This window comes from Pseudomonas tolaasii NCPPB 2192 (assembly GCF_002813445.1).
GTDB lineage: Bacteria > Pseudomonadota > Gammaproteobacteria > Pseudomonadales > Pseudomonadaceae > Aquipseudomonas > Aquipseudomonas tolaasii.
The window spans coordinates 4,572,964-4,630,634 of the sequence record NZ_PHHD01000001.1 but is presented as its reverse complement, the minus strand read 5'-3'; the positions used below and the strand labels follow the sequence as shown (position 1 = coordinate 4,630,634).

Below are 57,671 nucleotides of genomic sequence, written 5' to 3'. Positions count from 1 at the left end.
TGCTCGACCATGACGCCCTTGGGCTGGCCGGTGGAGCCCGAGGTGTAGATCACATAGGTCAAGTGTGTGGCCGTCAGTTCGGCCACCTGCGGGTTGTGCAGGTGCGGGGCGTACGCGTCATCACGGTCAAGGTCGACCACCGGCAGGCCCGGCTCGCCGGCCAGGTGTGCGGTCACGCTGTGCACCAGCAACGCCGCCGGGGCGCTGTCGTGCAACATGTAGTGAATGCGCTCCAGCGGATAGTTCGGGTCGATCGGCACGTAGGCGCCGCCGGCCTTGAGAATCGCCAGCAAACCGACAACCAGCTCGGTACTGCGCTCCACGCAGATCGCCACACGGGCATCCGGCTGTACGCCAAGCTCGCGCAAGTGGTGGGCCAGTCGGTTGGCGCGCTCGTTAAGCTCGCGGTAGCTCAGTGAACCGTTGCCGGCCTGCACGGCACGGGCATCCGGTGTGCGCAGCGCCTGAGCCTCGAACAGACTGTGCACCGTGGCGGCCGGCAAAGCCGTGCGCAGGCCGCCAAGACCGGCCAGTTGCTGTTGGCACTCGTCTTCATCGAGCAGCGGCACGCGGGCAAGCTGCGTCTGATCGTCGGCGACCATGGCGCGCAACAGGCGCTCGAGGTAGCCGAGGTGACGGGTCAGGGTCGGCGCATCAAACAACGCCGTGGCGTAGCTCAGGGAGCCGATGATCTGGCCCTGGGCCTCGCACAGCTCCAGCGACAGGTCGAACTTCGCCGCGCTGTTGATCTGGCCGCTGCCTTCCAGCACCAGGTCACCGAGTACCGGTGCCACACTTTCGTTGTTCTGCCACGTCAGCATGGTCTGGAAGACCGGGCTGTAGGCCATGCTGCGCACCGGTTTGATGATATCCACCACCTGCTCGAACGGCAGGTCCTGGTGGGCCTGCGCGCCCAGCGTCTGGGCCTTGACCCGCGCCAGCAGGGTTTGCACGGTCGGTTCACCCGAGGCGTCGATACGCACCGCCAGGGTGTTGACGAACAGACCGATCAGGCCTTCGACCTCGACGCGGTTGCGGTTGGCCACCGGTGAGCCGATCACCACTTCATCCTGCCCGGCCAGACGGCTGAGCAACGCGCCCCATGCCGCCAGCAGCGTCATGTACAGCGTAGTGCCATGGCGTTGGCTGAGGGTCTTGAGGCCCTGGGTCAACCCGGCATCCAGTTGCAGGTTCAACACCGCACCGGAGAAGTCCTGCTGCGCGGGACGCGGGCGGTCGGTGGGCAGCGTCAACATGGCCGGCGCACCGGCCAGCGCCTGTTGCCAATACAGATTTTGCTGGTGCAACACCTCGCCGCTCAACCAGCGGCGCTGCCACACGGCGAAGTCGGCGTATTGCAGGCCCAGCGGCGGCAACGGGTCGGCCAGGCCCTGGCTGAAGGCGCCATACAGCGCCATCAGCTCGCGGGTCAGCACGCCCATCGACCAACCGTCAGAAGCAATATGGTGCATCGTCAACAGCAGTACGTGGTGTTCCTCCCCCATGCGCACCAGGCGCGCGCGCAGCAACGGCCCGTTGACCAAGTCAAACGGGGCCAGCGCTTCGTGCTCGGTCAAAGCCTGCAATTGCTGCGGCGCATCGGCCAGCTCGCGCAGGTCATTGTGTTCAAGCACAAAGGCGCCTTCGACCGGGGTGATGACCAACTGCGGCTCATCGTTATCGACCACAAACACACTGCGCAGCACTTCATGCCGGCTGACGATCTGCGCCAGGGCGCGCTCCAGCGCCAACGCATCAAGCGCACCACGCAGACCCAGGCCAACCGGCATGTTGTAGGCGGCGCCCGCATTGTCCATCTGCGCCAGGAACCACAGGCGCTGCTGGGCAAACGACAGTGGCAGCGCCTCTTCACGGGACACCGGCACAATCGGCGGCAAACTGCTGCGCCCCGCCTTGGCCACCGCCTGGGCGAGGGCCGAGAGTTGCGGATGGGCAAACAGCGCTGCGAGGTCCAGCTCCACCCCCAGGTGCACGCGCACCTGGGAAATCAGACGCATGGCCAGCAACGAATGCCCGCCCAGCTCGAAGAAGTGATCATCACGCCCGACCTGCTCGACCTTGAGCAACTGGCTCCAGATCTGCGCCAGCGCCACTTCCACCTCGCCCTGGGGCGCTTCATAGCCACGGCTGAGCAAGGCCTGCTGATCCGGAATCGGCAGCGCTTTGCGGTCCACCTTGCCGTTGTTGGTCAGCGGCAGGTGGTCGAGGCGCACGTAGGCACGCGGCACCATGTATTCCGGCAGTTGCTCCTGCAGCCAGGTGCGCAGGGCCTGGATGTCCAACGCCTGGTGCTCGGTTAAGTAAGCCACCAGGCGCTTGCTGCCCGGCTCGTCCTCTCGGGCCAGCACCACCACCTCGTTGATCTGCGGGTGTTCGCCGAGGCGGTTTTCGATCTCGCCGAGTTCAATGCGGAAACCACGGATCTTCACTTGGTCGTCATTACGGCCCAGGCAGTCAAGTTCGCCCTTGGCCAACCAGCGGCCAAGGTCGCCCGTGCGGTACATCAACGCGCCAGGCTCACGGCTGAACGGGTCCTGGATAAATTTCTCGGCGGTCAGCTCAGGCCGGTTCAGGTAACCCTTGGCGACGCCTTGGCCGCCAATGTAGATCTCCCCGACAACGCCCAACGGCACCGGCTGCTGGCGTTGATCGAGCAGGTAAATGCGCGTATTGGAAATCGGCCCGCCGATCGGCACGCTCTCGGCATCGTCGGCCAGCGCGCGCACTTCAAACGTGGTGGCGTAGGTGGTGGTTTCGGTCGGGCCGTAGCAATGCACCAGACGCAACTTCGGCGCATGTTCCAGCAGGCTGCGGAACGCCGCCGGATCCGCGCGTTCACCGCCGCACAGCAGCATGCGCAAGCCCTTGAGGGCATCGGGAATCAGCTGTACGTACTGATTGAACAGCGCCGTGGTGGTGAACAGGATCGTGGCCGCCGACTCGCTCAACACCGCACCAAAACGCAGCGGGTCAAGCAACGTGTCGTGGTCAATCACCACCACTTGGCCGCCATTGAGCAAAGCGCCCCAGACGTCCATGGTGCTGGCGTCGAACGCCGGGTTGGAGGCAAAGGCGATACGGTCATGGGGATTGAAATCGGCATAACCGCCGTTGATCACCAGCCGTGTGATTCCCCGGTGCGGCACCAGCACGCCCTTGGGCACGCCGGTGGAGCCGGAGGTGTACATGATGTAGGCGACCGACTCGGCAGACTGTTCAAACGCCGGGTCGTGAACCGGGGCATCGCTCAGATCGAGGCTGTCCAGTTCCAGGTGCCCGCCGCCCTCGGGGGCTTGATGGGCGCTGGTGGTGAGCAGCCACTGCGCGCCGCTGTCCTGGCGCATGAAGGTTTGACGGTCGGCGGGAGCGTTGACATCCAGCGGCACATATACCGCCGCTGCCTTGCTGATCGCCAGTTGGCTGACCAGCAAGTCCACGGAGCGCTCCAGCAGAATGGCAACACTGTCACCGGCCTGCACACCCAGGCTGATCAGGTGGTGGGCCAAGCGGTTGGCGCGCCGGTTCAATTGCGCATAGCTCAACGACTGCTCACCGTGAACCACGGCTACAGCATCGGGCCGGGTACGTGCCTGAGCCTCGAACAGCGCGTGGATGGTCGAAGTCTGCGGGAACGGACGTTCGCTGTCGTTGAAGGCTTCCAGCAGCTCCTGACGCTCAGCCTCGGGCAAGACCGACAGGTCATGCAACGGCGTGCCGGGTGCGTGCTCCAGGGCATCGACCAACTGCTGCAGCGCCGCTTGCATATAGACGCACACGCGCAGCGCACCAATCCCGGCCAGCGCCTGGGCATTGAGTTGAAAGCCACTGCCGAAGTCATCGACGTTAAGCACCAGCGGATAGTTGGTGCGCTCTTCCATGCTCAGCGCCTGAATGCCGTCCCACGCGGCAATGTCTGCGGTAGAGACTTGCGCGGCTGCACTGTGGCGGTAGTTGAGCAAGGTGTTGAACAACGCCTGCGCCGCCGGCATGCCGCTGCAATGCTGGGCCAGCGACAGGGACGCGTGTTCATGGGCCAGCAGTTGCGCCAGTTGCGTGTGAGTGGCACGCACGGCTTCGCGAGCTCCGTGGGCGCCGATGCTCACACGCAACGGCAACGTGTTGATGAACAGGCCCAGCGCACGCCCTGCCCCTTCACCGCCTTGCAAGCGGCCCAGCAGTACCGTGCCGAACACCACATCATCACGGCCACTGACCTGCGCCAGCACCTGGCCCCACGCCAGGTGCATCAGGCTCGCGGCGCTGACCCCAAGCACCCGCGCCTGCTCACGCAGCCGCCCGCCCAGGACGCTGTCGAGCATCAGGTGAGATTCCTCGACCCCTCTGCCGTCGCCCTGCACATTCTGCAGACCGAACGCCAGGGTCGGTTCGTCGATATCACCCAGCATTGCGCCGAAGAACGCTTCATGGGCCTGACGATCGGCGCCCAGGCGCGACTGCGCCACATGCTCGCGGTAAGGAATCGACGGCGGCAACTGTGCGCTCTGACCTTTGAGGCTGGCCTGGACTTCCTCAATCAGCACCTCCAGCGCGGTATGGTCGAGCACCATGTGGTGGAACAAAAGAATGCCGACCCAGCGCTGGTTGGCGCTGTCCTCGGTGTAGGCCAAATGCATCAGCGGAGCACGGCTCATGTCCAGGCGATAGTGGCGCGGGTCGAACCGGCTGTGCAGTTGCGCCAGCACGTCTCCTTCCGCCGGGTCGATGGCCACTTGCTCCAGGCCCAGCGAAGCCTGGCGCCATACCACTTGCACAGGCTCCACGAGCCCTTCCCAGGCGATACTGCTGCGCAGGATGTCGTGGCGGTCGATCACGCTTTGCAGGGCCCTGGCGAACAGGTTGAGCGGTTCGGGGCCGGTAAACGAAAACAGCATGTGCAGCAGGTAAGCATCACCCTGATCCGCCGCCAGGTGGTGGTAGAACATACCGTCCTGCAGCGGTGCCAGGCTGTAGATATCCTGCACATTGCGCACGCCGCCAGGCACGCCGGCGACGATGCGGTCGATGCTGTTTTGGTCCAGTTCGGCCAGGGGCAGCAGGTCCGGAGTGATGTGCTCGCAGCCCGGCTCGATCCGGTTGGCCGGCACCAATAGCTGCGTATGGCCGCCCACGGCGGCCGCCAGGGCCGCCAACGTCGGCTGGCCAAAGAGGACGCGCACGTCGGCGCTCAGTTCGAGCTGGCGCATGCGTTCGATCAACTTCACCGCCAACAGCGAATGGCCGCCCAGCTCGAAGAAGTTGTCGTGTCGCCCCACCCGCTCCACGCCCAGCAACTCTTGCCAGAGTGCGGCGAGGGTGTGCTCCACTTCCCCCTCCGGCCGCTCGTATTCGCGCCGCGCCAGGGCGTCACCATCCGGCGCCGGCAAGGCTTTGCGATCAAGCTTGCCGTTGGTGGTCAACGGCAAGCGCTCAAGCATCACAAATGCGCTGGGCACCATGTAATCGGCCAGGGACACCAGCAACTGCTGGCGCAGGTCGGCCGCCACAGGTTCGGCGCCATCGGCCGCGATCACGTAGGCAACCAGGCGCTTGTTGCCGGGCTGGTCTTCGCGAGCAATGACCACCGCGTCACGCACACCTTCACAGGCCGCGAGATGCGCCTCGATTTCCCCCAGTTCGATACGGAAACCACGGATTTTTACCTGGTCGTCATTGCGCCCCAGGTAGTCGATGCTGCCGTCTGCCAACCAGCGGCCCAGGTCACCGGTCTTGTACAGGCGGGCATCGGCACGCCCGCTGAACGGGTCGGCAATAAAGCGCTCGGCATTCAGTTCCGGGCGGTTCAGGTAACCACGCGCCACCCCGGCACCGCCCACGTACAACTCGCCCACCACGCCCACCGGCACCGGTTCGCGCGCGCTGTCGAGCACGTAGAGTTGCAAGTCCGGAATACGCCCGCCAATCGGGCTGACCCCCACCAACTGCGCATCCGCCGCTTCAAGGGCACGGTAAGTCACGTGCACCGTGGTTTCGGTGATGCCGTACATGTTCACCAGCTGCGTACCGGCGTTGGCCGTACGCGCATACCACGGCTTGAGCATCCCCGGTTCCAGGGCTTCGCCACCGAAAATCACCTGGCGCAGGGAGTGCTTCAAGGCACTCTGGCCCTGGGCGGCGATCAATGAACGGAAGGCACTCGGCGTCTGGTTGAGGATGGTCACACCGGCACTGCACAGCAGCGCATAGCACTCGTCCGGCGAGCGGCTGGTGAGTTGCGGCACTACCAGCAACTGCCCGCCGTGGATCAGCGCACCCCAGATTTCCCAGACCGAGAAGTCGAACGCGAACGAGTGAAACAGCGCCCACACGTCCCGATCATTGAAGTTGAACCACCCTCCGGTGGCGGAGAACAGCCGCGCCACGTTACGGTGCTCGATCATCACACCTTTGGGCAAACCGGTGGAACCTGAGGTGTAGATCACGTAAGCCAGGTTGGCCGAGGTCAGGCCAGGCACCTGCGGGTTGTGTATCGGCTGCAGCTGCAGGTCCGTCGCGTCCAGGTCAATCACCGGCACCGCAAGTTCGGCCACCCGCGCCTGCGTCGCTGCCTGCACCAGCACCGCCACCGGGGCACTGTCCTGCAGGGTGTAACTGATGCGTTCCTGCGGATAGGCAGGGTCGATCGGCACGTAACCGGCGCCCGCCTTGAGGATGCCGAGCAAGCCGATGATCATTTCCAGCCCGCGCTCCACGCAGATTGCCACCCGCTCGTCCGGGCTCACGCCGAGGCTCAGCAGGCGGTGCGCGACCCTGTTCGCACGCGTGTTCAGCTCGGCGTAGCTCAGGTGGCTGTCTTCAAACACCACCGCGATGGCATCGGGTTGCTCGGCGGCCTGACGCTCGATCTGGTGATGAATCAACTCGGCATCGGCATACAGGCTGTCCGTGGCGTTCCAGCGCTGCAACAGTTGCTCACGCTCAAGCGCCGGCAACATGCCCAGGCTTGGCAGCGCGGCCTGTGGCGTCTGCTCCAGCGCCTGCACGAGGTTTTCCAGCACACATTGCATATAGCCGCAGATGCGTGCGGCACCGATGGTGCCATCGGCCATGACCGACAGGCTGAAGGCATCGCCCGTGTCGTTGACCGACAGGGTCAGTGGGTAGTTGGTGCGCTCCTTGCTGTCGAGGATACCGATACCTTCCCAGGCGGCCTGCGCGGCCTGGGACACATCCCCACCGCCAAGCTGGCGATAGTTGAGCAGCGAGCTGAACAGCGGCGTAGAGGGCGCGACCTTGCTGCAGCGCTGCGCCAGCACCAGCGACGCGTGCTCATGGCCGAGCAAACCGGTCAGGCGCGCATGGGTGGTCTTGACCAGGCTGCGCACGCCCGCCTCACTGAGGCTGATGCGCAACGGCAGCGTGTTGATGAACATCCCCAGGGCGCGGTCCGCACCTTCGCCACCTTGCAGGCGCCCCAGCAAGACCGTACCAAACACCACATCATCGCGGCCGGAAACACCCCCCAGCACCCGGGCCCACGCCAGGTGATACAGGCTCGCCGGGGTCACGCCCAACTGCCGAGCCTGTTTGCGCAGGCGTGTGTTGAGAGTGTCATCGAGTTGCAGCAGCACCTCTTCGACCCCGTGGCCATCGCCTTGCACATCCTGCAGACCAAACGGCAGGGTCGGCTCGTCGATGTCGCCCAGCATTTCACTGAAAAACGCTTCGTGCTCTTCGCGACTCACGCCCAGGCGCGCCTGCGCCACGTAGTTGCGATACGGCACCGAAGCCGGCAATTGGGCTTCTTCACCGCGGGTATGCGCTTCGATCTCGGTAATCAGCATGCGCAGGGAGGTGGCGTCGTCCACCAGGTGGTGCAACAGCAACACGGCCACCCAGCGTTCGTTGGGGGCGTCTTCGCTGTAGCCGATGCGCATCAGTGGTGCCTGACGAATGTCGAGGCGATGATGGCGCGGGTTGAGGCAGGCGGTCAGTTGTTCAGCGATATCACCGGCGGCCGGGTCCAGGGGGATTTCATCGAGGCCCAGTTGTGCCTCGCGCCAAACCACTTGCACCGGCTCGTCCAGGCGCTCCCAGACTACCGCCGTACGCAGAATGTCATGTCGCGAAATCACGCCCTGCAGCGCGTCGGCGAAACGTGTCAGCCGCTCGCGGCTGGTGAAGCTGAAAGTCACATATTGCAGATAGGGGTCGCCCTGGGCGGCCGCCAAATGGTGGTACAGGATGCCTTCCTGCAGGGGCGCCAGGCTGTAGATTTCCTGAACGTTGCGCGACCCGCCCGGCACCGTTGCCACGATGCGCTCGATGGCATCCTGATCGAGGTCCGCCAGCGGCAGCATGTCCGGTGTAATGTGTTCGCACCCCGCGGGCACACGATTGGCGGGCACCGCCACGTCCTTGCTCGCACCCGCGACCGCCGAGGCCAGGGCCGCGAGGGTCGGCTGGCCGAACAGTACACGCACATCCGCACCGAGCCCGACCTGACGCATGCGCTCGATCAACTTGACCGCCAGCAACGAGTGGCCACCCAACTCGAAAAAGTGATCCTGGCGCCCGACCTGCTCGACATTGAGCAAGTCCTGCCAGATCGTCGCAATCGCGGCTTCGACCGCGCCTTGCGGCGCTTCGTATTGACGCCGCGCCAGTGCGTCGGCGTCCGGTGCCGGCAAGGCCTTGCGGTCGAGCTTGCCGTTGGTGGTCAACGGGAAACTGTCGAGCATGACAAAAGCGGCGGGCACCATGTACTCGGCCAAATGCACCAACAACTGGGTTCGCAGGTCAGCGGCGTTCGGCGACGTACCCTCGGCACCAATCACATAGGCCACCAGGCGTTTGTCCCCCGGCGTGTCTTCACGGGCAATCACCACGGCTTCGCGCACGCCGTCACAGGCGGCGAGGCGCGCTTCGATCTCGCCCAGTTCAATCCGGAAACCGCGAATTTTCACCTGGTCGTCGTTACGCCCCAGGTAGTCGATGCTGCCGTCCGCCAGGCGGCGGCCCAGGTCGCCGGTCTTGTACAGGCGAGCGTCGGGGCGGCCGCTGAACGGGTCGGCGATAAAACGTTCGGCGTTCAGTTCCGGGCGGTTCAGGTAGCCACGGGCCACGCCCGCGCCACCGACGTACAGCTCACCCACCACCCCGACCGGCACGGGTTCGCGCCGATCATCGAGCACATACAACTGCAAGTCCGGAATGCCCCCGCCAATCGGGCTGGCCCCCACCAGTTGGGCATCTGCCGGCTCAAGGGCACGGTAAGTCACATGCACTGTGGTTTCAGTGATGCCGTACATGTTCACCAGTTGCGTACCGGCATTGGCGGAGTGCGCGTACCACGGCTTGAGAATCCCCGGTTCCAGCGCTTCGCCACCGAAAATCACCTGACGCAGGGCGTGCTTGAGCGTGCTTTGGCCCTGGGCAACAATCAACGCGCGGAAGGCGCTCGGGGTCTGGTTGAGGATGGTCACACCGGCGCTGCACAGCAGTGCATAGCATTCATCGGGCGAACGGCTGGTCAGCTGCGGCACGATCAGCAACTGCCCGCCGTGCATCAGCGCACCCCAGATTTCCCAGACCGAGAAGTCGAAGGCGAACGAGTGGAACAACGCCCATACGTCGTTATGGTTGAACTGGAACCAGGCCTCGGTGGCGGTGAACAGGCGCGCCACGTTGCGGTGTTCGATCATCACGCCCTTGGGCAACCCGGTGGAGCCGGAGGTGTAGATGACATAGGCCAGGCTCGACGGCGTCAGGCCCGCGACCTGGGGGTTGCCGGCTGGTTCGTCCTGGCAGTCGCCCGTGTCCAGTGTGATCACCGGCACCGACAACTCGGCTACCCGAGTGTGAGTTGCCTGTTGTACCAGCACGGCGACCGGCGCGCTGTCTTGCAAGGTGTAGCTGATGCGCTCCTGCGGATAGGCCGGATCGATCGGTACATAACCGGCACCGGCCTTGAGAATGCCCAGCAAGCCAATGATCATGTCCAGGCCGCGCTCGACGCAGATCGCCACGCGATCATCCGGGCGCACGCCCAACGCCAGCAGGCGATGCGCAACCTGGTTGGCGCGCCGGTTGAGGGCGCCGTAGCTCAGGCGCTGATCGCCAAACACCACCGCGACAGCGTCAGGCTGCGCCGCCGCACGGGCTTCGACCTGGCTGTGGATCAGTGCGCCGTCGGCAAATACCGTTTCGTTGCGGTTCCAGGCGTGCAGCAGGTGCTCGCGCTCGGTGGCAGGCAGGATACCCAGGGTTTGTAGCGCCACCTCCGGGGTGTGTTCCAGGGCATCGACCTGGCTCTGCAAGGCTGCATTGAGGTAGCGCGCGACACGCTCGGCGCCAATGTCGGGGCCGGCGAGTACGGTGATATGGAAATCTTCACCCAGGTCATCGAAGTTGATGGTCAAGGGGTAGTTGGTACGCTCCTGCGCGCCGAGCGCTTGCATGCCGGCCCAGGCTGCCTGCGCTTCGGTGGTGGCACCGGTGGCACTGTGGCGGTAATTGAGCATCGCGCTGAACAGCGGCGTGGGCGTGGCTACGGCGCTGCAGCGCTGGGCCAGGGCCAGCGAGGCGTGCTCGTGCTGAAGCAGCGCGGTCAGGCGCTGATGGGTCAGCTTCAGGCCGCTGCGCACGCTTTGCGCACCGACGCTGACACGCAGCGGCAAGGTGTTGATGAACATGCCCAGGGCGCGGTCAGAGCCCTCGCCCGCGTGCATGCGGCCCAGCAGGACCGTACCGAAGACGACTTCCTCGCGCCCGGACACTTTGCCCAGCACTTGCGCCAGTGCCAGGTGCACCATGCTGGCGGCACTCACCCCCATCTGGCGCGCCTGGGCACGCAGGCGTTTGCTCAAACCGCTGTCGAGCATCAGGTGGCTTTCGTCGATTCCGTGACCATCCCCCTGAACGTCCTGCGCGCCGAAAGGCAGGGTCGGCTCATCGATGTCGCCCAGCATTTCGCGAAAGAACGCTTCATGCTGCTGTTCCGTCACACCCAGCAGGGCCTGGGCCACATAGTTGCGGTATGGCACCGGCTCACCAAGGTGCTCGACCTGCCCCAGCAGGAAGGCCTGCATTTCGTGCTGCACCACCTCCATCGCGGTATGGTCCAGCGCCATGTGGTGGAACATCAGCACGGCGACCCAACGCTGATTCGGTGAATCCAGCGCAAACGCCACGCGCATCATCGGTGCCTGGCGAATGTCCAGGCGATAATGGCGGGCATCGAAGCGACCTTGCAGCTGGGTCAGCACTTCACCGTCGCGCGGGTCCAGGTGCACTTCCTCACTGATCAGCGCGGCCTTGCGCAGCACCACCTGGACCGGCTCGTCAAGGCTCTCCCACACTACGGTGGTACGCAGAATGTCGTGACGCTTGATCACGTACTGCAAGGCTTCGGTGAATTGCTCCAGACGCTCGCGGCTGTCGAACGCGTACTGCGATTGCAGCAGATACGGGTCCCCCTGCTCGGCGGACAAATGGTGGTACAGCATGCCTTGCTGCAGGGGTGCCAGGGGGTAGATGTCTTTCACGTTGGCCAGGCCACCGGGCACGGCGTCGACAATCTGGTCGATGGTCGCCTGGTCCAGCGTCGTCAATGGCAGCATCTGCGGGGTAATGCGATAGGCAGGGCTCAGCCAGTCGCCACCGTTGCGGGCGATCAATTCAAGCAATTGCGCCTTGTGACTGCGCAGGCTGTCGATCACCCCGTCGTCGAGTCCCTCATCGTCGCCCAGGATGATCAAGTCATCCTCCTCACGTTGAAGATGGATCGCGTGGGTCGAAAGAACTGCCATCAATTCGCTGAAGTGCATGGTGTGACCTGCTTAAGATTCGAAAACAATGACGAAAAAAGCCCGACTTCGCGTGTAACCGAAATACCGGGCATCGAGCGTCGGCGCATGCCTTCCATGGGCAGAGGCGCCGCCGCCGACAGGTTCTAAAAAGTGATGGGTTAAATGCGTGCCACAGGGCTCCCCACAGGGCAGGAAAACTAAAACATCCGCACTGAGGTGTATGTCATGGGAAGCCGGGACAATGCGGGGGTGCCCCGCGGATAAACATGCGGGAGCCGCTTGCCTGCGATGGCGTCGGGTCAGCCGATACCTTCATCGACTGCACCACCGCCATCGCGGGCAAGCCCGGCTCCCACAGGTAAGGGTTCAGGCCAGCGAGCATTGCCACACCGACGTTCCAATGTGGGAGCTGGCTTGCCTGCGATGGCGTCGGGTCAGCCGATACCTTCATCGACTGAACCACCACCATCGCGGGCAAGCCCGGCTCCCACCGTTAATGGTTTATGCCAGCGAGATGTGCCGCACCGACGCGTCAATGTGGGAGCTGGCTTGCCTGCGATGGCGTCGGGTCAGCCGATACTTTCATCGACTGAACCACCGCTATCGCGGGCAAGCCCGGCTCCCACAGGTAATAAAGCACAACAGCTCCCACTGGGGAGCTGTTGTGCCTCGCGTCAAATGCGCCGCTTGCGCTCGAGCGTCGGCACGCTCGATTGCGGCACCACCACGTGCTCCACCTGCCCCACCGCTGCCGCCATGGCGGCCAGCGTCGGTTGGGCGAGCAGCACGCGCAGGTCAGCGTCCAGCCCTTGCTTGCGCATCTGCTCCACCAGGCTCACCGCCAGCAACGAATGCCCGCCCAGTTCGAAGAAGTGGTCATGACGCCCCACGCGTTCAACCTTGAGCACCGTTTGCCACAGCTGCGCCAATGCCACTTCCACCGGCCCCTCGGGCGCCTCGTAGGCACGGCTGAGCACCGCGTCCTGGTCCGGCGCCGGCAGGGCCTTACGGTCGACTTTGCCGTTGCCGGTCAGCGGCAGGCTGTCCAGGCGTACATAGGCGGCCGGCACCATGTACTCCGGCAGTTGCCCCTGCAGACGGGCGCGCAGCGCCTCGATATCCAGGCTTTCGCGTTCGGTAAAATAAGCCACCAGACGCTTTTGCCCCGGCTCGTCCTGACGGGCCAGCACCACGGCATCCTTGACGCCGGGGCAGCCGGCCAGACGGGTTTCGATCTCGCCCAGCTCGATACGGAAGCCACGGATCTTCACCTGCTGGTCATTGCGCCCCTGATACTGCAACGTACCGTCGGCGCGCCAGGCCACCAGGTCGCCCGTGCGGTACATCAAGCCGCCTTCGCTGAACGGGTCGACGAGGAATTTCTCCGCCGTCAATTCAGGCCGGTTGAGGTATCCCAGTGCCACACCCTGCCCGCCGATATACAGCTCACCGGTCACCCCGACCGGCACGGGTTGCTGATGCGCATCGAGTACATAAGCGCGGCTGTTACCGACCGGCTTGCCAATCGGAATGCTGCCCTCGTCCGCCCGGGTGATCTCATGGGTGGTCGAGAAGGTCGTGGCCTCCGTCGGGCCATACCCGTTCAGCAGGTGCCGGGGGGCACCGCCTTTGAGCACACGGGCAATCACGCTCGGGTCCAGCACATCGCCGCCGACGATCAGGTAGCGCAGGCGCGCAAAGGCCTCCAGCAAACCCTCGGCGTATTGATGGAACAGCCCGGCAGTCATCCACACCACACTGACGGCCTGCTGCTGCAACAGCGCGGCAAACCGGTGTTGCGCCAACAGCGTGTCCTGGTCGATCACCACCACCGCGCCGCCATTGAGCAACGGCGCCCAGACTTCCAGGGTGCTGGCATCAAACGCCGGGTTGGACGCAAACGCCACGCGGTCGTGCTGATTGAAATCGGCATAACCGTTATTGATCACCAGCCGTGTGATGGCTCGATGCGGCACCCGCACACCCTTGGGCGTACCGGTAGAACCGGAGGTGTACATGATGTACGCCGCCGCTTCGCTGCTGACCTGCGCCGCCAGGTTGTCATCACGCAGTTGGCTGAACTGCGTCTGATCCAGATCAAGCCGTTGCACCTGCAACGCCTTGCCCAGCCCGGCGTGGCTCAACAGTAATGTCGCCTGGCTGTCGCTGAGCATGAAAGCCTGACGCTCGACGGGTGCATTGACGTCCAGCGGCACATACACCAGCGCGCACTTGCTGAGGGCCAGTTGACTCACAAGCAGGTCAATCGAACGTTCCAGCAGCACGGCCACACTTGACCCCGCCGGCATTCCCAGGCCGGCCAAGTGATGGGCCAGACGGTTGGCGCGGGCGTTCAGTTCGGCATAGCTCACCTGTTGCGCGCCATGCACTGCCGCCACGGCCTGCGGCTGCGCCTGTGCCCACGACTCGAACACCTGGTGCACCGGCGTGCTCGCCGGATACTCACGTGCGGTGGCATTGAACCCGTGCAACACATGCCTGCGCTCGTCCGCGGGCAGGATCGACGGGTGCTGGAAAGCAGCATGGGGCGCCTGCTCCAGGGCCTCGAGCAGATCGCCCAGCACCGTGGTCATGTACCCCAGCACGCGCTGCGCACCGACCGACTGCGGCGCCAGGGCATTGACCCGGAAGTCCTCGCCCACGTCGTCCACCGAAAGAATCAACGGATAACTGTCGACCCCTTCACCGCCGATCATTTCGATCCCTTCCCACGCCGCCCGGCTGGCGTCGCTGGCGCTGGCCGCACCGTGACGATAATTGAGCAAGGCACTGAACAACGGCGCCGGCGCGGCAACCCCGCTGCAGCGTTGAGCCAGGGTCAATGACGCATGCTCATGGGCGAGCAACTGGCTCAAGGCGGCATGGGTACGCTTGACGGCCACCGACACACTGTCATCGGTCAGGCGTACACGCAGCGGCAGTGTATTGATGAACATGCCCAGGGAGCGGTCGGCGCCTTCGCCGGCCTGCAAGCGACCGAGCAACACCGTGCCGAACACCACGTCGTCGCGCGACGACACCGCGCCAACCACCTGCGCCCATGCCCAGTGATACAGGCTGGCCGCACTGACGCCCAGTTGCCGCGCCTGTTGACGCAGACGCTGGCTGAACGCCGCGCCCAGCCAGTGTTCGGCCTCTTCGCTGGGGTCCCGTTCGCTGTCGATGCGCTGCACGCCAAACGGCAGCGTCGGCTCGTCGACATCGCCGAGCATCTGGGCAAAGTACGCCTCGTGGGCTGCACGGTCCTTGCCCTGCATGGCCTGCGCGACATAGTTGCGGTACGGCACCGAAGCCCCCAATTGCGCCTCGCGACCACTCATATGCGCTTCGATTTCCGCCACCAGCACGCCCATGGACGTGGCGTCATTGACCAGGTGGTGGAAGCTGAGCATGCCGATCCAGCGCTGGTGCTGCGGATCATGGGCGAAGCCCAGGTGCATCATCGGTGCGTGGCGAATGTCCATGCGGTGACGCCCAAGGCTGAAGTGTTCGCGCAGTTGCGCCAGCACCTCGCCCGCTTGCGGAATGAACTCGTCAACCGTCAGTGGAGCCTCACGCCAGACCACTTGCACCGGTGCTTCCAGTTGCGCCCAGAACAGGCCGGTACGCAGGATGTCATGGCGCGCGATCACCCGTTGCAGGGCCTGGGCAAACCCTTCCAGGCGCTGGCGGCTGTCGAACGCGAACAGCGCATGTTGCTGGTACGGGTCGCCGTGTTCGGCGCTGATGTGGTGGTACAACAAACCTTCCTGCAACGGCGCCAGGGCATAGATGTCCTGCACGTTGGCCACGCCGCCCGGGACACTGGCGACAATGCGCTCGATACTCGCCTGATCCAGTGTGGCCAGGGGCAGCAAGTCCGGGGTGATCTGCGTGCAACCCGGCTCGATCCGGTTGGGCGGCACCGCCACTTCGTGACCGGCCCCCACGGACGCGGCGAGCGCCGCCAGGGTCGGCTGACTGAACAGCACACGGACATCGGCCTGCAAACCGGCCTCGCGCATGCGTTCCACCAGGCCCACCGCCAGCAAGGAATGCCCGCCCAGTTCGAAGAAGTTGTCGTGACGCCCCACCTGTTCCAGCTTGAGCACGTCAGCCCAGATCTGCGCCAGGGTGGTTTCCACTTCCCCTTCAGGTTCTTCATAGCCACGGCTGATCAACGCATCCAGCCCCGGTTCCGGCAGCGCCCGGCGGTCAAGCTTGCCGTTGGCGGTGAGCGGCATCTGGTCGAGCCGCACATAGGCGCTCGGCACCATGTATTCGGGCAATTGCGCCTGCATCCAACTGCGCAAATCCTCGATCGACACGGCGTGCGTCTCGGTGAAGTAAGCCACCAGGCGCGCCTCCCGCGCCAGCACTACGGCCTCGCGAACCAGTGCATGCTCGCCCAGGCGGGTTTCGATTTCGCCCAGCTCGATACGCACACCACGGATCTTCACCTGGTCATCGTTACGCCCCAGGTAATCCAGTGTGCCGTCCGGCAACCAGCGCGCCAGGTCGCCGGTGCGGTACATACGCGCCTGCGGGTCGTGGCTGAACGGGTCCTTGAGGAAGCGCTCGGCGGTCATTCGCGCCCGGTTCAGGTAACCGCGCGCCACCCCGGCACCGGCCACATACAACTCACCGGCAACACCAACGGGCACCGGCTGTTGCTGCGCGTCCAGCAGGTACACCTGGGTGTTGGCCACCGGCCTGCCGATATGCAGCGCCCGGCCAGCCTCGACCACACCGGAGGTGGCGACAACCGTGGCTTCGGTCGGGCCATAGTTGTTGACCAGCTTGAAGCGCTGTGGCGTGTGGAACTGACGCAAGCGGTCGCCGCCGACCAACAGGGTCTTGAGGGTCGGATGCTGCAGTGACTGGCTGAAGGCGTATTCCGCCACCGGCGTGGGCAGGAAGCTGACATCCAGCGGCTGCGCCAGCCACCACTTGAGCAGCGCATCAATGTCTTCGCTGCCCTCCCGGGCCGGCGGCAAATGCAGGGTGGCGCCCACGCACAGGGCTGGCCAGACTTCCCAGGCCATGGCGTCAAAGCCGAACCCGGCAACGCTGGAGGTGTGACTGCCGTGCCGCAGCTCAAACGCGTCACAGTGCCAGTTCACCAGGTTTTCCAGGGTCTGGTGCTCGACCATCACGCCTTTGGGCAACCCGGTCGACCCGGAGGTGTAGATCACATACGCCAGGTGCGCCGTGGTGAGCCCGCTGACCTGCGGGTTACCCTTCGACGGCCCTTGCCACAGGCGACTGTCCAGCTCCAGCACTGGCGCGGTCACGGTCGGCAGGCGTTGCGCCAGGGCGGGCTGGATCAGCACGGCCACAGGCGCGCTGTCCTCCAGCAGGTAACTCAGGCGTTCGGCCGGGTGCGCCGGGTCGATCGGTACATAGCACGCGCCGGCCTTGAGAATCGCCACCAGCCCGACCAGCATTTCCAGGCTGCGCCGCGTGCAGATGGCCACGCGGTCGTCAGGCTGTACACCCAGTTCGATCAACTGGTGCGCCAGCTGATTGGCCTGCCGGTTCAACTCGCTGTAGGTCAGGCTTTGGCCCTGGTACACCACGGCCAGCGCGTGAGGGTACAGCTCGACCTGGGTTTCAAAACGCTGGTGCAGGGTCTGCCCGACGGGGTAGTCGATCCGCGTGGCGTTGAAACCGCTCAATAGTTGCTGGCGTTCATGAGCCGGCAGGATCGACAGGTGATACATCGGCGTGTCCGCCGCGTGTTCGAGCGCCTGGACCAGACGCTCGACCACACCCACGACATAGTCGCAGATGCGCTGCGCGCCCACCGAGGCCACCACCAGCGCGCTGAGGCTGAAGGCTTCGCCCTGATCGTTGACGCTCAAGGTCAGCGGGTAGTTGCTGTGCTCCTGCGCCTGCAACAGCTGCATGCCCTGCCAGGCCTGGGCTTCGGCACCGGATACCGGCGCGCCATGGCTGTGACGATAGTTGAGCAAGGCACTGAACAGCGCGGTGGATTGCGCGACGCTGCTGCAACGTTGCGCCAAGGCCAGCGAGGCATGCTCGTGAGCCAGCAGGCCGTTGAGCCGTGCATGGGTAGCCTTGAGTGCGCGCTGAACGCCGACAGCGCCCAGATCGACACGCAACGGCAGGGTGTTGATAAACATCCCCAGCGCCCGCTCCGCCCCGTCGCCGCCTTGCATGCGGCCCATCAACACCGTACCGAACACCACGCGTTCGGTACCCGACACCACACCGAGCACCTGAGCCCACGCCAGATGGAACAGGCTGGCGGCGCTGACGCCCAGTTGCCGCGTCTGCACGCGCAGGCGCCGACTCAGCCCGGCGTCCAGCGGCACATAGGCTTCCTCCACCGGCTCGTCGTCGGCAATTCCTTGCAGACCAAAGGCCAGGGTGGGCTCCTCAATGTCCGCCAGCTGTTCGCGGAAGAACTGCTCGTGCGCCTGCTCGCCCTGCCCCAGGCGGGTTTGCGCGACATAATTGCGGTACGGCACCGGGGCCTGCAGCTGTGCTGTTTCGCCCATGAGGAAGGCTTGCATTTCCTGCTGCACCACCTCCATGGCCACGTGATCAAGGATCATGTGGTGGAACAACAGCGTGGCAACCACCCGGCCATCGCTGGCCTCTTCGGCATACAGCAACTGCAGCATCGGCGCCTGGGTCAGGTCCAGGCGTGGCTGGCGGATATCCGGCGACGCGCGCTGAACCGACAGCCGCGCAGTGCGCCACACCACCTGCATCGGTTGTTGCAGCCCCTCCCAGACCACGCCGGTGCGCAGGATGTCATGGCGATCAATCACCTGTTGCAGCGCAGCGCTGAACGCGTGCAAGCGCTCGACGTGTTCGAAGGCGTAGCGCAGTTGCATGACGTAAGGGTCGCCGTGCACCGCACTGAGGTGGTGATAGAGAATACCTTCCTGCAACGGTGCCAACGGGTAGATGTCCTGCACGTTGGCCGCGCCACCGCTGACCGTCGCGACGATGCGTTCGATACTCGCCTGGTCCAGGGTGGCCAGCGGCAACATCGACGGCGTGATGCGGGTGCAGTCGGCCGGGATCAGATTGGCCGGTACCGCCTGTTCTTCGCTTGCCCCCACCGAGGCGGCCAGCGCCGCCAGGGTTGGCTGATTGAACAAGGTGCGCACGTCTGCCTTCAGGCCGGCTTCACGCATGCGGCCCATCAGGTTGACCATCAACAGCGAATGGCCGCCCAGTTCAAAGAAGTGGTCGTGACGCCCGACTTGTTCCACCTCGAGCAATTCGCACCAGAGCCGTGCCAGGGTGATTTCTGTCTCGCCCACCGGCGCTTCGTACTCGCGCACCAGTACCGACGCCAGGTCCGGGTCCGGCAGCGCTTTGCGATCGACCTTGCCGTTGGGGCTCAGGGGGAGCGTGTTCAGCAACACATACGCCTGGGGCACCATGTAACTCGGCAACTGCGCTTGTACCTGCACCCGCAGAGCCTGGATGTCCAGGCTCGACGGCGCACGGCAATAAGCGATCAGACGCTCATTGCGCACCAGCACCACGACCTCCTGCACCTCGGGATGACCGGACAGGCACGTCTCGATTTCACCCAGTTCGATGCGCAGGCCGCGCAACTTGATCTGGTCGTCGTTACGGCCCAGGTATTCCAGCGTGCCGTCTGCCAGGTAGCGCACCAGGTCGCCGGTTTTGTACAAGCGCCCGCCCGGGTTGAACGGGTCGGCCAGGAAGCGTTCGGCGGTCAGGTCATCACGCCCCAGGTAGCCGCGAGCCACCCCGGCTCCACCGATGTACAGCTCACCGGCAACGCCGAGCGGCAGCAACTGCAGGTGCGCGTCGAGCACATAAGCACGGGCGTTAGCGATGGGTTTGCCGATCGGCACCGCCTCGAGCGGGCCTGCGTCATTGAAGGTCCAGGACGTGCTGTCGATAGTCGCTTCCGTCGGCCCGTACAGGTTGACCACACCGTGGGTGGTCAACGCGCGGGCCTGCATGGCCAGTTGCGGGTCAAGGGCTTCACCGCCGCTGAACAGGTAGCGGCAGCGCACGCCCGTCTCGGGCAATTGCACCAGCAGGCGCAACAGGCTCGGCACGAATTGGGCAATGCTGACGCCCTGCTCGACCAGCGTACGTGCCATGTGCTCGACATCCCGCGAAGCCTCAGCCGGCAGCAAGACCAGGCGCGCGCCGATGGCCAACGGCGTCCAGATTTCCCAGACCGAAGCGTCGAACGCCACCGAAGTCCGCTGCAGGATCCGGTCTGTGGCATCGAAGCCAAAAGCCCGGGTTTGCCAGCTGATGTGGTTGACCAGCGAGCCGTGCTCCACCATCACGCCTTTGGGGCGGCCGGTGGAGCCTGAAGTGAAGATCACATAGGCCAGGTCATGCGCCGTGGCCAGAGCGGGCGGATTGTCGAGCGGCTGCCCGGCCACGTCGGCATCCGCCAGGTCAACCAGCGGCACCGCCGTGGCGCCCAGCACGCCACGGGTGGCATCCTGCACCAGCACCGCCAGCGGCTGGCTGTCCTGCAGCGCGAATGCCAGGCGTTGCGCCGGATATTCGGGGTCCAGCGGCACATAGGCGGCGCCGGACTTGAGGATGCCCAGCAAGCCGACAATCAGCTCCAGGCTGCGCGGCATGCAGATCGCCACGCAGCTATCGGCGCCCGCGCCGAGGCTGCGCAAATAATGGGCGACGCGGTTGGCCCGTTCGTTCAGGTCGTGGTAGCTCAACTGCTGGTCGCCCAGCACCACGGCAATTGACGCCGGGGCCCGAGCGGCCTGGGCCTCGATCATCTGCACCACCGTGGTATCGCGCGGGTAATCGGCGTCGGTGGCGTTAAACGCGAGCAGGGTCTGGCGTTCGGCAGCAGGCAACACCGACAATTGCGGCAAGGCCGTGCGCGGCGCCATTTCCAGTGCATTCGCCAGGTTGTCCAGGCTGATCAGCAGGTAGTCCAGCAGGCGCTGCGCCCCCATTGCGCGCGGTGCGCGCGTCGTCAGACGGAACTCGCTGCCCAGGTCATCGACTTCCAGCACCAGCGGGTAACTGACGATGCTGTCGCTTTCCAGCCCGACGATACCTTCCCAGGCCTGCTGGCTGTTTTCTCCACCGGCGGTGACATGCCGGTAATTGAGCAGGCTGTTGAACAGCGGCGTTGGCGCGGCCACCGCGCTGCAGCGTTGCGCCAGGCTTAACGGCGCGTGTTCATGGGCGAGCAATGCCGACAACCCGGCGTGGGTCTGTTTAAGCGCCGCCTTGACCTGCAGGCCAGCCATTTTCACGCGTAACGGCAAGGTATTGATAAACATGCCCAAGGCCCGGTCGGCGCCCTCGCCGGCTTGCAGACGCCCCAGCAGCACGGTGCCGAACACCACGTCATCCTGGCCCGACACGGCGCCCAGAATGTGCGCCCATGCCAGGTGATACAGGCTCGCCGCACTCACCCCGGCCAAACGCGCCTGGGCCCGGATGCGCAGCCCCAGCGCTGCCGGCACGCTGCCACGCACTTGCTCGCTGCTCGCGGCGTCCATGGTTTCGAGCACGCCGAACGCCAACGTCGGCTGATCAAAGTCGCCCAGCATGTCGCGGAAAAACGCTTCATGGGCGGCGCGGTCCTTGCCTTGACGGGTTTGCGCCACGTAGTTGCGATACGGCACGCTGGCGGGCAAGCGGTGCTGCTGGTCGAGCATATGCGCTTCGATTTCGGCCGTCAGCACACCCAGCGAAGCGGCGTCATTGACCAGGTGATGGAACACCAGCATGCCGATCCAGCGTTGCTGGCGCGGGTCATGGGCGACCCCAAGGTGCATCATCGGCGCACGGCGCAGGTCCAGCGGGAAACGGCTCGGGTCGAGTTGTTCACGCACTTGCGCAGCCACGTCGCCGTCTTCATCCACACGCAATGACGTGAGCCCCAGCGGGGCCTCACGCCACACCACTTGCACCGGTGTTTCCAGACCGTCCCAGGCCAGCGCGGTGCGCAGGATATCGTGACGGGCGATCACCGCTTGCAGGGCCTTTGCAAACGCGTCCAGACGCTCGCGGCTGTCAAATGCAAACAGCGCGTGCTGCTGATACGGATCGCCGTGGCTGGCGGTGACGTGGTGATACAACAGGCCTTCCTGCAACGGTGCCAGCGCATAAATATCCTGCACATTGGCCACGCCGCCCGGTACACCGGCGACCACCCGATCAATGCCCGCCTGGTCCAGGTTGGCCAACGGCAACAGGTCAGGCGTAATGCGCTCACAGCCCAGGCTGATGCGATTGGCCGGTGCCGCGGTCATGCGCCCGTTGCCGACTGCCGCCGCCAAGGCGGCGAGGGTTGGCTGGCTGAACAACACACGCACATCGGCGCTCAGGCTGGCCTGGCGCATGCGTTCGATCAGGCTCACCGCCAGCAACGAGTGGCCGCCCAGTTCGAAGAAGTTGTCGTGGCGCCCTACTTGCTCGACCTTCAGCACGTCGGCCCAGATCTGCGCCAGCAGGGTTTCGATTTCGCCCTCGGGCGCTTCATAGCCACGGCTGAGCAGCGCGTCCTGATCCGGAACCGGCAAGGCCTTGCGGTCAACTTTGCCGTTGTTGGTCAGCGGCAGGCTGTCCAGACGCACGTAGGCGGCCGGGACCATGTAGTCCGGCAGTTGGTCGTGCAAATGGTCGCGCAGCACTTCGATGCTGACGTTTTCGCGCTCGGTGAAGTAAGCCACCAGACGCTTGTGACCGGGTTCATCCTGTCGGGCCAGTACCACCACGTCCTTGACCTGCGGGTGTTCGCCCAGGCGCGCTTCGATCTCGCCCAGTTCGATACGGAAACCACGGATTTTTACCTGCTGGTCGTTACGCCCCAGGTACTGCAAGGTGCCATCCGCGCGCCAGGCCACCAGGTCACCGGTGCGGTACATCAAACCGCCGTCGTTGAACGGGTCGACCAGGAAGGCGTGGGCCGTGAGATCGGCACGGTTCAGATAACCCAGGGCCACGCCCTGGCCGCCAATGTACAGCTCGCCGGCAACCCCCACCGGCACCGGCTGCTGGCGGGCATCGAGCACGTAGGTGCGGCTGTTGCCGACCGGTTTGCCGATGGGGATGCTTCCCTCGTCCGCGCGCTGAATTTCATGGGTGGTCGAGAAGGTGGTGGCTTCGGTCGGGCCATAGCCGTTCAGCAAGTGCTGTGGCGCGCCGTCCTTGAGTACCCGTGCGATCACGCTGGGGTCCAGCACGTCGCCGCCGACAATCAGGTAACGCAGTTGCGGGAAGACCGGCAACAGGCCTTCGGCATACTGATGGAACAGCCCGGCGGTCATCCACAGCACGCTGATCGATTGTTTTTGCAGCAAGGCCGCGAAGGTATCGCGGGACAACAGCGTGTCCTGGTCGACCACCACTACCGCGCCGCCGTTGAGCAATGGCGCCCACACGTCGAGGGTACTGGCGTCAAAGGCCGGGTTGGAAGCGAACGCCACGCGGTCCTGCGGGTTGAACTCGGCATAGCCGTTGTTGATCACCAACCGCGTGATCGCCCGGTGTGGCACCAGTACGCCTTTTGGCGTGCCGGTGGAACCGGAGGTGTACATGATGTAGGCGACGGTTTCCGACGACTGTTCAAGGGCCGGGTTGTGCTCGGGCTCAGCACTCAGATTGAGACTGTCCAGGTCAAGGCGATGGCCAGATACCTCGGTGTTGCTGGTGGTCAGTACCCAGCGCGCGCCACTGTCTTCAATCATGAAGGCTTGACGATCCGTCGGTGCGTTCACGTCCAGCGGCACATACACCGCCGCGCACTTGCTGATCGCCAACTGCGCCACCAGCAAATCCAGGGAGCGCTCGAGTAGAATCGCCACCCGGTCACCCGGCGCTGCGCCAAGGCCCAGCAAGTGGTGGGCCAGTTTGTTGGCCCGCGCGTTCAGTTGTGTGTAGCTCAGTGAAACCGCACCCTGCACCGCCGCCACGGCGTGCGGCGTTGCCGCGGCCTGCTGCTGGAACACGTCGTGTACGGTCTGCCCGTCGGGATAGGCACGCGCCGTGGCGTTGAACGCTTCCAGCACTTGCCGTGTTTCGTCCATCGGCAACACCGTGATGTGCTCCAACGGCAGCTGCGGCGTTTGTTCCAGCGCCTGCACCAGGTGCGTGACGGCGGTCAGCAGGTAGTCACAAATGCGGCGCGCCTCAATCGGCGAAACCACCAGCGCGCTGAGGTTGAATTGCTCACCCAGGTCATCGACGCTCAGGGTGATGGGGTAGTTGGTGCGCTCTTCGGCGTGCAGCAGGTACATGCCGTGCCACGCCTGGTCCATCTCCACCGCGTCTTCGACCCCGGCGCTGTGGCGGTAGTTGAGCAAGGCGTTGAACAACGGCGTGGTCGCCGCGACCCCGCTGCAACGCTGGGCCAGGGCCAGTGAGGCATGTTCATGCCCCAGCAATGCCGTAAGCCGCGCATGGGTGGATTTGACCGCCGCCCGCACACTGACCTGCGCCACATCCACGCGCAGCGGCAAGGTATTGATAAACATCCCCAGCGCCCGGTCCGCGCCCTCGCCGCCTTGCATGCGCCCCAGCAGCACGGTGCCGAACACCACGTTCTGACGCCCCGACAGGGTGCCCAGTACATGCGCCCAGGCCAGGTGGAACAGACTGGCGGCACTCACGCCGGCCAGACGCGCTTGCTCACGCAGCCGAAGGCTGAGGTCGACGTCCAGCAAGTGCGTGGCCTCACCCACACCGTGACCTTCGCCCTGCACATCCTGCAGGCCGAACGGCAAGGTGGGCTCATCGAGGGTGCCGAGCATCTCGCGGAAAAACGCTTCGTGTTCCGCTTCGCTGCTGCCCAGCCGGGCCTGCGCCACATAATTGCGGTAAGGCACGGCATGCCCCAGTGCCTCGCCATGACCCAGCAGGATCTTGCGCATTTCCTGCTGCACGGTGTCGAGCGCGGTGTGGTCCATGACCAGGTGATGGAACATCAGCACCGCGACGATGCGCCGGTTGGCCGGGTCCCTGGCGTAGACCATGCGCATCAACGGCGCCTGAGTCAGGTCGAGGCGATAGTGACGCGCATCGAAACGCTCGCGCAGTTGCGCCAGCACATCACCCGCCGCCGGGTCGGTTACAACCTCCTGCACCACCAGTCGGGCCTTGCGCCACACCACTTGCATCGGGCTTTCCAGGCCTTCCCAGACCAGGCCGGTACGCAGGATGTCATGCCGGTCGATAACCGCTTGCAGCACATCGGCGAACACCTGGAAACGCTCAAGGTTGTCGAAGCCGTAGCTGGATTGCAGCAGGTAAGGGTCACCTTCGTCGGTACGGATATGGTGGTAAAGCACCCCTTCCTGCAACGGCGCCAAGGGGTAGATATCCTGCACATTGGCGACGCCGCCCGGTACCGTGGCAACAATGCGGTCGATGCCGGCCTGGCTCAATTGGGCCAGCGGCAACAGTGCCGGGGTGATGCGCTCGCAGTCGGGGGTAATCAGGTTGGCCGGCACGGCCACCTCGCGTCCGCTGCCGACCGCCGCCGCCAGCGCGGCGAGGGTTGGCTGGCGGAACAGCACGCGCACATCGGCGCTGAGCTCGACCTGGCGCATGCGTTCGATCAGGCTGACTGCCAGCAACGAGTGGCCGCCCAGTTCAAAGAAGTTGTCGTGACGCCCTACTTGCTCGACCTTGAGCACATCGGCCCAGATCTGCGCCAATAGGGTTTCGATCTCGCCCTGGGGTGCTTCGTAGCCACGGCTGAGCAGCGCGTCCTGATCCGGAACCGGCAAGGCCTTGCGGTCAACTTTGCCGTTGTTGGTCAGCGGCAGGCTGTCCAGACGCACGTACGCGGCCGGGACCATGTAGTCCGGCAGTTGGTCGTGCAGATAGTCGCGCAGGGTCTCGATGCTGACGTTTTCGCGTTCGGTGAAGTAAGCCACCAGACGCTTATGCCCCGGCTCATCCTGACGGGCCAGCACCACCACGTCCTTGACCTGCGGGTGTTCACCCAGGCGCGCTTCGATCTCGCCCAGTTCGATACGGAAACCACGGATTTTCACCTGCTGGTCGTTACGCCCCAGGTACTGCAAGGTGCCATCGGCACGCCAGGCCACCAGGTCGCCGGTGCGGTACATCAAACCGCCGTCGTTGAACGGATCGACCAGGAAAGCGTGGGCCGTGAGGTCGGCACGGTTCAGATAACCCAGCGCCACGCCCTGGCCGCCAATGTACAACTCGCCGGCAACGCCCACCGGTACCGGCTGCTGACGGGCATCGAGCACATAAGCGCGGCTGTTGCCGACCGGTTTGCCGATCGGGATGCTGCCTTCGTCAGCGCGCAGGATTTCATGGGTGGTCGAGAAGGTGGTGGCTTCGGTCGGGCCATAGCCGTTCAGCAAGTGCTGTGGCGCGCCGTCCTTGAGTACCCGTGCGATCACGCTGGGGTCCAGCACGTCACCGCCGACAATCAGGTAACGCAGTTGCGGGAAGACCGGCAGCAAACCTTCGGCGTATTGATGGAACAGCCCGGCGGTCATCCACAACACGCTGATCGATTGTTCTTGCAGCAAGGCCGCGAAGGCCTCGCGGGACAACAGCGTGTCCTGGTCGACCACCACTACCGCGCCGCCGTTGAGCAACGGCGCCCACACGTCGAGGGTGCTGGCGTCGAAGGCCGGGTTGGAGGCAAAGGCCACGCGGTCCTGCGGATTGAACTCGGCATAGCCGTTGTTGATCACCAACCGCGTGATCGCCCGGTGTGGTACCAGCACGCCTTTTGGTGTGCCGGTGGAGCCGGAGGTGTACATGATGTAGGCGGCGGTTTCCGACGATTGTTCAAGGGCCGGATTGTGCTCCGGCTCGGCACTCAGGTTGAGACTGTCCAGGTCAAAACGATGGCCAGATACCTCGGTGCCGCTGGTGGTCAGTACCCAGCGTGCGCCACTGTCTTCAATCATGAAGGCTTGACGATCCGTCGGTGCGTTCACGTCCAGCGGCACATACACCGCCGCGCACTTGCTGATTGCCAACTGGGCCACCAGCAAATCCAGGGAGCGCTCGAGTAGAATCGCCACCCGGTCACCCGGTGCTGCGCCGAGGCCCAGCAGGTGGTGGGCCAGGCGGTTGGCGCGGTTGTTCAGTTCTCCATAAGTCAGTCGCTGCCCATTTTGCACGGCGGCCAGTGCCTGAGGCTGCGCGGCCACGAGCGCTTCAAAAACCCCGTGCACCGTCAGCGCGGCAGGATACGTCCGCGTCGTAGCGTTAAAGGTCTGCAGTACCTGTTCGCGTTCGGCCGCCGGCAGTATCGTCAGGGCCTGCAGCGCCGTGGTTGATGACTGCTCCAGCGCCTGCACCAACTGCTCCAGCGCCTGGTGTACAAAACCGCACACCCGTTGCGCGCCGACCTGAGCCAGGGTCAATACGGTCAAGCTGAAACCGTCACCCCATTCATCCACGTTCAGGGTCAGCGGGTAGTTGGTGCGCTCTTCACCGCCGAGCCCTTCCATACCCTGCCAGGCTTGCTGGACTTGCTCGCTGCCCTCGGCCGCGGCGCTGTGCCGGTAGTTGAGCAGTGCACTGAACAACGGCAACGGCGCGTTCACCTGGCTGCAGCGTTGCGCCAAGGCCAGGGACGCGTGTTCATGCCCCAGCAGCGCGCTGAGACGCGCATGGGCCTGGCGCACGCCGGCACGGGCATCGCGGTGGTCGATATCTAGGCGCAGCGGCAAGGTATTGATGAACATACCCAATGCCCGTTCGGCACCTTCGCCGCCGAGCATGCGGCCCATCAGCACGGTGCCGAATACCACATTTTGCTGGCCGGTCGCGGCCGCGAGCACCTGGGCCCAGGCCAGGTGAAACACGCTGGCGGCACTGACGCCAAGCTGACGCAATTGGCCTCGCAGGCGCCGGTCGAGTTCGGCATCGACCACCAGGTGCGCTTCTTCGATATGTTGAGCATCGCCTTGCACGTCTTGCAGGCCGAAGGGCAAGGTCGGGGTGTCGATATCCCCGAGCAACTCGCGGAAGAACGCTTCATGCTCCTGCTCGCTGACACCCAGGCGCGCCTGGGCCACGTAATTGCGATAAGGCACCGGTTCGGCCAGTTGCGCGGCCGGATCGGTCAGGTAAGCCTGCATTTCCTGGCTCACCACCTCCAGCGCGGTATGGTCCAGGGCAATGTGGTGGAACAACAGAATCGCCGCCACACGCTGCCGGGCCGGGTCCTGGGCATACACCAGTTGCATGAGCGGCGCGCTGGCCAGGTCGAGACGATGTTGGCGGGCACCAAACCGTTGCTCAAGCTGGGCCATCACATCGCCGCTGGCGTCTTCCACATGCACCTGTTGCACCCCCAACTCAGCCTTGCGCCACACCACTTGCACCGGGGTCGGCAGGCCTTCGAGCACAATCGCGGTGCGCAGAATGTCGTGTCGGTCGATCACGCGCTGCAGCGCCTGGGTAAACGCCTGCAAACGCTGCACGTCGGCAAAGCTGAAGCGCGCCTGCAGCAGGTACGGATCACCCTGCTCGGCGCTGAGGTGATGGTACAAAATGCCTTCCTGCAGCGGGGCCAGCGGGTAGATGTCCTGCACGTTGGAGACGCCGCCCGGCACGCTGTCGACAATCCGATCAAGGCTGGCCTGGTCGAGGTCGACCAGTGTCAGCAGGTCCGGGGTGATGCGCGTGCACCCGGGCTGAATGCGGTTGGGCTCGACCGTCACTTCACGGCTGTGGCCCACGGCAGCGGCCAATGCGGCCAGGGTCGGCTGGCTGAACAACACGCGCACGTCGGCCTGCAAGCCTGCCTGACGCATGCGGCTGATCAGGCCTACCGCGAGCAATGAATGGCCGCCCAGTTCAAAGAAGTGGTCATGGCGGCCCACGCGTTCGACCTTGAGCACGTCGGCCCAGATCTGCGCGAGCGCGACTTCCACCTCGCCCACCGGGGCCACGTAGTCACGGCTCGGTTGCGCGCTTTGGTCCGGTTCCGGCAGGGCCTTGCGGTCCAGCTTGCCGTTGGCCGTCAGCGGCAGGCTGGCCAGGTGCATGTAGGCCGCCGGCACCATGGCGTCCGGCAACTGGCCTTGCAGGTAGCGGCGCAGGTGCTCGATATCCAGCGCCTCACGCGCGGTGAAGTACGCGATCAGGCGTCCGTCGCGGGCTATGACCACGGCCTCGCGTACATCGGGATGTTCGCTCAGGCAGGTCTCGATCTCACCCAGCTCGATCCGTACACCACGGATTTTCACTTGATCGTCGTTGCGACCCAGGTAGTCAAGGCGGCCGTCTTCCAGCCAGCGCACCAGGTCGCCGGTGCGGTACATACGCGCCTGCGGGTCGGCACTGAACGGGTCTTTCAGAAAGCGTTCGGCGGTCATTTGCGCGCGGTTCAGGTAACCGCGTGCCACCCCGGCACCGCCCACATAGAGTTCACCGGCAACGCCCAGCGGCACCGGTTTGAGTTGGGCGTCGAGCACGTACACCTGGGCATTGGCCACCGGTTTGCCGATGTGCAGGGTCTGCCCGGCTTCGATCACGCCGGAGGTCGCCACCACCGTCGCTTCGGTCGGGCCGTAGTTGTTGACCAGGGTGAAGCGCTGCGCCTGAGTGAACTGGCGCAGACGGTCGCCGCCGATCAGCAAGGTCTTGAGGGTCGGGTGTTGCAGGTTCTGGCTGAAGGCGTATTCCGCCACCGGCGTCGGCAGGAAACTGACATCCAACGGCTGGGCCAGCCACCAGGCGAGCAGCGCATCAATGTCTTCGTTGCCCTGCACCGCCGGTGGCAGATGCAGGGTGGCACCCACGCACAGCGCCGGCCAGACTTCCCACGCCATCGCGTCAAAACCGAAGCCGGCGACGCTGGAGGTGTGGCTGCCGGCATTGAGGTTGAAGGCCTCGCAATGCCAGTTCACCAGGTTGTCGAGGGTCTGGTGCTCAACCATCACGCCTTTGGGCAAACCCGTGGAACCGGAGGTATAGATCACATACGCCAGGTGGGCCGGGGTCAGGCCGTCAATCTGTGGATTGGCGCGCGCGGCGCCTTCCAGCAACAGGCGGTCGAGTTCGAGTACCGGCACGCTCATCGCCGGCAAGCGCTCGGTTAGCCCGGGTTGTACCAGCACCGCCACCGGAGCGCTGTCTTCGAGCAAATAGCCGATGCGGTCCAGTGGGTGGGCCGGGTCGACGGGCACGTAGGCCGCGCCGGCCTTGAGGATCGCGACCAGTCCCACCAGGGTTTCCAGGCTGCGACGCGCGCAGATCGCCACGCGATCATCCGGCTGCACGCCCAGTTCGATCAGACGATAGGCCAGCTGGTTGGCTTGCCGGTTCAGCTCGGCGTAGGTCAGCGTTTGGCCGTCGTACACCACTGCGAGCGCCTCGGGGCTGCGCTCTGCCTGCTGTTCGATACGCTGGTGAATGGTCAACCCGCGTGGGTAGTCGGCGTGGGTCTGGTTGAAACCTGCCAGGACCTGTTGGCGCTCGGCATCGGGCAACACCGGCAACTGGTTGACGGGGACCTGTGCGTTTTGCTCCAGCGCCTGAATCAGATGTTCCAGCGCGGTATGCATGTAACCGCAGAAACGTTGCGCGCCCAGTACCGGCAAGGCCTGAACGGTGAAGGAAAAACCGTCGCTGAACTCATCGACGCTCAGGGTCAGCGGGTAGTTGGTGCGTTCTTCGGTATGGAAGAATTCGATGCCCCGCCAGGCTTTTTCGGCCTCGTCACTGGTGTGGGCCGCCGTACTGTGGCGATAGTTGAGCAAGGCACTGAACAGGGGTTGCGGCGCGGCGACGCCACTGCAGCGTTGCGCCAGCACCAAGGGTGCATGCTCATGACCGAGCAATGCGGTCAGCCGTGCATGGGTGGCCTTGAGCGCCGCCTGGGCGCCTTGTTCACCGATATCCACGCGCAGCGGCAAGGTATTGATAAGCATACCCAGCGCGTGCTCCGCGCCCTCGCCTGCCTCCATGCGCCCCAGGAACACCGTGCCGAATACCACGCGCTGTTTGCCGGTGACGGCCGCCAGCACTTGCGCCCAGGCCAAGTGGCACAGGCTCGCGGTACTCACGCCCTGCTGGCGGGCCTGGGCGCGCAGGCGCTGGCTCAGCGCAGGTGCGACGGCCAACACGGCCTCCTCCAGGGCATTGCCGTCGCCCTGCACATCTGCCAGGCCGAACGGCAGTGTCGGCTCGTCCACCTCGGCCAGCATGTCGCGAAAGAACGCTTCGTGCTGTTGTTCCGTCACGCCCAGGCGCGCCTGTGCCACGTAATTGCGGTACGGCACCGGTTTGCCCAGTTGCGCGGCGTGGCCCAGCAGGTATTGCTGGATTTCATGCTGCACCACGGCCAGCGCGGCGTGGTCGGAGATGATGTGGTGCAACATCAGCAAGGCCAGCCAGCGCCCGTTCTGTGGGTCGTGGGCATAGGCGATGCGGATCAGCGGTGCCTGGCTGATGTCGAGGCGAAAGTGCCGGGTGTCGAAGCGTTGCTCCAGTTGCCGGCGAATATCACCGTCAGCCGGGTCCAGCACGAGCTCTTCAACCTGTAACTGCGCCTGGCGCAGCACGACCTGGTGCGGCTCGTCGAGCCCGTCCCAGATAACGGCGGTCCGAAAACTGTCATGCCGGTCAATCACGCATTGCAGGGCCTGGCTGAAATCGTCCAGGCACTGGCGGTTATCCATGCCAATGGCGCATTGCAGCACATAGGGATCGCCCTGCTGCGCCGACAGGTGGTGGAACAAAATCCCCGACTGCAGCGGCGCCAGCGGGTAGATGTCCTGGATGTTGGCGGCCCCGCCGGGAATGTGCGCGACAATACGGTCGATGGCCGGCTGGTCAAGTGTGGTCAGCGTCAGCATGTCAGGCGTGATTTGCGTGCAACCGGCCGCGATGCGGTTGGCCGGAATGTCCACCTGCCCGGCGCGCTGCGCCGTGTACTGCCCGGCATTGATCAAGGCGATCAGCGCTGCTTTATGCTCGCGCAGTGCGGCGAGCACACTTGGCTCTTTCAACGCCTGCTTGTTGCCCTGTACGACGAGCTGGTCACCCTTGACGGAGAGCTGAACGTCTTTTTCTTTTAATGTCGCCAACAGTTCGAGAACACTCACAGGACCATCTCCATTCTTTCGGTAATTTCGGCGTATTCCCAGAGCGTGGGTTGCTCGAACAGCGCCTTGACGTTCGCATCGATGCCATCCTGGCGTAACCGCCCGATCAGGCTGACAGCCAGCAATGAGTGGCCGCCCAGTTCAAAGAAGTTGTCGTGACGCCCTACCCGCTCCACGTTCAGCAGCTCCGCCCACAGCTGGGCCAGAGCGATTTCGGTGTCACCCTGCGGCGCTTCATATTCACGGGTGCGCAGCGCAGCCATGTCCGGGGCCGGCAGCGCCTTGCGGTCCAGCTTGCCGTTGGGACTCAGCGGGAACGCGTCCAGGTGCACAAACACCTGCGGCACCATGAACTCCGGCAGTTGCTCCAGCAGGTGGGTGCGCAGCGCGTCAGCCGCCGCCGGTTCGCCGGTGTAGTACGCCACCAGGCGTTTGTCGCCCGGCACGTCCTCGCGGGCCAGCACCGTGGCTTCCAGGATCTGCGGGAACTCACCCAGGCGCGCCTGGATTTCCCCCAGCTCGATTCGCAAGCCGCGGATCTTGACCTGATCGTCGTTGCGCCCCAGGTATTCGATGTTGCCGTCCGGCAGGAAGCGCCCGACGTCACCGGTGCGGTACAGCCGGCCTTCGCTGAATGGGTCGTTGAGGAAGCGTTCGGCCGTCAGGTCCGGGCGGTTCAGGTAGCCACGGGCAACCTGCACGCCACCGATGTACAGCTCGCCGCTCACGCCCAGCGGCACCGGTTGCAGGTGGGCGTCGAGCACGTACATGCGGGTGTTGGCGATGGCCTTGCCGATCGGGGTGTTGTCCGGGGTCGACGTACCGCTGCAGTCCCAGGCCGTGACGTCCACCGCTGCTTCGGTCGGGCCATACAGGTTGAACAGCTGGCTGCCCGGCAGTTGCTCTTTGAAGCGCCGCACCACGCTGCCCGGCAGCGCTTCGCCGCTGCACATCACCCGCACCAGCCCGGCCGCCTGGCTGACATCGCCATGGGCCAGGAACACGTCAAGCATCGACGGCACAAAGTGCAAGGTGGTGACCTGCTCGGCTTCGATAATGTCGCACAGGTATTGCGGGTCTTTGTGCCCGCCCGGGCGGGCCATGACCAGGCGTGCGCCGGTGAACAGCGGCCAGAAGAACTCCCACACCGACACGTCGAAACTGAACGGGGTTTTCTGCAGCACGCTGTCGTCTGCAGTGAGGCCGTATTCTTCCTGCATCCACAGCAGGCGGTTGACCACCGCGCTGTGTTCGTTGATCACGCCCTTGGGCTTGCCGGTGGAACCGGAGGTGTAGATCACGTAAGCCGCGTGCTGCGGGGTCAACGCGGCAACCGACGGGTTGCTGGACGGCAGGTGCTGCCAGTTGGCGTGATCGAGGTTCACCACCGGTACGCCGATGTCACCCAGCAAGTTACGGGTGGCGGTTTGCACCAGCACCACAGCCGGGGCGCTGTCTTCCAGCATGTAGGCCAGGCGGTCCTGCGGATAGGCCGGGTCCAGCGGCACATACGCGCCGCCAGCCTTGAGGATGGCCAGCAGGCCGACCACCATGTCGGCGCTGCGCTCGACGCAGATCGCCACCGGCGAATCCGGCTGCACGCCGTGCGCCCGCAGGTGATGGGCCAGGCGGTTGGCCCGGGCGTTCAGCTCGCGGTAGCTCAGGCGCTGGCCGTCGGCCAACACGGCAACTGCGTCGGGGGTGCGTTCAACCTGGGCTTCGAACAGGCCGTGCAGGGTCTGTTGCAGCGGGTAATCGCGGGCGGTGGCGTTGAACTTCACCAACAGGATTTCGCGCTCTACATCCGGCAATACCGGCAGGTGCTGCACGGCAGTGTTCGGTGCGTTTTCCAGTGCGTCGACCAGGCTGTGCAAGGCGGTCTGCAGGTAAGCCACGACCCGCTCGGCATCGACCCCGATGACCTGGGCGCTGAGGTGGAAACCATCGCCGCGGTCATCCACGTTGACGGCCAACGGATAGTTGGTGCGCTCTTCCCCGGCCAGGGTTTCGATCCCCACCCAGGCGTCACGGGTTTCATGCATGACGCCATCGCTGGCGCTGTGACGGTAGTTGAGCATCGCACTGAACAACGGTGAAGGCGCAACCACGCCGCTGCAACGCTGGGCCAGTGCCAGCGAGGCGTGCTCGTGTCCCAGCAGCGCCGACAAGCGGGCGTGAGTGGAACGCACCCCGGCACGCACGTCCTGGTGATCGAGGCTCACCCTCAACGGCAAGGTGTTGATGAACATCCCCAACGCCCGGTCGGCCCCGTCGCCACCTTGCATGCGCCCCATCAGCACGGTGCCGAACACAACGTCCGGTTTGCCCGAGGCAGCGCTCAAGACCCGTGCATACGCCAGGTGGAACAGGCTGGCGACGCTGACGCCCAACGTCCGTGCGGCGGCGCGCAGACGCAGATTCAAGGCGGCGGGCAGATCTTGCCCGGCTTCCCTGACGGCATGGCCGTCGCCCTGTACGTCCTGCAGGCCGAACGGCAGGGTCGGCTCGTCGATATCGCCGAGCATCTCGCGGAAGAACGCCTCATGCTCCTGCTCATCCGTACCCAGACGTACCTGGGCCACATAGTTGCGATACGGCATGGCCGGTGCCGGTGCGGCGGTTGACCCGGCCAGGCTGGCGGCGATTTCGCGGCTGACCACGTCGAGCGCCGTGTGATCCAGCGCCATGTGGTGGAACAACAGCACCGCCACCGTGCGTCCGTTGCGCTCGTCCCGTGCGTAGGCCAGGCGCAGCAACGGCGCCTGGCTGACATCAATGCGGTAATGACGGGCATCAAAGCGCGCGTGCAGTTGACTCAGCACGTCGCCCTCAGCCGGGTCGAGGAACACCTCTTGCAGCGGCAACCGGGCCTCACGCCACACCACTTGCGCCGGGGTGCCGAGGTCTTCCCAGGCAATTGCGGTGCGCAGAATGTCGTGCCGGTCGATCACACCCTGCAAGGCCTGGGCAAAACGCTGCAGACGTTCGACGCTGTCAAATGCCATTTGCGATTGCAGCAGGTACGGGTCGCCCTGCTCGGCGGTGATGTGGTGATAGAGAATGCCCTCCTGCAACGGCGCCAGCGCGTAGATATCCTGCACGTTGGCCACACCGCCCGGCACGCGGGCGACGATGCGCTCGATACTCGGCTGATCAAGGTTGATCAACGGCAACAACTGCGGGGTGATCCGGGTGCAGTCCGGGGTAATCAGGTTGGCCGGCACGGCCACCTCGCGTCCGCTGCCGACCGCCGCCGCCAGCGCGGCGAGAGTCGGCTGGCTGAACAAGACCCGCACATCGGCGCTCAGACTGGCCTGGCGCATGCGCTCGATCAGGCTCACCGCCAGCAACGAGTGGCCGCCCAGTTCGAAGAAGTTGTCGTGACGCCCTACTTGCTCGACCTTGAGCACATCGGCCCAGATCTGCGCCAATAGGGTTTCGATCTCGCCCTGGGGTGCTTCGTAGCCACGGCTGAGCAGCGCGTCCTGATCCGGTGCCGGCAAGGCCTTGCGGTCGACTTTACCGTTGTTGGTCAGCGGCAGGCTGTCCAGACGCACGTACGCGGCCGGGACCATGTAGTCCGGCAGTTGGTCGTGCAGATAGTCGCGCAGGGACTCGATGCTGACGTTTTCGCGTTCGGTGAAGTAAGCCACCAGACGCTTGTGCCCCGGCTCATCCTGACGGGCCAGTACCACCACGTCCTTGACCTGCGGGTGTTCGCCCAGGCGCGCTTCGATCTCGCCGAGTTCGATACGGAAACCACGGATTTTCACCTGCTGGTCGTTACGCCCCAGGTACTGCAAGGTGCCATCGGCACGCCAGGCCACCAGGTCGCCGGTGCGGTACATCAAACCGCCGTCGTTGAACGGATCGACCAGGAAAGCGTGGGCCGTGAGGTCGGCACGGTTCAGATAACCCAGCGCCACGCCCTGGCCGCCAATGTACAACTCGCCGGCAACGCCCACCGGTACCGGCTGCTGACGGGCATCGAGCACATAAGCGCGGCTGTTGCCGACCGGTTTGCCGATCGGGATGCTGCCTTCGTCAGCGCGCAGGATTTCATGGGTGGTCGAGAAGGTGGTGGCTTCGGTCGGGCCATAGCCGTTCAGCAAGTGCTGTGGCGCGCCGTCCTTGAGTACCCGTGCGATCACGCTGGGGTCCAGCACGTCGCCGCCGACAATCAGGTAACGCAACTGCGGGAAGACCGGCAGCAAACCTTCGGCGTATTGATGGAACAGCCCGGCGGTCATCCACAACACGCTGACCGATTGTTCGTGCAGCAAGGTCGCGAAGGCCTCGCGGGACAACAGCGTGTCCTGATCAACCACCACTACCGCGCCGCCGTTGAGCAATGGCGCCCACACGTCGAGGGTACTGGCGTCGAACGCCGGGTTGGAGGCAAAGGCCACGCGGTCCTGCGGATTGAACTCGGCATAGCCGTTGTTGATCACCAACCGCGTGATCGCCCGGTGTGGTACCAGCACGCCTTTTGGTGTGCCGGTGGAGCCGGAGGTGTACATGATGTAGGCGGCGGTTTCCGACGACTGTTCAAGGGCCGGGTTGTGCTCGGGCTCGGCACTCAGGTTGAGACTGTCCAGGTCAAGACGATGGCCAGATACCTCGGTGCCGCTGGTGGTCAGTACCCAGCGTGCGCCACTGTCTTCAATCATGAAGGCTTGACGATCCGTCGGTGCGTTCACGTCCAGCGGCACATACACCGCCGCGCACTTGCTGATTGCCAACTGGGCCACCAGCAAATCCACGGAGCGTTCCAGCAGTATCGCCACCTTGTCGCCCGGCGCTGCGCCAAGGCCTAAGAGGTGGTGGGCCAGTTTGTTGGCGCGTGCGTTCAGTTGCGTGTAGCTCAGTGAGACCGCGCCCTGCACCGCCGCCACGGCGTGCGCATGCGCAACCACTTGAGCTTCAAACACGCCGTGCACGGTTTGCGTCGATGGGAAATCCGTTGCGGTGGCATTGAAGGCCACCAACACCTGATCACGCTCCGCCGTCGGCAGGATGCTCAAACCGTTGATCGGCGCCTCCGGGGCTTGCTCCAGCGTCAGCACCAGTTGCTCCAGCGCGTTGTGCATGAACCGGCAAACACGTTGCGCGCCCACAGACGTCTGCGTCAGTACGTTGAGGCTGAAAGCATCGCCCAACTCATCGACGTTCAAGGCCAGCGGATAGTTGGTACGCTCCTCGCCGCCGAGCACCTCGATACCGTGCCAGCCTTCCAGGCTTTCGGTGCCGGCCGGTTGGCTGTGCCGGTAGTTGAGCAGCGCACTGAACAACGGCGCGGGCGCCGCCACCCCGCTGCAACGCTGGGCCAGCGCCAGTGAGGCGTGTTCATGCCCCAGCAACGCGGTCAAGCGGGAGTGAGTGGCTCGCACACTGGCGCGCGCACCCTGCCCGGCAAGGTCGATACGCAGCGGCAAGGTGTTGATGAACATGCCCAGGGCACGTTCGCTGCCTGCGCCGCCTTGCATGCGGCCCATCAGCACGGTGCCGAAGACCACCGTGTCCTGGCCCGAAGCGGCCGCCAGCACGTGCGCCCACGCCAGATGGAACAGGCTCGCGGCGCTGACCCCCAGTTGCCGTGACTGCGCCCGCAGACGCAGGGCCAATGCGGCGTCTACCGCCAGCGAGTGTTCTTCGATGCCATCGGCGTCGCTCTGCACGTCTTGCAGGCCGAACGGCAACGTCGGTGCGTCGATATCGGCGAGTTGTTCACGGAAGAACGCTTCATGGGCCTGCTCGCTGACGCCCAGGCGCGCCTGAGCCACATAGTTGCGATACGGCACCGGCTCGCCGAGGGTTTGTCGGCTGCCCGACAGACTCGCCTGCACCTCGTGGCGCACCACGTCCATGGCCGTGTGGTCCAGGGCCAGGTGATGGAACAGCAAGATCGCCGCGATCCGCTGGTTCGCCGGGTCTTCGGCGTAAACCAGTTGCATCAGGGGCGCCTGGCTCACGTCCAGGCGCGTGCGCCGTGCATCAAAGCGCTCATGCAACTGGCTCAGCACATCACCGTCGGCCCCATTCAGGGCAATGGCCCGCACTGCCAGCCTGGCGCTGCGCCACACCACTTGCATGGGCATCGCCAGACCTTCCCACACGATGCTGGTGCGCAGGATATCGTGACGGTCCACCACCGCCTGCAACGCTTGGGCAAACGCGTCCAGGCGGTCTTTATCGGCAAAGCTGAAACGCGCCTGCAACAGGTAGGGGTCGCCTTGCCCTGCACTCAGGTGGTGATAAAGAATGCCTTCCTGCAACGGCGCCAGCGCGTAGATATCCTGCACGTTCGCCGTGCCCCCCGGCACGGTGGCGACAATACGGTTGATGCTCGCCTGATCCAGGTTCGCCAACGGTAAATGATCCGGGGTGATACGGTTGCAGTCAGCACTGATCAGGTTGGCCGGTACCTGTACTTCATTGCCGCTGCCGAGCACCTTCGCCAGGCCCGCCAATGTCGGTTGGCTGAACAGGCTGCGCACATCGGCGGTCAACCCGGCCTGGCGCATGCGCCCGATCAGGTTGACGGCCAGCAAGGAGTGCCCGCCCAGCTCAAAGAAGTTGTCATGGCGACCAACACGCTCGACCTTGAGCACTTCGGCCCACAGCGCAGCCAGGGCGATTTCCACTTCGCCTTCGGGCGCTTGATAAGCCTGGCTGAGCACGGCCGATTGATCCGGCTCCGGCAAGGCCTTGCGGTCGAGCTTGCCGTTGGCGGTCAAAGGCAGGGTGTCGAGCCGCACATAGGCGGCCGGTACCATCGTGTCCGGCAACCGGTGTTGCAGCCAGTTGCGCAGGCTGTCGAGATCGAGCGCCTGGTACTCGGTGAAGTACGCCACGAGGCGACCATCCCGGGCCAGAACCACGCCTTCGCGCACGTCCGGGTGCTCGCCCAGGCAGGTCTCGATCTCGCCCAGCTCAATGCGCACACCGCGAATTTTCACCTGGTCATCGTTGCGACCCAGGTAGTCGAGCGTGCCGTCTTCCAGCCAACGGGCCAGGTCGCCGGTGCGATACAGGCGCGCATCGGGGGCGTGGCTGAACGGGTCCCGGATAAAACGCTCGGCGGTCATCTCTGGCCGGTTGAGGTAACCCCGCGCCACACCGGCACCGCCGACGTACAACTCGCCCGTGACGCCCCGCGCAACCGGTTGCAGGTGCGCATCCAGCACATACACCTGGGTGTTGGCGATTGGTTGGCCGATATGCAGGGTCCGGCCCGCGACTATGCGCCCGGAAGTCGCCACCACCGTGGCTTCGGTCGGGCCATAGTTGTTGACCAGGGTGAAACGCTGCGACGTGCTGAAGTGACGCAGACGATCACCGCCGATCAACAGGGTTTTCAGGGTCGGGTGTTCAAGGTGCTGGCTGAACGCGTATTCAGCCACCGGCGTCGGCAGGAAACTGACGTCCAGCGGCTGCGCGGTCCACCATGACAGCAATGCATCAATGTCCTCGTGGGCCTGCTGTGCCGGTGGCAGGTGCAGGGTTGCGCCCAAGCACAGCGCCGGCCAGATTTCCCAGGCCATCGCATCAAAGCCGAAACCGGCGACACTGGAGGTATGGCTGCCAGCGTGCAGGTCGAACGCGTCGCAGTGCCAGTTCACCAGGTTTTCCAGGGTGCGGTGTTCAACCATCACGCCCTTGGGCAAACCGGTGGAGCCGGAGGTGTAAATCACATACGCCAGGTTCGTCGGGGTCAAGCCGGCCACGCTCGGGGTGCCGGTCGGCTGGTAATGCCATTGATCGCCGTCCAGCGCGATCACCGGCGTGTGGGTGTCGCCCAACAGGTTGCGGGTATCCGACTGGGCCAGAACCACCTTCGGGGCACTGTCCTGCAACAGGTAACTGATGCGTTCCTGCGGGTGGGCCGGGTCGATAGGCACATAGGCCGCACCGGCCTTGAGGATCGCCAGCAGCCCCACCAGCGTTTCGAGGCTGCGACGGGCGCAGATGGCGACCCGATCGTCCGGGCTCACACCCTGTTCGATCAGGCTGTGCGCCAACTGGTTGGCGCGTCTGTCGAGCTGACGGTAGGTCAGTTGATGATCGCCCTGGCGCACGGCAATGGCCTCGGGCTGCTCCACGGCGCGGACTTCAAACAGCGCGTGAATGGTCTGGCCCACCGGGTATTCCCTGGCGCTGGCGTTCAGGTCCAGCAGCACCCGCTGGCGTTCGCGGGCCGAGAGGATCGGCAGCTCATTCACCGCAAGCGCAGGCGTGTGTTCCAGCGCTGTCACCAGGTTCGCCAGGGCCGTATGCATAAAGTCGCAAATACGCGCGGCACCGATCTCGTCCACGGCCAGGGCGACCAGGCTGAAGTCATCACCCAGGTCGTCCACGCTGAGGGTCAGCGGGTAGTTGGTACGCTCCTGGGCGGCGAAGAACTCGATGCCCTGCCACGCCTGTTCATCCTGCTGCACCGCGGCAATTGCGCTGTGTCGGTAGTTGAGCAGTGCGCTGAACAGCGGCTGTGGCGCCGCCACCCCGCTGCAACGCTGGGCCAGTGCCAGTGGCGCATGTTCATGGCTCAACAGCGCGGTGAGACGGCCATGGGTCGCCAGCGCCGAGGCGCGTACGCCCTCGGAGCCGACATCGACGCGCAGAGGCAAGGTATTGATAAACAAGCCCAGCGCCTGTTCAGCCCCCTCGCCGCCTTGCAGACGGCCGAGCAGCACGGTGCCGAACACCGCGTTGTCGCTGTTGCACACCGCGCCCAGCACCCGTGCCCACGCCAGGTGGAACAGGCTGGCCGCACTCACGCCCAATTGGCGGGCTTGCAGGCGCAGACGCTGGCTCAGCTCGGCGTCAAGTGGCAAGGCCGACTCGCGCAGTTGGCTGCCATTGCCCTGCACGTCGCGAACGCCGAACGGCAGCGTCGGCTCCACAATATCGCCCAGCAAGTCACGGAAGAACGCCTCATGCTCCGCCTCGCTGACGCCCAGGCGCGCCTGCGCCACGTAGTTGCGATAAGGCTGTGCATCGGCCTGCGGCGTGGTCTGCCCTTGCAGGTAGCCTTGCACTTCCTGGCGCAGCAGTTCCAGTGCCGTATGGTCCATGATCATATGGTGGAACATCAGCACCGCCAGCCAGCGATGATTCTGCGGGTCGGCAGCGCAAGCGATGCGGATCAGCGGCGCTTCACTGAGGTCGAGGCGGTGATGACGGGTGTCGAAACGCGCACGCAACTGGTCCTCGATGGCCCCCTGCGCGGTGTCCAGCGTCAACGTTTCCACCACCAGGCGGGCTTCGCGCAGCACCACTTGCAGCGGCTCGGCGAAACCGTCCCAAAGTACAGCAGTGCGCAACGCATCGTGGCGGTCGATTACCCGTTGCAAGCCGTAGCTGAAGGCATCCAGGCGTTCGCGGCTGCTCAGGCCAATCATGGCCTGCAACACGTAGGGGTCACCCTCGGCCGATTGCAGGTGATGGAACAGGATGCCCGCCTGCAATGGGGCCAGCGGGTAAATGTCTTGCACATTGGCCACGCCGCCCGGTACCTGCTCGACGATGCGGTCAAGGGTGGGTTGGTCGAGCGCTATCAGCGGCACCAGGTCCGGAGTAATGCGTTGGCAATCGGCGCCGATGCGGTTCGCCGGCACCACCACGTTGCTGCGCGCACTGCCCAGAGAGGCTGCGAGCGCGGCCAGTGTCGGCTGGCCGAACAACGCCCGCACATCGGTATTCAGGTCCTTCTGGCGCATGCGCCCGATCAGGCTGACGGCCAGCAATGAGTGGCCGCCCAGTTCAAAGAAGTTGTCGTGACGCCCTACCCGCTCCACGTTCAGCAGCTCCGCCCACAGCTGGGCCAGGGCGATTTCGGTGTCACCCTGCGGCGCTTCGTATTCACGGCTGCGCAGCGCAGCCATGTCCGGGGCCGGCAGCGCCTTGCGGTCCAGCTTGCCGTTGGGGCTCAGCGGGAACGCGTCCAGGTGCACAAACACCTGCGGCACCATGAACTCCGGCAGTTGCTCCAGCAGATGGGTGCGCAGCGCCTCAGACGCCGCCGGTTCGCCGGTGTAGTAGGCCACCAGGCGTTTGTCGCCCGGCACGTCCTCGCGGGCCAGCACCGTGGCTTCCAGGATCTGCGGGAACTCACCCAGGCGCGCCTGGATTTCCCCCAGCTCGATTCGCAAGCCGCGGATCTTGACCTGATCGTCGTTGCGCCCCAGGTATTCGATGTTGCCGTCCGGCAGGAAGCGCCCGACGTCACCGGTGCGGTACAGCCGGCCTTCGCTGAATGGGTCGTTGAGGAAGCGTTCGGCCGTCAGGTCCGGGCGGTTCAGGTAGCCACGGGCAACCTGCACGCCACCGATGTACAGCTCGCCGCTCACGCCCAGCGGCACCGGTTGCAGGTGGGCGTCGAGCACGTACATGCGGGTGTTGGCGATGGCCTTGCCGATCGGGGTGTTGTCCGGGGTCGACGTACCGCTGCAGTCCCAGGCCGTGACGTCCACCGCTGCTTCGGTCGGGCCATACAGGTTGAACAGCTGGCTGCCCGGCAGTTGCTCTTTGAAGCGCCGCACCACGCTGCCCGGCAGCGCTTCGCCGCTGCACATCACCCGCACCAGCCCGGCCGCCTGGCTGACATCGCCATGGGCCAGGAACACGTCAAGCATCGACGGCACAAAGTGCAAGGTGGTGACCTGCTCGGCTTCGATAATGTCGCACAGGTATTGCGGGTCTTTGTGCCCGCCCGGGCGGGCCATGACCAGGCGTGCGCCGGTGAACAGCGGCCAGAAGAACTCCCACACCGACACGTCGAAACTGAACGGGGTTTTCTGCAGCACGCTGTCGTCTGCAGTGAGGCCGTATTCTTCCTGCATCCACAGCAGGCGGTTGACCACCGCGCTGTGTTCGTTGATCACGCCCTTGGGCTTGCCGGTGGAACCGGAGGTGTAGATCACGTAAGCCGCGTGCTGCGGGGTCAACGCGGCAACCGACGGGTTGCTGGACGGCAGGTGCTGCCAGTTGGCGTGATCGAGGTTCACCACCGGTACGCCGATGTCACCCAGCAAGTTACGGGTGGCGGTTTGCACCAGCACCACAGCCGGGGCGCTGTCTTCCAGCATGTAGGCCAGGCGGTCCTGCGGATAGGCCGGGTCCAGCGGCACATACGCGCCGCCAGCCTTGAGGATGGCCAGCAGGCCGACCACCATGTCGGCGCTGCGCTCGACGCAGATCGCCACCGGCGAATCCGGCTGCACGCCGTGCGCCCGCAGGTGATGGGCCAGGCGGTTGGCCTGGGCGTTCAGCTCGCGGTAGCTCAGGCGCTGGCCGTCGGCCAACACGGCAACTGCGTCGGGGGTGCGTTCAACCTGGGCTTCGAACAGGCCGTGCAGGGTCTGTTGCAGCGGGTAATCGCGGGCGGTGGCGTTGAACTTCACCAACAGGATTTCGCGCTCGACATCCGGCACTACCGGCAGGTGCTGCACGGCGGTGTTCGGTGCGTTTTCCAGTGCGTCGACCAGGCTGTGCAAGGCGGTCTGCATGTAAGCCGCTACACGGGCAGCGTCCACGCCCGTGGCCTGTACGCCCAGTTGGAAGCCTTCGCCCTGGTCATCCACCGAAAGCATGCACGGGTAGTTGGTGCGTTCACGCACTTCGAACACTTCGGTGCCGGCCCAGTACTGCGGCCCCTCGCTTTCCAGCAACGGGCTATGGCGATAATTGAGGATCGAACTGAACAGCGGCGACGTCGCCGGTACACCGCTGCAACGTTGCGCCACCACCAGCGGCGCATGCTCGTGGCCAAGCAACGCGGTCAGCCGCGCATGGGTGGCCCGCACCGCTGCACGCACACCGGCTGCGCCGGCATCCACCCGCAGTGGCAAGGTGTTGATGAACATGCCCAGGGCGCGGTCGGCGCCATCGCCGCTCTGCATGCGGCCCAGCAGCACCGTGCCGAAGACCACGTCGTCCCGCCCGCTGACGCTGGCCAGTACGCGGCCCCAGGCCAGGTGGTGCAGGCTGGCGGCGCTGACGCCGAGGTGACGGGCCTGGGCCCGTAGGCGGCGGCACAGGTCCGGGTCGAGGTTCAGGCGCGCTTCCTTGACACCCAGGCCATCGCCCTGCACTTCTTGCAGACCGAACGGCAACGTTGGCTCGTCAACATCGCCCAGCATCTCGCGGAAGAACGTTTCATGTTGCGTCTGGCTGACACCCAGCAGGGCTTGCGCCACATAGTTTCGGTACGGCATGGCCGCACCCAGTTGCGCAAACTCACCGTTACGGAAAGCCTGGACTTCTTCGCTGATGACATCCAGGGCCGTGTGGTCCATGGCGATGTGATGGAAAAACAACAGGGCCAGCCAACGCTGATGGGCTTCGTCGTGGGCAAAGGCCAGGTGCATCAGCGGTGCGCGGCTCAGGTCAAGACGCGTCCGGCGCGGGTCGAAATGCGCGCGCAACTGCTCCAGCACGCTGCCTTGGGCGGTATCGAAATGCAGCTCTTCAAGCGCCAGCTCGGCGTGACGCAGCACCACTTGCACAGGGCGTTCCAGGCCCTCCCACAACAAGGCGGTGCGGGTGATGTCGTGACGTCCGACAACGGCTTGCAGGGCCAGGGCAAACGTGTCGAGCTGCGCGCGACTGTCCAGGGTGAATGTGGCTTGCAGCAGGTACGGGTCGCCCTGCTCGGCGGTGATGTGGTGGTAGAGAATGCCCTGCTGCAAGGGTGCCAGCGGGTAGATGTCTTGCACGTTGCCCGCGCCACCGGGCACCCGTGCAACAATCCGGTCGAGCTCGTCCTGGCTCAGGTCGATCAGCGTGAGCATGTCGGCGCGCAACTCTGTGCAGTGCGCCGGAATGCGGTTGGCCGGTACCTGGATTTCACTGCCGCCGCCCACCGCAGCCGCCAGCGCCACCAGCGTCGGCTGGCCGAACAGTACACGCACGTCGGCGCTCATGCCCAACTGGCGCATGCGCTCGATCAGCTTGACCGCCAGCAATGAGTGGCCGCCGAGTTCGAAGAAGTTGTCATGCCGGCCCACCCGGGCAACGCCCAGTACCTGGGCCCAGAGATCGGCCAGGACCGTTTCAGTGGCGCCTTGAGGAGCCGCGTATTCACGGCTGGCAAACGCCTCGACCTCCGGCACCGGCAGCGCGCGACGGTCCAGCTTGCCGTTGGGCGACAGCGGCAAGCGGTCCATCTGTACATAAGCGGCCGGGATCATATAGTCGGGCAGCAATGCCTGCAGGTGCGCACGCAGCTCATCAATGCCAGGCCTTGCGCGTTCGGCCTCGGCCGTGAAGTAGGCAACCAGGCGCTTGTCCCCCGGGCTGTCCTCACGCACCAGCACCGCGGCATCGCGAATGCCGGCGTACTGGGCCAGGCGCGCTTCAATTTCGCCCAGCTCCACCCGGAAGCCACGGATCTTGATCTGGCCGTCGTTGCGGCCCAGGTAATCAATTTCACCCGTTGGCTGGTGGCGCCCCAGGTCGCCGGTTTTGTACAGGCGGCCGCCCGCCACGAACGGGTCGGCCAGGAAGCGCTCGGCCGTGAGGTCATCACGGTGCAGATAGCCGCGCGCCACGCACGCGCCGCCGATGTAGATTTCACCGGCCACGCCCAGCGGTACCGGTTGCAGCTGTTCATCCAACAGGTAAATGCGGGTGTTGGCCACCGGCACACCAATGGACGGCAGCACCGGCCACGAAGCGGCATCGCCGTCCAGGGTCAGGGCCGTGGTCACGTGGGATTCGGTCGGGCCATAGTGGTTGTGCAAGCGGCAACCCGGCAGGCGCTGGAACAACGCACGCATCTGCGCGCTGATACGCAGTTGTTCACCCGCAGTGATCACATCGCTCAGTGCACACGCCAGACCACCCAGCTCCGGCTCATCGGCCACCGCTTCCGCCAGCGCCTGCAAGGCGATGCACGGCAGGTACAAACGCTGGATGCGCTGTTCGCAGATATGGCGGAACAACTGGCGGAAGTTGAGCCTTACATCGCCATGGATCAACGACAGTTCACCCCCGGCACACAGGGTGCTGAAGACTTCCTGGAACGCCACGTCAAACCCCAGTGCCGCGAACTGCAACGTGCGCTGAGCCTCGCGGCCATCCGCCACGGTCTGCGCGATTTGCCACTGCATGAGGTTGACCAGCGGCCCGTGGGGCATGGCCACGCCCTTGGGCTGGCCGGTGGAGCCAGAGGTGTAGATCACGTACGCCAGGGCGTCGGCCTGCAGGCCTTGCACCAGCGGGTTATGCGCAGGTTGTGCGTCGATGCCCGCCGGGTTGTCGAGACACACGGTGGGCACGCCCGCCGCGCCGAAACGCTGCGCCAGGGATTGTTGGGTCAACAGCGCCTTGGGCGCGCTGTCGTGGAGCATGTAGGCCAGGCGTTCGTCCGGATAGGCCGGGTCGAGTGGCACGTAGCCCGCGCCCGCCTTGAGAATCGCCAGTAATCCGGCGACCATTTCCAGGCTGCGTTCGGCGCAGATCGCCACACGATCATTCACACCAATGCCATCAGCGATCAGGCGATGGGCGATACGGTTGGCCAGGCTGTTCAATTGGCCGTAGCTCAACGCCTGGCCTTCGTACGTCACCGCAGTAACGTCAGGCTGGCGCAGCACCTGGGCCTCGAACAGCGCATGCACGGTGGCCGTGGCCGGGTATTCGGCGTCGAAGGCGTTGAAGTCGTCCAGCAGGTGGTGCCGTTCGGCATCGGGCAACAACGCCAGGCTGTGCAGGCTTTGGTCCGGCTGATGCTCCAGCGCGTCGGCAATGGCTTCCAGCACGCGGTGCATGTAACCGCACACGCGCTGCGGGTCGACACCCGTCACCGCCTGCACGCTCAGGCCAAAGGAGTCGCCGAGGTCATCCACCGACAGCATCAGCGGGAAGTTGGTGCGCTCTTCACCGCCGAGCATTTCCACGCCCGCCCACTTCAGGGCTTTGCCCGCGTCTTCGGCCGACTGCGCGCCGACTGCCGCGTGCCGGTAGTTGAGCAAGGCGCTGAACAAGGGGGTAGGCGCCGCCACACCGCTGCAACGCTGGGCCAGGGACAACGGCGCGTGTTCATGACCGAGCAAGGCGGCCAGCCGCGCGTGGGTGGTTTTCAGCGCGTCTTGCACGCCCTGACCGCCCGCCTCGACGCGCAACGGCAAGGTGTTGATGAACATGCCGAAGGCGCGGTCGGCGTCTTCACCACTGCTCAAGCGGCCCATCAGTACCGTGCCGAACACCACGTCGCGGCGCCCGGACAAGTGCCCCACCACCTGGCCCCAGGCCAAGTGATGCAGGCTGGCATTGCTGACCCCCAGGCGCCGTGCCTGGGCGCGCAGGCGCTGGCCGAGTTGCGCGGCCACCGGCAGGTTGGCCTGCCGAATGCCCTGACCATCACCCTGGACGTCCTGAAGCCCGAACGGCAGGCTCGGTTCGTCAACATCGCCGAGCATCTCGCGGAAAAACGCTTCATGGGCGGCCTGGCTGATGCCCAGCCGGGTCTGCGCCACATAATTACGGTAAGGCACCGAAGGCGCCAACTGGTCAGCCCGCCCCTGCAGGCAGGCTTCGATTTCCGCGCCGAGCAGCGCCAGCGAGGTGGCATCGTCAATCAGGTGGTGGAACTGCAGCACCGCCACACAGCCCTCACCGCCCGGTTCCTGGGCGAAATGCAACGCCATCATGGGCGCACGGGTCAGGTCCATGCGTGTGTGACGCGGGTTGAAGCGTTGCGTGAGCTGTGTGGCCAGATCGTCGGCCGACGGCGCCAGTTGCACCTCCTGCACCGGCAGGCGGGCTTCACGCCAGACCACTTGCACCGGCTCGTCCAGGCCTTGCCAGGCGACCGACGTGCGCAAGATGTCGTGACGGGCGATCACCTGTTGCAGGGCTTCGACGAAATCCACCAGGCGTTCGCGGCTCTCCATGCGCAGCAGCGCTTGCAGCAGGTACGGATCGCCTTCGGTGCTGGTCTGGTGGTGGAACAAAATGCCTTCCTGCAGCGGCACCAGCGCGTAAATATCCTGCACGTTGGCCACACCACCGGGGATGCCGGCGACCAGGGTGTCGATTTGAGCCTGGGGCAGCTGCACCAAAGGCAGCATGTCCGGGGTGATGCGCTGGCAATCGTTCGGGATGGCATTGACGGGCACCTGCACCTGGTGCCGGTTGCCGGCGGCCGCCGCCAGTGCGACCAGGGTCGGCTGGCCAAACAACACGCCCACATCGGCGTTAAGGCCGACCTGACGCATGCGCTCGATCAACTTCACCGCCAGCAGCGAGTGGCCGCCCAGTTCAAAGAACTGGTCATGACGGCCGACCTGCTCGACGCCGAGCAACTCGCTCCAAAGCCCTGCCAGGGTGGTTTCCAGCGCGCCCTGCGGCGCCTGATATTCACGCCGCGCAAACGCTTCGGCATCCGGCGCCGGCAGCGCCTTGCGATCCAGCTTGCCGTTGGTGGTCAGCGGGAAGCTGTCCAGCGTTACGAAGGCGTTGGGCACCATGTAATCGGCCAGAGACACCAGCAACTGCGTGCGCAACGCGGCAGCTGACGGATGGGCACCCTCGGCAGCGATCAGATAGGCCACCAGGCGCTTGTCACCCGGCTCGTCTTCACGCACCACCACTACCGCTTCACGCACGCCGTCGCAGGCCGCGAGACGGGCTTCAATTTCACCCAGTTCAATCCGGAAACCCCGGATCTTGACCTGGTCGTCGTTACGCCCCAGGTAGTCGATGCTGCCATCCGCCTGCCACCGCCCCAGGTCGCCGGTACGGTACATACGCGCACCTGGCGTGGGGTCGAAGGGATCGTGCAGAAAGCGTTCGGCGTTGAGTTCAGGGCGGTTCAGGTAGCCACGGGCCACGCCCGCGCCGCCCACGTACAACTCACCTTCGACACCGTGCGGCACCGGCCGGCCCTGGGCGTCGAGGACGTACAGGCGCAAGTCCGGAATGCGCCCGCCTATCGGGCTGGTGCCGACCAGTTGCGCATCCGCCGCTTCCAGCGCCCGGTAGGTCACGTGCACGGTGGTTTCAGTAATGCCGTACATGTTCACCAGTTGCGTACCGGCGTTGGCCATACGCGCATACCAGGGCTTGAGAATCGCAGGCTCCAGCGCTTCGCCACCAAAGATGACCTGGCGCAGCGAGTGCTGCAACGCACTCTGGCCCTGGGCGGCGATCAACGAGCGAAACGCGCTCGGCGTCTGGTTGAGGATGGTGACGCCCGCACTGCACAGCAGCGCATAGCATTCGTCCGGCGAGCGGCTGGTGACTTGCGGCACTACCAGCAGTTGGCCGCCGTGAATCAGTGCACCCCAGATTTCCCACACGGAGAAATCGAAGGCGAACGAGTGGAACAACGCCCACACGTCCTGATCGTTGAAACTGAACCAGGCATCGGTGGCGGTAAAGAGCCGCGTGACGTTGCGGTGTTCGATCATCACGCCTTTGGGCAAACCGGTGGAGCCCGAGGTGTAAATCACATAGGCCAGGCTGGTCGCGGTGAGGCCTGCAACCTGCGGGTCCTGTATCGATTCCTGGTGCAGGCTCGTTGCGTCCAGATCAATCACCGGCACCGCGAGCTCGGCCACCAGTGCCTGGGTCGCCGCCTGTACCAGCACCGCCACCGGCGCGCTGTCCTGCAAGGTGTAGCTGATGCGTTCCTGGGGATAGGCCGGGTCGATCGGCACATAACCGGCGCCGGCCTTGAGGATACCCAGCAGCCCGACGATCATTTCCAGGCCGCGCTCAACGCAGATCGCCACCCGGTCATCCGGGCGCACACCCAGGCTTAACAGACGGTGCGCCACCTGGTTAGCGCGACGGTTCAACTCGGCGTAGCTCAAGCGCTGCTCGTGGAAAACCACGGCCGTCGCATCGGGCCGTGAGGCGGCCCGGGCTTCAAACAACCCATGCAGGGTGGCATCGCCGGCCGGCGTACTGGAGCCGGCGTTCCAGTGCTGCAACAGCGCGCGGTCGCGCTCGGTGGTCAGCGAAAAGTCATTCACCGCCAGCGCGGCATTCTCCAGCGCTTGCTCCAGCACGTAGGTAAAGCGCTCCGCCAGGCATTGGATTTCCTCGGCATTGAAATACGCTTCGTTATAGACGTAGTGGGCCCATGCCTTGTCTTTCAGGTTGCTGGCACGCAGGTGAAAAGCCAGAGGCATCTGCTCGTGGCTGTTGGTGACCTTGACCGAGTCGCCCAGCCCTTGCGCGAACTGGTACAGATGGTCGTCCTGTTCGTAGGACAGGGTCACATCGAACAGCTGGCCGCCTTCGTTGCGCAGGTTCAAGCCGCTCAAGGGGAAACGCTGGTGCCGGTAATCCTGTTTGAGCCCGTCACGCACCGCACAGATGACCTCGCCAAAGGTCAGCTCGCGGCCGAGGCTGAAACGCACCGCGCTGACCTGGGTAAACATGCCCACGGTGCCTTTGAACTTGCCCGTGCGGTTGAGCAACGGCAGGCCCACCACCCATTCATCGCGCTGGGTCACGCGGGTGAAATAGACATACATGGCCGCCAGCAGCACATGGTAGGTCGAGGCCTGGAAGTCTTGAGCCAACTCCCCCATGCGTTCGTGCAAGGCCACCGGGAACGGCCGCGCGTAATGCCGGCCCGGCGCCTTGCCCTTGGCGAATTGGTTGTGATGCCGCGCCGCGAACAACGGCTCCGGCAGGCTCTGGTATTTCGCCTGCCAGTAGTCATGGTCCTTGGCATACCGCGCCGACTCGCGGTAGCGCAGGTCGTCGTGGATGAAGTCCACGTAAGAGGTGGCTTCCATGTCCGGCTGCCGCCCCTCGAGCAGGTCACTGTACAGCGCGCCGAGCGATTGCAGCATCTCACCGAAGGCCCAGCCATCGAGGATGATGTGGTGGGCCTGGTTGATCGACCAGTAATGGGTGTCGGCGAGTTTGATCAGGAAAAACCGGCACAGCGGCGCCTTGGTCATGGGGAATGACCGCGCCATATGCTCTTCAACGAAGGCCATGGCCGTGCCGACGGGATCGGCCTGCGTGGAGAAATCCAGAAATGGCACGTCGACCTTGATCGCCGGCACGAACGCCTGCAACGGGACGCCGTCGGCATCCGTCTCGTCAACCAGTGCGAGGCGCAGGGCATCGTGCTTGTCCACCATCAACTGCACGGCACGCTGCATCACTTCGGGGACGATCGGCCCCTGGATTTCCAGGTAGTTGCCGATGTTGTAGAGCGGCGAATCGCCCTGGCTGATCTGGTCGAGCCAGATGGCTTTTTGCGAGGCGGTCAGCGGGAAGGTTTGGGGCTTCATACGATCACCTGCGCAACAGCGGCAAAAACGACGTTGGAAAGGAGTTTTTTCGCGACAAGGTCGCCCATGGCCACTGCAGAAAAACGTTTCATAAAAGCCTTCTCAGAGTTTTGTCAGTGCCACCTGGGTCACAGCGCAGCAGCGAGGGAAGTTGAGGCGAAAAAAAATGGGAATACTGTTGAAAACGCCAGCTCAGAACGTCATCAAGGGGGCAGCCAAGCCGAGCCTTGCACGGCTGAAACCACCACCCACAGCACGACCTGATGAGCGCATTGGCAAATTTAAGCACTCGCGTTTTGGGCTGTATGTCACCTGAAACCCGGACAATCGGGGGACATGGAAATATTTTGTAAAATCGCCAGTATTCATTTGATAAACATGGCTTTTTCAATGCAAAAAAAAGCACGAGGCCGATAGCTTTGAAGGCTACGGGCGTCGTGCAAAGGGACGGTCTATGGCAACGCCTGGATCAGGCGCGGCGATCCTGGGCGACGAGGCTTACATCGGAGACGATATGGCCATCGAGCAGCTTGATCACACGGTCGGCCAATTGGAAGTATTGATCATCGTGGGTAATGATTAGAATGGTCTTGCCGCGGCGTTTGAGTTCCGGCAGCAGCTCTTCATAGAAGAAGCGCTTGAAGGGTGGATCCTGGTCTGCCGCCCACTCGTCAAGCACATACACCGGGCGGTCTTCCATGTAGGCACACACCAGGGCCAGGCGTTTTTGCTGGCCGTAGGACAGTTCCTTGGTGGTGGAATAACCCAGCCCTTCGATCTTGATCTTGTCCGCCAACCCCAGCGCGCCGAGATACTTTTGCGCCAGGTCCGGGTTGACCTCTTCGCCTTCCGGGCCAATCAGCCGGTTGAACAGATGGAAGTCGCTGAACACGGCGGAGAACAGGTCGCGGTAATCACTGCGGTTGTCATCATTGACGGCAACGCCATCGAGCAGAATCTGCCCGGACTGAGGCACGTACAACCCGCACAACGCCTTGACCAGGGTACTTTTGCCGCAGCCATTGCCACCGATGATGTAGATCAACTCGCCGCTGTTGATGGTCAGGTCAACCGGCCCAAGGGCAAAGCCGCTCTCGGCGTCGGCACCGCGGTAGTTCATCACCACGCCTTTGAGGGCAATTTCCTGCCAGTGCTTTTTGTGCTCAAGGCGCAGCACATTGCGGGTGTCCGGCTCGCCTTGCTCGGCATGGTGCTCGTTGATCAGAAAACCGAAATCGGCCAGACGGGTGATCGCAATCCGGCCCTGTGCAACCACTGGCATGGTGCTGATCAACAGGCCCAGCGGCCCGAGGATGTACATCACGGTCAAGACGCTGGCGGTCAGCACCTGGCTGTCGGTGACGGTCAGCAGCGGCAAGGCAAACACCAGGCTGCCAATCAGCAGGGACTGAGTGACCAGCCCCATGTTTTCCGCGCCGAGGTACCACAGGTGCTCGATAAAGTTGAAACGCGCCACCCGCGTCGACGATTCCTTGATCGCCGAACGGCCAAACCAGCGCCGGCGGATGCCGTTGAGCTTGAGTTCCTTGAGGCCGAAGACCAGGCCGTGGGTATGCTCGTTGAAGGCCGTGAATTCATCACGCACGCGGCCCGTGAACTTCACCCCGCCAAGGAACAAAAACACATACAACACGGCGCCGAGCACCAACAGTGCCAGCGTCAACGCAAACACCGTCCATGACAGGTAGGCCAGGTAGGCCAGGCCGAACATGAATACTGTGGACTCCACCAACATCACCGGCATCACCAGCAAGGTGGCGTTGAGTTGCGGAATGTCCGTGGTCAGCAGTGTCAGCACATTGGGTGGGCCGCGTCGATCCACTTCTTCAAGGGGTGACGAGAGGATTTTCTGGCACAGTGCAATGCGCAGACGGGTCATCAGCTTCATGTTGGCGTAAGCGGGAAACAACGTCGCGCCGTTACGAAACGCCAGCGCCACCACGCTCAAACCAATAAACCAATACAGCAGGTGCACGCGCGACCCCTGCTCGTAAATAGCCTGGTTGATCACGTTGACCACCGCGATCGCCGCCACCCCACTGATGATGCCGGTGACCAGGGAAAAGAACGCCAGCCAGGGATGATTTTGCCAAAGCAGGCGCAAGACCGAGCCCGGCTTGGGCGGCTTCTCATGCTCTTTGTTCATGGACCAACTCCTCAAATACACGCAAGACCGGGCATGGCCCGCCAAACAAGCCGCTGCTACCGGCCCTGTTGCCGGCGCCGCCAAGTGTACGGATTGGCGCAAATTCGGCTGTCCCCGAAAGCCTGTACAAAACGTGGACCGGCACAAATACACACCGCCGAGGCGGATGCCCCCCGAATGTCCCCGCTTTCCATTGCAGACCCGCGCGGCATGAATGGGCCTAATACGGTCCCGAGCCGGACCCTTCAGGAGTGAAAGATGGCTGCTCTGATCGCTCACCCACCTCTTATAAGAACAGCGCCATCAAGGATGATTGGACTATGGAAATGACGAGCAGCATTCAAAATGCGGACAGCCCACACTTCTATTTCGTACTCGGCGAATTGGTTTCCAGCACCGATCAGGATCACTTCGCGCTCAATATGCTCAAGCTGATCGACAAGCTCCTGCCGGTCACCGCGTTGACACTCAGCGAGTGGACCCTGGACAAGTCAAACAACAGCCTGGTGGATATCAAGCCTCTCGGCACGGCCGGCGACCCCGCCGACATCCCTGCACAACAAGCGAACCGCGCCACCGCCAACCCTCCCCTGCTCAAGGAAGTGCAGGAGATGGAAGGCTCGTTGCTGATTCGCCTGAATACGCGAACCAAAGGTGCAGCGGGCAAGGTGTCACGCGTTGCCGCGCACGAATGCACCCTGGTATCGCGCGATGGCAGCCGGCGCTGCGTGGTGATGCTGTATCGCTCCCATACGCAGAAAGATTTTTCCTTGAGCGAATTGTCGCTTCTGAAAAACCTCTCCGAAGCCTTGCTGCCGTTGATTGAAAGCTATGCCCAGTTCAGCCGCCAGAGTGCGCTGCGCAAAATGGGCAGCTGGATGGCGACCCCGCTCAGCGAAACCGAACCGTCGCACATTCACCGTGAGTTTCAAAAACGTCTGTCGCTGTGCGATATCACGCTCTCAACCCGCGAACAGGAAGTTTGCCTCGGCTTGCTCAACGGCGGAACCGTGCCGGAAATTGCCGAGAAATTACGTCTCAAGAACAGCTCGATCGAAACCTACCTCAAGCGTGCAACGGCAAAGCTTGGGGTCAGTGGCCGACATGGATTGACCAAGTGGACGGTCGGCGCCTAACGAAATTCAAGAAACGGGTTACTGCGCTGCAACCCGTGTTCCCCTTTACATGAGGCTGGCCAATGAACAAGTTTGCTTTCTCTGCGGTGGCAGTTGCAGTGGCACTGAGCGGGTGCTCGCTGATCCCTGACTACCACCAACCGGCAGCTCCGGTGACTGCGCAATACCCGCAAGGCCCGGCCTATGCTGCGGCTGCAGGTACCGTCAGCGAAGACGTTGCCCGCCAGGGCTGGCGCACATTGTTCCATGACCCCGCCTTGCGGCAGCTGATCCAGACCGCCCTCACCGAGAACCGCGACCTGCGTGTGGCGGCGCTGAATGTCGAAGCGTACCGCGCGCAATACCAGATCCAGCGCGCTGACTTGTTCCCGGCGGTCTCGGCCACGGCAGGCGGCACCCGCCAGCGAGTACCGGCGAGCATCACGAAGACCGGTAAAGCGGCGATCACGTCGACCTATTCCGCGACCCTGGGCATCAGCTCCTATGAGCTGGATTTCTTTGGCCGCGTCCGCAGCCTCAGCGAGCAGGCGATGCAAGCCTACCTGGCCACCGAACAAGCGCAGCGCAGTGCCGAATTGAGCCTGGTCGCCAGCGTGGCCAATGCTTACCTCACCTGGCGTGCCGACCAGGAATTACTCGCGCTGACACGCCAGACCCTCGCCTCCTATGAGGAAAGCCTGCGCTTGACCACACGCAGCCTGCAGGCGGGTGCCGCGTCGTCGCTGGATGCCGCCCAGGCGCAAACCAGTGTCGAGAACGCTCGTGCCAACCTCGCGCGCTATGAGCGACAAGTGGCCCAGGACCGCAACAGCCTGGCGTTGCTGGTGGGCACCGCACTGCCGGAATCCCTGCCGAGCCTGCCGCTGTCGAGCAACCTGATCGCCCAGGTACCCGCCGGCCTGCCGTCGGACCTGCTGCAACGCCGACCCGACATTCTGCAAGCCGAATACCAGCTCAAATCCGCCAATGCCAACATCGGCGCGGCCCGTGCAGCGTTCTTCCCCAGTGTGAGCCTGACCGCCAATGCCGGTGCGTCCAGCTCGCAACTGTCGAGCCTGTTCAAGGGCGGCTCCGGCAGCTGGACATTCCAGCCGCAGATCAACCTGCCCATCTTCAACGCCGGCAGCCTGCGCGCCAGCCTCGACTACGCCAAGCTGCAAAAAGACATTGGCGTGGCCCAGTACGAGAAAGCCATCCAGACCGCGTTCCAGGAAGTGTCCAACGGCCTGGCGGCACGCCAGACTTACGACGACCAGCTGAACGCCCAACGCGACCTGGTGCAGGCCGACCAGAACTATTACAACCTCGCTCAACGCCGCTACCGCCTGGGCGTGGACAGCAACCTGGTGTTCCTCGACGCACAGCGCTCGTTGTTTGCCTCACAGCAGGGGCTGATTACCGACCGTTTGGCGCAGCTGATCGCCGAAGTCAACCTGTACACCGCCCTCGGCGGCGCATGGGGGGAACCGACCCGACTGGCCGCTGCCGAGACGCGGCCATGAGTACCTTTGAGCCGGGGCAATATGTGCGCCTGCGCTCGGGGGGCAAACGGATGCTGGTCAAACCGTCACTGGAGGCGGCGCCATTGCCGCACTCCACACTGGTGCTGTGTGAATACGTAGAGAAAAAACGCACGGTGCAGGGGTTTTACATCGCCACCAACCTGAAGCTGGCAAGCGACCCTCAACAATAAAGCCACCCCGGCACACAGCCGAGGTGGCTTTTTTACGCTGACCGGCTCAATCGCTGGCTTGCGACAATGGCCTGGCCACATGTTCCAGCGCCTTGCCCTCCGCCGCCACGCCCCAGATCGCCTGCACCAGCGCCGCCAGGCACATCATGGCAGCACCGATCAGATAGCCGATGAACAGGCTGCTGCGTTCGTGGCTTTGAATCAACTGACCAAACAGCGTGGGGCCGATGATGCCGCCCAACCCGGTGCCGAGCGCGTAAAACACCGCGATGGCGAGTGCGCGGATTTCCAGCGGGAACGTCTCGGCCACGGTCAGGTAGGCAGAGCTGGCCGCCGCCGAAGCGAAGAAGAAAATCACCATCCACGCCGCCGCTTGCTGTGTGACGCTTAGCCAGCCTTGCTCGAAGGCGTATCCACTGGCAACCAGCAAAACCCCTGAAATCGCATAGGTGGAGCTGATCATGATGCGCCGTCCCACCACGTCGAACAGGCGTCCCAGCACAAGGGGGCCACAAAAATTCCCCAGCGCCAGCGGTAACACGTACCAGCCGACACGTTCGGAAGGCACCTGATAAAAATCAGTGAGTACCAGTGCATAGGTAAAGAAAATGGCGTTGTAGAAGAACGCCTGCGCAGTCAGTAACGTCATGCCGACCAGCGCACGGCGGCGGAAGCTGACAAACAGGGTGTGAAATATTTCGCCGAGCGGCGTGTGACTTCGCGCATGCAGGCGCAGCCGCTTGCCCGTCACGGCCGAGAGGGTGTGCCCCTGTCGGCGCAGCTTTTCTTCAATGCCTTCGACAATACGCCGCGCTTCTTCGTGGCGGCCATGGATCAACAGCCAGCGCGGGCTTTCCGGCAACCACAGGCGCATCACCAGAATGACCAGGCCCAGTCCGGCGCCGATGCCGAAACACACGCGCCAGCCGAGGTCGCCGCCGAGCACGTCGGGGTCCAGCAACACAATCGCCCCGCCCGCCCCCAGGGCCGCGCCGAGCCAGAAGGTACCGTTGACGGTCAGGTCTACCCAGCCGCGATAGCGTGCCGGTGTGAACTCCTGGATAGTCGAGTTGATCGCCGTGTACTCACCGCCGATGCCCATGCCGGTGAGGAAACGAAACACCAGGAACGACTCAAGATTGAAGGAGAACCCCGTGGCGGCGGTGGCGCCGATGTACAGCCACAGGGTAATGAAGAACAGTTTTCGGCGGCCCAGGCGATCGGTCAGCCAGCCGAACAGCAAGGCGCCGATCACCGCGCCGGCGATGTAGACGCCGCCGGCCAGGCCGATATCCACATTGCTCATGTGCAGGTCCGGGCTGCTTTTCAGGGCACCGGACACCGAACCGGCCAGCGTGACTTCCAGCCCGTCGAGCAACCAGGTAATGCCCAGCGCAAACACCATCAAGGAGTGAAAGCGGCCCCAGGGTAATCGATCCAGGCGTGCGGGGAGATCGGTTTCAAACGCCTCTGCTTTCGGGCTGTCGTGCCTTTGGAGCGTCATCGGCAAGTCCTTTTCGAAATGGCTTCAAGGGCCCCGCTGAAAGGC

Annotated in this window: 8 protein-coding genes (1 of these 8 running past the window's edge); 3 read left to right on the top strand and 5 right to left on the bottom strand. The window is 64.3% G+C overall.

The window, feature by feature from the left end; translation table 11 throughout:
* From ATI14_RS21285 to ATI14_RS21270, 4 genes are all read right to left on the bottom strand, one after another.
* Positions 1–11,807 carry the 5' portion of a non-ribosomal peptide synthetase gene (locus ATI14_RS21285; RefSeq protein WP_100831513.1) on the bottom strand. Its footprint begins 9,367 nt before the window's first position, so 11,807 of the gene's 21,174 nt are visible here — the first part of the coding sequence; its start codon is at positions 11,805–11,807; its stop codon lies off the left edge, out of view.
* 656 nt (positions 11,808–12,463) lie between these two features.
* Positions 12,464–31,864 (bottom strand): non-ribosomal peptide synthetase, encoded by a 19,401-nt coding sequence (locus tag ATI14_RS21280; RefSeq protein ID WP_100831512.1) that lies wholly within the window; start codon positions 31,862–31,864, stop codon positions 12,464–12,466.
* Positions 31,861–51,126, bottom strand: coding sequence for a non-ribosomal peptide synthetase (locus ATI14_RS21275; protein ID WP_100831511.1), 19,266 nt, complete (start codon positions 51,124–51,126; stop codon positions 31,861–31,863). The genes ATI14_RS21280 and ATI14_RS21275 overlap by 4 nt, the downstream gene beginning before the upstream one ends.
* 469 nt (positions 51,127–51,595) lie before the next feature.
* Positions 51,596–53,293: a cyclic peptide export ABC transporter gene (locus ATI14_RS21270; RefSeq protein ID WP_016969118.1), complete on the bottom strand. Its 1,698-nt coding sequence runs from the start codon at positions 53,291–53,293 to the stop codon at positions 51,596–51,598.
* A gap of 320 nt (positions 53,294–53,613) precedes the next feature.
* On the opposite strand from ATI14_RS21270, the gene ATI14_RS21265 reads away from it, so the two are divergent.
* The 3 genes from ATI14_RS21265 (at position 53,614) to ATI14_RS21255 (ending at position 56,122) form a co-directional block, all read left to right on the top strand.
* Positions 53,614–54,429, top strand: a complete 816-nt coding sequence (locus tag ATI14_RS21265; protein ID WP_016969117.1) for a helix-turn-helix transcriptional regulator — start codon at positions 53,614–53,616, stop codon at positions 54,427–54,429.
* 62 nt (positions 54,430–54,491) lie between these two features.
* Positions 54,492–55,931, top strand: coding sequence for an AdeC/AdeK/OprM family multidrug efflux complex outer membrane factor (gene adeC / locus ATI14_RS21260; protein ID WP_016969116.1), 1,440 nt, complete (start codon positions 54,492–54,494; stop codon positions 55,929–55,931).
* Complete coding sequence (locus ATI14_RS21255) at positions 55,928–56,122, top strand: hypothetical protein (protein WP_016969115.1); 195 nt, start codon at positions 55,928–55,930, stop codon at positions 56,120–56,122. Before adeC ends, ATI14_RS21255 begins: the two co-directional genes overlap by 4 nt.
* A gap of 46 nt (positions 56,123–56,168) precedes the next feature.
* On the opposite strand, the gene ATI14_RS21250 is transcribed toward ATI14_RS21255, so the two are convergent.
* On the bottom strand, positions 56,169–57,626 hold the full coding sequence (locus ATI14_RS21250; protein WP_020372572.1) for an MFS transporter: 1,458 nt from the start codon (positions 57,624–57,626) through the stop codon (positions 56,169–56,171).
* Between the last annotated feature and the right edge of the window lie 45 nt (positions 57,627–57,671).

What these genes read in the sequence shown, in the direction of transcription:
- ATI14_RS21270 (WP_016969118.1), bottom strand. Translation starts at nt 53,293, where the DNA reads ATGAACAAAGAGCATGAGAAGCCGCCCAAGCCGGGCTCGGTCTTGCGC.
- ATI14_RS21265 (WP_016969117.1), top strand. Translation starts at nt 53,614, where the DNA reads ATGGAAATGACGAGCAGCATTCAAAATGCGGACAGCCCACACTTCTAT.
- ATI14_RS21250 (WP_020372572.1), bottom strand. Translation starts at nt 57,626, where the DNA reads ATGACGCTCCAAAGGCACGACAGCCCGAAAGCAGAGGCGTTTGAAACC.
- ATI14_RS21255 (WP_016969115.1), top strand. Translation starts at nt 55,928, where the DNA reads ATGAGTACCTTTGAGCCGGGGCAATATGTGCGCCTGCGCTCGGGGGGC.
- adeC (WP_016969116.1), top strand. Translation starts at nt 54,492, where the DNA reads ATGAACAAGTTTGCTTTCTCTGCGGTGGCAGTTGCAGTGGCACTGAGC.
- ATI14_RS21275 (WP_100831511.1), bottom strand. Translation starts at nt 51,126, where the DNA reads ATGAAGCCCCAAACCTTCCCGCTGACCGCCTCGCAAAAAGCCATCTGG.